General features: G+C 63.1%; 50 protein-coding genes (1 of these 50 only partly in view). 20 read left to right on the forward strand and 30 right to left on the reverse strand.

The genetic code is table 11. The features are described from left to right. The 7 genes from eno to NCR40_RS08755 form a co-directional block, all read right to left on the reverse strand. Window positions 1-1,256: the 5' portion of a phosphopyruvate hydratase gene (gene eno / locus NCR40_RS08725; RefSeq protein WP_244825600.1), read on the reverse strand. Its footprint begins 28 nt before the window's first position; 1,256 of the gene's 1,284 nt are visible here — the first part of the coding sequence; it begins with the start codon at window positions 1,254-1,256; its stop codon lies off the left edge, out of view. Window positions 1,257-1,623: 367 nt separating this feature from the next. Beyond that, on the reverse strand, window positions 1,624-2,478 hold the full coding sequence (gene kdsA / locus NCR40_RS08730; RefSeq protein ID WP_244825602.1) for a 3-deoxy-8-phosphooctulonate synthase: 855 nt from the start codon (window positions 2,476-2,478) through the stop codon (window positions 1,624-1,626). Next, complete coding sequence (pyrG, locus tag NCR40_RS08735) at window positions 2,475-4,169, reverse strand: CTP synthase (RefSeq protein WP_250509239.1); 1,695 nt, start codon at window positions 4,167-4,169, stop codon at window positions 2,475-2,477. The genes kdsA and pyrG overlap by 4 nt, the downstream gene beginning before the upstream one ends. Before the next feature lie 219 nt (window positions 4,170-4,388). Continuing rightward, window positions 4,389-7,010 carry a DNA internalization-related competence protein ComEC/Rec2 gene (locus tag NCR40_RS08740; RefSeq protein WP_250509240.1) on the reverse strand — a complete coding sequence of 874 codons (2,622 nt, stop codon included), beginning with the start codon at window positions 7,008-7,010 and terminating at the stop codon, window positions 4,389-4,391. A gap of 86 nt (window positions 7,011-7,096) precedes the next feature. Continuing rightward, window positions 7,097-7,885, reverse strand: a complete 789-nt coding sequence (locus tag NCR40_RS08745) for a TatD family hydrolase (RefSeq protein ID WP_250465187.1) — start codon at window positions 7,883-7,885, stop codon at window positions 7,097-7,099. 23 nt (window positions 7,886-7,908) lie between these two features. Then, on the reverse strand, window positions 7,909-8,619 hold the full coding sequence (lolD, locus tag NCR40_RS08750) for a lipoprotein-releasing ABC transporter ATP-binding protein LolD (protein ID WP_244825608.1): 711 nt from the start codon (window positions 8,617-8,619) through the stop codon (window positions 7,909-7,911). Beyond that, window positions 8,612-9,865, reverse strand: a complete 1,254-nt coding sequence (locus tag NCR40_RS08755) for a lipoprotein-releasing ABC transporter permease subunit (protein WP_244825609.1) — start codon at window positions 9,863-9,865, stop codon at window positions 8,612-8,614. The genes lolD and NCR40_RS08755 overlap by 8 nt, the downstream gene beginning before the upstream one ends. Before the next feature lie 248 nt (window positions 9,866-10,113). On the opposite strand from NCR40_RS08755, the gene NCR40_RS08760 reads away from it, so the two are divergent. From NCR40_RS08760 to lysS, 4 genes are all read left to right on the forward strand, one after another. Then, complete coding sequence (locus NCR40_RS08760) at window positions 10,114-11,202, forward strand: regulator (RefSeq protein WP_244825610.1); 1,089 nt, start codon at window positions 10,114-10,116, stop codon at window positions 11,200-11,202. A gap of 12 nt (window positions 11,203-11,214) precedes the next feature. Beyond that, window positions 11,215-12,918, forward strand: a complete 1,704-nt coding sequence (gene recJ / locus NCR40_RS08765; RefSeq protein WP_250509241.1) for a single-stranded-DNA-specific exonuclease RecJ — start codon at window positions 11,215-11,217, stop codon at window positions 12,916-12,918. 85 nt (window positions 12,919-13,003) lie between these two features. Beyond that, window positions 13,004-14,108 (forward strand): peptide chain release factor 2 gene (gene prfB / locus NCR40_RS08770; protein WP_244825612.1). Its coding sequence is split into 2 segments (ribosomal slippage): window positions 13,004-13,084 and window positions 13,086-14,108, totalling 1,104 coding nucleotides; the frame shifts between segments, so codons are not numbered across the junction. 89 nt (window positions 14,109-14,197) lie between these two features. Continuing rightward, complete coding sequence (gene lysS, locus NCR40_RS08775; protein ID WP_244825614.1) at window positions 14,198-15,724, forward strand: lysine--tRNA ligase; 1,527 nt, start codon at window positions 14,198-14,200, stop codon at window positions 15,722-15,724. Between the two features lie 49 nt (window positions 15,725-15,773). Here lysS and NCR40_RS08780 read toward each other — a convergent pair whose 3' ends face one another. The 3 genes from NCR40_RS08780 to NCR40_RS08790 form a co-directional block, all read right to left on the reverse strand. Then, window positions 15,774-17,366, reverse strand: coding sequence for an aspartate:alanine exchanger family transporter (locus tag NCR40_RS08780; RefSeq protein WP_250509242.1), 1,593 nt, complete (start codon window positions 17,364-17,366; stop codon window positions 15,774-15,776). A gap of 67 nt (window positions 17,367-17,433) precedes the next feature. Further along, a complete protein-coding gene (locus NCR40_RS08785) occupies window positions 17,434-18,612 on the reverse strand; it encodes an acetate/propionate family kinase (RefSeq protein ID WP_250509243.1) in 1,179 nt (392 codons plus the stop codon). 8 nt (window positions 18,613-18,620) lie between these two features. Then, window positions 18,621-19,559 carry a phosphate acetyltransferase gene (locus NCR40_RS08790; RefSeq protein WP_250465192.1) on the reverse strand — a complete coding sequence of 313 codons (939 nt, stop codon included), beginning with the start codon at window positions 19,557-19,559 and terminating at the stop codon, window positions 18,621-18,623. Between the two features lie 795 nt (window positions 19,560-20,354). Here NCR40_RS08790 and NCR40_RS08795 point away from each other — a divergent pair. Continuing rightward, window positions 20,355-21,104 carry a glycine zipper 2TM domain-containing protein gene (locus NCR40_RS08795; RefSeq protein WP_250509244.1) on the forward strand — a complete coding sequence of 250 codons (750 nt, stop codon included), beginning with the start codon at window positions 20,355-20,357 and terminating at the stop codon, window positions 21,102-21,104. 146 nt (window positions 21,105-21,250) lie between these two features. On the opposite strand, the gene pssA is transcribed toward NCR40_RS08795, so the two are convergent. The 5 genes from pssA to NCR40_RS08820 form a co-directional block, all read right to left on the reverse strand. Then, window positions 21,251-22,117, reverse strand: coding sequence for a CDP-diacylglycerol--serine O-phosphatidyltransferase (gene pssA, locus NCR40_RS08800; protein WP_244825623.1), 867 nt, complete (start codon window positions 22,115-22,117; stop codon window positions 21,251-21,253). A gap of 14 nt (window positions 22,118-22,131) precedes the next feature. Continuing rightward, window positions 22,132-22,776: a phosphatidylserine decarboxylase gene (locus NCR40_RS08805; protein WP_244825625.1), complete on the reverse strand. Its 645-nt coding sequence runs from the start codon at window positions 22,774-22,776 to the stop codon at window positions 22,132-22,134. Between the two features lie 213 nt (window positions 22,777-22,989). Further along, complete coding sequence (gene ilvC / locus NCR40_RS08810) at window positions 22,990-24,006, reverse strand: ketol-acid reductoisomerase (RefSeq protein ID WP_244825627.1); 1,017 nt, start codon at window positions 24,004-24,006, stop codon at window positions 22,990-22,992. Between the two features lie 61 nt (window positions 24,007-24,067). Beyond that, on the reverse strand, window positions 24,068-24,559 hold the full coding sequence (ilvN, locus tag NCR40_RS08815) for an acetolactate synthase small subunit (RefSeq protein ID WP_035939651.1): 492 nt from the start codon (window positions 24,557-24,559) through the stop codon (window positions 24,068-24,070). A gap of 107 nt (window positions 24,560-24,666) precedes the next feature. Continuing rightward, on the reverse strand, window positions 24,667-26,430 hold the full coding sequence (locus tag NCR40_RS08820) for an acetolactate synthase 3 catalytic subunit (RefSeq protein ID WP_250465194.1): 1,764 nt from the start codon (window positions 26,428-26,430) through the stop codon (window positions 24,667-24,669). A 388-nt stretch (window positions 26,431-26,818) separates the two neighbouring features. Between NCR40_RS08820 and NCR40_RS08825 the strand changes: the two genes are divergently transcribed. The 10 genes from NCR40_RS08825 (at window position 26,819) to NCR40_RS08870 (ending at window position 34,023) form a co-directional block, all read left to right on the forward strand. After that, window positions 26,819-27,382 carry an RNA polymerase sigma factor gene (locus tag NCR40_RS08825; RefSeq protein ID WP_244825631.1) on the forward strand — a complete coding sequence of 188 codons (564 nt, stop codon included), beginning with the start codon at window positions 26,819-26,821 and terminating at the stop codon, window positions 27,380-27,382. Beyond that, window positions 27,379-27,837: a DUF3619 family protein gene (locus tag NCR40_RS08830; RefSeq protein ID WP_250509245.1), complete on the forward strand. Its 459-nt coding sequence runs from the start codon at window positions 27,379-27,381 to the stop codon at window positions 27,835-27,837. The genes NCR40_RS08825 and NCR40_RS08830 overlap by 4 nt, the downstream gene beginning before the upstream one ends. Window positions 27,838-27,889: 52 nt before the next feature. Continuing rightward, complete coding sequence (locus tag NCR40_RS08835; protein ID WP_250509246.1) at window positions 27,890-28,657, forward strand: DUF3106 domain-containing protein; 768 nt, start codon at window positions 27,890-27,892, stop codon at window positions 28,655-28,657. Continuing rightward, window positions 28,654-29,178, forward strand: a complete 525-nt coding sequence (locus NCR40_RS08840) for an RDD family protein (RefSeq protein WP_250492578.1) — start codon at window positions 28,654-28,656, stop codon at window positions 29,176-29,178. Before NCR40_RS08835 ends, NCR40_RS08840 begins: the two co-directional genes overlap by 4 nt. A 79-nt stretch (window positions 29,179-29,257) precedes the next feature. Then, the gene (locus NCR40_RS08845) at window positions 29,258-30,184 is read left to right on the forward strand and encodes a UDP-2,3-diacylglucosamine diphosphatase (protein ID WP_250492579.1); all 927 of its coding nucleotides are present in this window, start codon (window positions 29,258-29,260) and stop codon (window positions 30,182-30,184) included. Window positions 30,185-30,212: 28 nt separating this feature from the next. Further along, complete coding sequence (locus NCR40_RS08850; RefSeq protein ID WP_250509247.1) at window positions 30,213-31,244, forward strand: glycosyltransferase family 4 protein; 1,032 nt, start codon at window positions 30,213-30,215, stop codon at window positions 31,242-31,244. Beyond that, window positions 31,241-31,783: a diacylglycerol kinase gene (locus NCR40_RS08855; RefSeq protein ID WP_250509248.1), complete on the forward strand. Its 543-nt coding sequence runs from the start codon at window positions 31,241-31,243 to the stop codon at window positions 31,781-31,783. Before NCR40_RS08850 ends, NCR40_RS08855 begins: the two co-directional genes overlap by 4 nt. Before the next feature lie 146 nt (window positions 31,784-31,929). Then, entirely contained in the window at window positions 31,930-32,670 is a 741-nt protein-coding gene (locus NCR40_RS08860; protein ID WP_244825640.1) for a TetR/AcrR family transcriptional regulator, read from the forward strand. Next, window positions 32,670-33,254: an LOG family protein gene (locus NCR40_RS08865; protein WP_250465199.1), complete on the forward strand. Its 585-nt coding sequence runs from the start codon at window positions 32,670-32,672 to the stop codon at window positions 33,252-33,254. Before NCR40_RS08860 ends, NCR40_RS08865 begins: the two co-directional genes overlap by 1 nt. Before the next feature lie 22 nt (window positions 33,255-33,276). Next, window positions 33,277-34,023: an SDR family oxidoreductase gene (locus NCR40_RS08870; protein ID WP_250509249.1), complete on the forward strand. Its 747-nt coding sequence runs from the start codon at window positions 33,277-33,279 to the stop codon at window positions 34,021-34,023. Between the two features lie 18 nt (window positions 34,024-34,041). Here the strand turns inward: NCR40_RS08870 and NCR40_RS08875 are convergent, their stop codons facing one another. The 7 genes from NCR40_RS08875 to sugE all read right to left on the reverse strand — a co-directional run bounded on the left by NCR40_RS08875 (window position 34,042) and on the right by sugE (window position 40,777). After that, on the reverse strand, window positions 34,042-34,830 hold the full coding sequence (locus NCR40_RS08875; RefSeq protein ID WP_250509250.1) for a DUF5672 family protein: 789 nt from the start codon (window positions 34,828-34,830) through the stop codon (window positions 34,042-34,044). A 196-nt stretch (window positions 34,831-35,026) separates the two neighbouring features. Continuing rightward, window positions 35,027-35,626 carry a DUF924 family protein gene (locus NCR40_RS08880; RefSeq protein ID WP_250509251.1) on the reverse strand — a complete coding sequence of 200 codons (600 nt, stop codon included), beginning with the start codon at window positions 35,624-35,626 and terminating at the stop codon, window positions 35,027-35,029. After that, a complete protein-coding gene (locus NCR40_RS08885) occupies window positions 35,623-36,354 on the reverse strand; it encodes an alanyl-tRNA editing protein (RefSeq protein WP_244825647.1) in 732 nt (243 codons plus the stop codon). Before NCR40_RS08885 ends, NCR40_RS08880 begins: the two co-directional genes overlap by 4 nt. A 96-nt stretch (window positions 36,355-36,450) precedes the next feature. Continuing rightward, complete coding sequence (locus NCR40_RS08890; RefSeq protein ID WP_250509252.1) at window positions 36,451-36,873, reverse strand: group II truncated hemoglobin; 423 nt, start codon at window positions 36,871-36,873, stop codon at window positions 36,451-36,453. Between the two features lie 21 nt (window positions 36,874-36,894). Continuing rightward, window positions 36,895-39,384 (reverse strand): ABC transporter permease, encoded by a 2,490-nt coding sequence (locus NCR40_RS08895; RefSeq protein WP_250509340.1) that lies wholly within the window; start codon window positions 39,382-39,384, stop codon window positions 36,895-36,897. Between the two features lie 110 nt (window positions 39,385-39,494). Next, on the reverse strand, window positions 39,495-40,133 hold the full coding sequence (locus NCR40_RS08900; RefSeq protein WP_244825650.1) for a DUF4126 domain-containing protein: 639 nt from the start codon (window positions 40,131-40,133) through the stop codon (window positions 39,495-39,497). A 323-nt stretch (window positions 40,134-40,456) separates the two neighbouring features. Next, entirely contained in the window at window positions 40,457-40,777 is a 321-nt protein-coding gene (sugE, locus tag NCR40_RS08905) for a quaternary ammonium compound efflux SMR transporter SugE (RefSeq protein ID WP_250465203.1), read from the reverse strand. 221 nt (window positions 40,778-40,998) lie between these two features. Here sugE and NCR40_RS08910 point away from each other — a divergent pair, with 221 nt between their 5' ends. Then, complete coding sequence (locus tag NCR40_RS08910) at window positions 40,999-42,459, forward strand: cytochrome ubiquinol oxidase subunit I (RefSeq protein ID WP_250465204.1); 1,461 nt, start codon at window positions 40,999-41,001, stop codon at window positions 42,457-42,459. A 20-nt stretch (window positions 42,460-42,479) separates the two neighbouring features. After that, window positions 42,480-43,487: a cytochrome d ubiquinol oxidase subunit II gene (gene cydB / locus NCR40_RS08915; protein ID WP_250465205.1), complete on the forward strand. Its 1,008-nt coding sequence runs from the start codon at window positions 42,480-42,482 to the stop codon at window positions 43,485-43,487. Between the two features lie 14 nt (window positions 43,488-43,501). Here cydB and NCR40_RS08920 read toward each other — a convergent pair whose 3' ends face one another. From NCR40_RS08920 to NCR40_RS08930, 3 genes are read right to left on the reverse strand one after another with little or no spacing between them, the layout of a single operon-like run. Beyond that, window positions 43,502-43,966 carry a hypothetical protein gene (locus NCR40_RS08920; RefSeq protein WP_250509253.1) on the reverse strand — a complete coding sequence of 155 codons (465 nt, stop codon included), beginning with the start codon at window positions 43,964-43,966 and terminating at the stop codon, window positions 43,502-43,504. A gap of 48 nt (window positions 43,967-44,014) precedes the next feature. Continuing rightward, the gene (locus tag NCR40_RS08925; protein ID WP_250465207.1) at window positions 44,015-44,587 is read right to left on the reverse strand and encodes a peroxiredoxin; all 573 of its coding nucleotides are present in this window, start codon (window positions 44,585-44,587) and stop codon (window positions 44,015-44,017) included. A 52-nt stretch (window positions 44,588-44,639) separates the two neighbouring features. Beyond that, the gene (locus NCR40_RS08930; RefSeq protein ID WP_244825657.1) at window positions 44,640-45,935 is read right to left on the reverse strand and encodes an EAL and HDOD domain-containing protein; all 1,296 of its coding nucleotides are present in this window, start codon (window positions 45,933-45,935) and stop codon (window positions 44,640-44,642) included. 454 nt (window positions 45,936-46,389) lie between these two features. Here NCR40_RS08930 and NCR40_RS08935 point away from each other — a divergent pair, with 454 nt between their 5' ends. Next, the gene (locus tag NCR40_RS08935) at window positions 46,390-48,336 is read left to right on the forward strand and encodes a putative bifunctional diguanylate cyclase/phosphodiesterase (RefSeq protein ID WP_284507733.1); all 1,947 of its coding nucleotides are present in this window, start codon (window positions 46,390-46,392) and stop codon (window positions 48,334-48,336) included. 103 nt (window positions 48,337-48,439) lie between these two features. Next, window positions 48,440-49,909 (forward strand): HDOD domain-containing protein, encoded by a 1,470-nt coding sequence (locus NCR40_RS08940; RefSeq protein ID WP_250509254.1) that lies wholly within the window; start codon window positions 48,440-48,442, stop codon window positions 49,907-49,909. Between the two features lie 10 nt (window positions 49,910-49,919). Here the strand turns inward: NCR40_RS08940 and NCR40_RS08945 are convergent, their stop codons facing one another. Together NCR40_RS08945 and NCR40_RS08950 are read right to left on the reverse strand one after the other, a co-directional pair. Continuing rightward, on the reverse strand, window positions 49,920-50,363 hold the full coding sequence (locus tag NCR40_RS08945; protein ID WP_250509255.1) for a hypothetical protein: 444 nt from the start codon (window positions 50,361-50,363) through the stop codon (window positions 49,920-49,922). 277 nt (window positions 50,364-50,640) lie between these two features. Further along, entirely contained in the window at window positions 50,641-52,305 is a 1,665-nt protein-coding gene (locus NCR40_RS08950; protein ID WP_250509256.1) for a methyl-accepting chemotaxis protein, read from the reverse strand. A 288-nt stretch (window positions 52,306-52,593) separates the two neighbouring features. On the opposite strand from NCR40_RS08950, the gene NCR40_RS08955 reads away from it, so the two are divergent. After that, window positions 52,594-53,865, forward strand: coding sequence for an MFS transporter (locus NCR40_RS08955; protein ID WP_250509257.1), 1,272 nt, complete (start codon window positions 52,594-52,596; stop codon window positions 53,863-53,865). A 145-nt stretch (window positions 53,866-54,010) separates the two neighbouring features. Here the strand turns inward: NCR40_RS08955 and NCR40_RS08960 are convergent, their stop codons facing one another. From NCR40_RS08960 to NCR40_RS08970, 3 genes are all read right to left on the reverse strand, one after another. Further along, on the reverse strand, window positions 54,011-55,966 hold the full coding sequence (locus NCR40_RS08960; RefSeq protein ID WP_284507734.1) for a propionate--CoA ligase: 1,956 nt from the start codon (window positions 55,964-55,966) through the stop codon (window positions 54,011-54,013). 146 nt (window positions 55,967-56,112) lie between these two features. Next, window positions 56,113-56,604 (reverse strand): hypothetical protein, encoded by a 492-nt coding sequence (locus NCR40_RS08965; protein ID WP_250509258.1) that lies wholly within the window; start codon window positions 56,602-56,604, stop codon window positions 56,113-56,115. Next, entirely contained in the window at window positions 56,601-56,888 is a 288-nt protein-coding gene (locus NCR40_RS08970; protein WP_250509259.1) for a hypothetical protein, read from the reverse strand. Before NCR40_RS08970 ends, NCR40_RS08965 begins: the two co-directional genes overlap by 4 nt. Window positions 56,889-56,893 lie beyond the last annotated feature (5 nt).

Raw genomic sequence — 56,893 nt, forward strand, 5'->3', positions numbered from 1 at the left:
CCGGGGTAGCTTGCGATATCGCCGAGGTCTTCCTCGATACGCAGCAACTGGTTGTACTTCGAGATGCGATCGCTGCGCGACAGCGAGCCGGTCTTGATTTGGCCGGCGTTCAGACCGACGGCGATATCCGCGATGGTCGAATCTTCCGTCTCGCCCGAACGGTGCGAGATGACCGCCGTGTACGACGCGCGCTTCGCCATTTCGATCGCCGCGAAGGTTTCGGTGAGCGTGCCGATCTGGTTGATCTTGATGAGGATCGAGTTGGCGATACCCTTGTCGATGCCTTCCTTCAGGATGCGCGTGTTGGTGACGAAGAGGTCGTCGCCGACGAGCTGAATCTTCTTGCCAAGGCGATCGGTCAGCGTCTTCCAGCCGTCCCAGTCGCTTTCGTGCATGCCGTCTTCAATGGAGACGATCGGAAACTTGTCGGCGAGCGTCGCCAGATAGTCCGAAAATTCGCCGGACGACAGTTGCAGACCTTCGCCGGCCAACTGGTATTTGCCGTCGTGGTAGAACTCACTTGCCGCGCAGTCGAGCGCGAGCAGCACGTCTTCACCGGCGCGATACCCCGCTTTCTCGATAGCCTGCAGGACGGTCGAGAGACACTCGTCGTTGCTGCCGAAGTTCGGCGCGAAGCCGCCTTCGTCGCCCACTGCCGTGCTCATGCCGCGATCGGCCAGAATCTTCTTCAACGCGTGGAACACTTCGGCGCCGCAACGCAGGGCTTCGCGAAAGGTCGGCTGGCTTACCGGCACGATCATGAATTCCTGGATGTCCAGGCTGTTGTTCGCGTGCGCGCCGCCGTTGACGATGTTCATCATCGGCACCGGCAGTTGCATGGCGCCCGAGCCGCCGAAGTAGCGATACAGCGGCAGTCCCGCTTCCTCGGCTGCGGCCTTCGCAACCGCCATGGAAACGGCGAGCATTGCGTTCGCGCCGAGTCGCGACTTGTTTTCGGTGCCGTCGAGTTCGAGCAGCGTCTTGTCGAGGAATGCCTGCTCCGAGGCGTCGAGACCCATGATGGCTTCGGAGATCTCGGTGTTGATGTGTTCGACTGCCTTCAGGACGCCCTTGCCGCCATAGCGGCCGGCTTCGCCGTCGCGTAGTTCGATGGCTTCGCGCGAGCCCGTCGATGCACCCGACGGCACCGCTGCGCGGCCCATCGTGCCCGACTCGAGCAATACGTCGCATTCGACGGTCGGATTGCCTCGCGAATCGAGAATCTCGCGGCCGATGATATCTACGATAGCACTCATGGTTTCCTCAAATTGACGATGAATTCTGTCAGTCACAGCGATGCTTCGCGCGTCCAGGTTCGCGCGCGACGGCTTCGCTTGAGACACCTTCCACGGCCATCAGGTTCATTCCGTGGCGCTTGCCCGCGTGTTGCCGCGCGAGCCTGGCGCCAGCGACGATCGAACCGTCTGGCACTGTCGAAATCGATGGTCCGCACATGAAACCGGCTGCATGCGTTTTGCTGCGGCCGCGGCGCGTTTGACAAGCCCTCGTGCCGCCAGGCCTTGCACGCCCATCTCCTCTTATGTTGTCACTCCGCGTGACTATTTTTAAGACACGGACGCCGTGAAGGCGACGCCCGCTTTCCTGCCTGAAGCGATTTGACGATCAGCTGAAGTCGTTTTCGAGAAAAGGACCGCTCTTGACCGCGCGATCCAGCGCGACGAGCGTTTCGAGCAACGCTTCCATGCGATGCAGCGGCACCGCGTTCGGGCCGTCCGACTTCGCGCACGCGGGATCGGGATGCGTCTCCATGAAAAGCCCGGACACGCCCACGGCCACCGCCGCGCGCGCCAACACCGGCACGAACTCACGCTGGCCGCCCGAACTCGTGCCTTGCCCGCCCGGCAACTGCACCGAATGAGTTGCGTCGAACACGATAGGCGCGTTGGTCTCGCGCATGATGGCGAGCGAGCGCATATCGGACACGAGGTTGTTATAGCCGAACGACACGCCGCGCTCGCACGCCATGAAGCGGTCTTCCGAAAGACCGGCTTCACGCGCCGCGTCACGCGCCTTGTCGATCACGTTCTTCATGTCGTGCGGCGCGAGGAACTGGCCTTTCTTGATGTTGACCGGTTTGCCCGAACGCGCGCACGCATGGATGAAGTCGGTCTGACGGCACAGGAACGCAGGCGTCTGCAGCACGTCCACGACCGATGCCACCGCTTCGATCTCGTGCTCGGCGTGCACGTCCGTCAGGACCGGCAAGCCGAGTTGCTTCTTCACTTCGCCGAGAATACGCAAGCCTTCGTCCATGCCGAGGCCGCGAAACGACTTGCCCGAGCTGCGGTTCGCCTTGTCGTAGGACGACTTGTAGATGAACGGCACGCCAAGCTTGTCGGTGATTTCCTTGAGACGCCCGGCGACGTCGATAGTCATCTGCTCCGACTCCACCACGCAGGTTCCCGCGATCAGGAAGAACGGCTTGTCGAGTCCCGCTTCGAAGTGACACAGCTTCATGCTTGCGCTCCTGCCGTGGCCGCGGTCTGCGTGGTGTTCGCGCCGCCAGCCGTGAGACTATGCGCGCGCGCCGCTTCGACGAATGCCTTGAAGAGCGGATGCCCGTCGCGCGGCGTGGACGTGAATTCCGGGTGGAACTGGACGCCGACGAACCACGGATGCTGTGCTTGCGGCAACTCCATCATTTCGGGCAGATCCTCGCTCGGCGTACGGGCGCTGATGATAAGCCCGCCGGCTTCGAGCTGGGGCACGAAACGGTTATTGACCTCATAACGGTGACGATGACGCTCGTTCACATCCGTGCCGTAAATACGCTCGGCCATCGTACCGGCCTTGATCGGGCACTTTTGTGAACCGAGACGCATGGTGCCGCCGAGATCCGATTCCTCGCTGCGCTTTTCGACGCGGCCCGCACGGTCGTACCACTCGGTGATGAGCGCGACGACAGGATTGGTCGTGTCGGCATTGAACTCGGTGCTGTTGGCGTCGGCGAGACCGGCGACGTCGCGCGCGAACTCGATGACCGCGAGTTGCATGCCGAGACAGATGCCGAGATACGGCGTCTTCGACTCGCGCGCATAGCGGATTGCCTTGATCTTGCCTTCCGTGCCGCGACGCCCGAAACCGCCCGGCACCAGCACGGCGTCGAGATGCTTGAGACCGTCCGCGCCTTCGGCTTCGATCTGCTCGGAGTCGATATATTCGATGTTGACCTTGGTCGACGTATGAATGGCGGCGTGACGCAGCGCTTCGATCAGCGACTTGTACGACTCCGTCAGTTCGACGTACTTGCCCACCATGCCGATGGTCACTTCGTTCTTCGGATGCTCGAGTTTTTCGACGAGATCCGACCACATTTTCAGGTTGGCCGGCGGCGGCGAGAGCTTCAACTCGTTGCAGACGATTTCGTCGAGGCCCTGATCGTTCAGCATCTGCGGAATCTTGTAGATGCTGTCGACGTCCCACACCGAGATGACCGCTTCCTCATGCACGTTCGAGAAGAGCGAGATCTTCTGGCGCTCGTCGTCGGGGATCGGGCGGTCGGCGCGGCAGAGAAGCACGTTCGGATAGATACCGATTTCACGCAGCTTCTGCACGCTGTGCTGCGTGGGCTTGGTCTTCAGCTCGCCCGCGGTGGCGATGAACGGAACCAGCGTGAGGTGGATGAAGCACGCGCTGTTGCGGCCCATGCGCAGGCTCATCTGACGCGCGGCTTCGAGGAACGGCAGCGATTCGATGTCGCCCACCGTGCCGCCCACTTCGACGATTGCCACGTCAGGCTGCCCGCACGTCGCCGCGGCGGCGCCGCGTTCGACGAAAGCCTGAATCTCGTTGGTGATGTGCGGAATGACCTGCACCGTCTTGCCGAGATACTCGCCGCGACGTTCCTTGCGGATCACCGATTCGTAGATTTGGCCCGTGGTGAAGTTGTTGGCCTTGCGCATCTTCGTGCTGATGAAGCGCTCGTAATGGCCGAGGTCGAGATCGGTCTCGGCGCCGTCTTCGGTCACGAACACTTCCCCGTGCTGGAACGGGCTCATCGTGCCGGGGTCGACGTTGATGTAGGGATCGAGCTTGAGGAGGGTGACTTTCAGACCGCGCGATTCGAGGATCGCGGCGAGGGAGGCGGCGGCAATACCCTTGCCAAGGGAAGAAACTACGCCGCCGGTGACGAATACATATTTGGTCATCGCTAGATGCTCGCGGGAAAAACGGATTATACCGTAAAGGCACGCGCCCACCCAGAGGATCGGCGGCGCAAATGCCCTGCATCGGTGCGCGCCTCGGCGATGCTCGCAATGTCTGTCGCGGGCGGTGCGAACGCCCGTTTCAGCACAAACATACGATCATGCGCCGCACCGCGCGATACGTGCATGCGCGCGGACGATGTCCTGAGAACGGCGCCTCGTTCAGCGATTCATCCAGTAGCGCAAGTGAGTCTGCCGGAAGCGTTCGAGCACGATCTCTTGCCCGAAGTCGATCCGCGCCGCGCCGTCTTCATCGCTTCGCGACAGCGCGATCTCGCGCAACTGATAGCGCGCATAAACGGTCGGGTTCGGATGATGAAAACGGTTGAGATAACCCATCTGAAATATCGCGGCGAGCGGCTTCACGGAGTCGAGAAACGGTTCGGTCGATGACGTGCGGCTGCCGTGATGCGGCGCGATCAGCACGTCCGCGTGCAACGCCGCGCGATCTCGCGCAATGAGCGTGCGTTCGTCGCCTGCCTCGATATCGGCGGTGAAAAGCGCGCTGCGGCCTTCCGCGTTCGTCACCTTCATCACGCAACCTTGATGATTCGGCTTGCCGGTAAGCGGCCCGGCATCCGGCCAGAGCATGCTGAAGTCCACGCCGTCCCACGTCCAGTGCTGACCTGCCGCGCAGCGCAGCCTCTCGGCCCCGCGCGCGCGTGCATCCGACCAGAGCAGGTCGCTTGCGGGCAGCGACGCGAGCAGTTGCTCGACCGCGATGCCTTGCAGCACTGCGGGCGCGCCGCCTGCGTGGTCCGAATCGGAGTGACTGATGACGAGCGTATCGAGCGAGCGGATGCCCGCCGCGAGCAGATACGGCGCGACGATACGTTCGCCCGCGTGCGTCGATTCGGGGCCGGGACCGGCATCGAAAACGAGCGTATGACGACGGGTTTCGACGACGAGCGACGAGCCTTGCCCGATGTCGAGCGCGGTCACGCGAAACTCGCCATGCGGCGTCACGTGATTCGCGGATGCGAGAAGCGGCAGCCACGTGAGCGGCGCGGCAAAGCGCAACGGCCAGCCGCGCGGCGCAAGCGCCCACGCGACGCCCACGCATGCGGCGACGAGCGCAAACGCGCCGGGTTGCGGCAAGTGCCAGAGCGGTGAATTCGTCGTGGCCGCGAGGCGGGCGAGCCCATCGATCATGATGCTCAACGATGCATGCGCGAAATGGAGCGCGGGGGCGTCCAACGGCGCGGGAAGGATCAGTCCCGCGAGCGTCGCGGGCGTCACGAGCACGCTGACCCAGGGAATCGCGAACAAGTTGGCCAACGGGCCGATGAGCGGTATCTGCGAGAACCAGTAGATGGTCAGAGGCGCGAGCGCGAGTGTCACGGCGTATTGCACGCGCAGGCTCGACAAGGCGTGACGACGTCCATTCGATGCGGCACGGCGGCAAGCTCCGGTGAGCTTTTGGAAAGCACCGGGGCTTGGGTTGATCACGCGCCGTGCCTCTTCGAGCGGCGTGGTATGTGCCGGGGACGCGATCGGCACACGAGCGCTGTCGTTACTCTCGTCACGCACGAGCGCGGCGGGCTGGCCTCGCGCCGCATTCGCTCGCTGCCGGCCAGCGTCGGGATCCGGCGGCTCCCGCGCCTCCATCTCCCGCGCGATCGTCTCTGCATCTTCCACCACCCTCACCGCTTGCCGCCCCACCGACGCGATGCCATGCAGAATCGCCGCGACCGCGCCGAACGAAAGCCAAAATCCGGGTGACGTCACGGCCCACGGATCGGCAAGCAGCACGAACGCGAGCGCCCAGCAGAACACCAGCGAAGAAGCCGGCCTTCGCCCGCCGATAAATCCGATGCCGAACACGACCAGCATCCACAGCACGCGTTGCGCGGGCACGTTGAAACCGGCGAGCGCCGCATAGCAGGAAGCGAAGATTGCCGCGCCCAAGGCCGCGATTTTCGGCGCGGATACCCACAGCGGCACCGCCATGCCACGCAGCCGCATGCGCTTCCATGCGAAGCCGCACAACCACGCCGCGAGCCCCGCCACGAAGCCGATATGCAGCCCCGAAATCGCAACGAGATGGCTCGTGCCGGTCGCGCGCATGATGGCCCAGTCGCTATCGCTTACCGATGACTGCGCGCCCACCGCCAACGCCACGACGATCCCCCGATGTGGCGCATCCGCGAGCACGGTCTCGATGCGTCCGCGCAGATGCGCACGCATGCGCTCTATCGCGAGCAGCGGCCCGCGCGCATCGACACGCAAACGCCGTGGCGCCCGCACGTTCGACACCGCGCCCGTTGCGCGAATATTGCGTTCGAGCAAAGCGACTTCGCTGTCGCGCAGCCCGAAGTTCGCGTTGCCGTGCGCACGCTTCAAACGCGCGTAAAGCGTCCAGCGCTGACCCGGCACGAGCGTCGGCGGCGCGTTGGCGTGGCCTCGCTCGGCGGGCATCCACAGCAATCTGACGATGCGCGGAAAGTCTCGCAACCCCGCGCCATTCGATTCGACTTCGAACAGAAACCGCACGCCGTCCGTCTGAGCCTCGGGCAGACCGCGCACGAAGCCGGTCAACGCGATATCGCGTTGTTCGTAAGCAACCGGCAGATGCGCCTTCAGTCGCACGTCGGCGCGCAACGTGGCATAGGCGAAACCGAATGCGAACGCGGCCAGGACGAATGCCATACGCCGGCGGGCCCCACTCGCACCGATGCAGCAAAGGCACAACGAAGCGCAGAACCACGCCAACCACGACGGCAATTGCGCCTGCTGTTGTAACCACCAGACGCCCGCCGCGAAACCGAGCAATATCGCGCGCACCTATCCTCACCCACACGTTCGATCGAAGCGAACGCATCCGCATCGGAAAACCAAGTCATCCGAAGCAATGCGAAACCTGCGAACGATTATGCAGAGGCAAGCGCGAGCCGGGGCAATGCGCGATGCGCGTTAGCCGTTGTGCCGATGGCAAGCGCGTTTTCATCGATGCCGCGCAACTCGGCCAGCACCTTCGCGATCCCCGGAACCTGGTCCGGCGAATTGCGCCCCTTGTAACGCCAGGAAGGCGCGATATCGGGCGAATCGGTTTCGAGAACGATGGCTTCGAGCGGCAAGTCGCTGGCCAGACGGCGGATCTGTCGCGCGCGCTCGAACGTCAGATTGCCGCCGAAACCGAGATGCATGCCTTGCGCGATGAACGCCTCGGCCTGCTGAAAACTGCCGTTGAACGCATGCGCGATTCCGCATCGGATGGCATGCACGCGCAAGCCCTTCAGCACCTTGTCCTGCGACTTGCGTACATGGCAGATCACCGCGAGATCGAACTCGCGCGCGAGCTTGAGTTGCTCGTTGTAGAAGAACTGTTGGCGCGCGTCGTCGAGCGTGGGCACGAAGTAATCCAGCCCGATTTCGCCGATGCCGACGAACAACGGATCGTCGAGACTCGCCTCGATCTTCTCGCGCAGAACGCGCAAATCGTCCTCCCGCGCGCCCGGCGTGAAAAGCGGATGGATGCCGAGCGCGTACGCCCCGCCCGCGATGCCATGCGCCAGATCGCGCACGGTGTCGAAGTTGCCGCGATCCACACCCGGAATCACGATACGCGACACGCCCGCGCCGAGCGCGGCATCCGCGACGGCGGCGCGGTCCGCGTCGAACTCCGAGGCATCGAGATGGCAGTGCGTATCGATCCACATGGTGTCCTCCGCGGCGCGCGTGATTAAACCGGCACGGACGGCTCTTCGTGCAGCACGCCGTCGCGCAGGCGCATGATGCGGTCGCATCGCGCGGCCAGATCGGGGTCGTGCGTGACGATCACGAAGCTCGTCGAAAGCGTCTGCGACAGTTCCAGCATCAGATTGAAGACCGTGTCGGCGGTGCCGCCGTCGAGATTGCCGGTCGGTTCATCGGCGAGCACGCACGCCGGATGCGTGACGAGCGCCCGCGCAATGGCCACGCGCTGGCGCTCGCCGCCCGACAGTTCGCCCGGCCGATGCTTCGCGCGATGCCCGATGCCCACGCGCTCCAGCATGACCATCGCTTCGCGGCGCGCCTCGTCTTCCGGCATGCGGCGAATGCGCAGCGGCATCGCCACGTTATCGAGCGCGGTGAATTCCGGCAGCAGATGATGGAACTGATACACGAAGCCAAGCGCGCGATTGCGCAACTCGTTGCGCTCCTTTTCCTTCAACTGCGTGAACGGCTTGCCGAGCAGCGAGACCTTGCCCGCGCTCGGTTCGTCGAGGCCGCCGAGCACATGCAGCAAGGTGCTCTTGCCCGATCCCGACGCGCCCACGATGGCGAGCTTCTCGCCGCGCCGCACTTCCAGTTGCGCGTTGTCGAGCACCTGCACGTTGAAGCCGCCCTGCACGAAAGTCTTCGAGATGGAAGACGCGTGCAACACGATATCGTTCTGGTTCAAGTCACTCATAGCGCAGCGCCTCCGCCGGACGAACCTTGGAACCGCGCCAGCTCGGATACAGCGTAGCCAGCGACGACAACAGGAACGCGATGACGCCGATCTTCATGACATCGCCCGGGACGAGTTCGGACGGCAGTTCGCTGATGAAATAAACCGAAGGCGGCAGAAACTGCACGTTGAAGAGATGCTCGATCATCGGCACGAGCCACGGAATGCTCCATGCGACGAGACATCCGAACGTCACGCCGAGCGCCGTACCGATGAAGCCGATCGTCACGCCCTGCACCACAAAGATCTTCATGATCGATCCTGGCTGCGCGCCGAGCGTGCGCAGGATGGCGATATCGGCTTGCTTGTCGGTGACGGTCATCACGAGCGACGAGACCAGATTGAACGCCGCCACCGCGATGATCAGCGTGAGGATGATGAACATCATCCGCTTTTCGATCTGCACGGCGGAGAACCACGTCTTGTTCTGCTGCGTCCAGTCGCGAATATACAAGTCGCCCGAGAGCGTGTGCGCGAGTTGCCGCGCGACTTCGGGCGCGCGCTGCATGTCCTTCAGCCGCAGCCGCACGCCGGTTGGCGCAGGCAGGCGGAATAGCGCCTCGGCATCGCGAATGGAGATGAGCGCGAGCGTCGAATCGTATTCGTAGTGGCCCGACTCGAAGATGCCGACCACCGTGAATTGCTTGAGTCGAGGCATCATGCCGGCCGGCGTGATCGTGCCTTCGGGCGCGACGAGCGTGATCTTGTCGCCGGTCATCACGCCGAGATTGGTCGCGAGATCGCGTCCGAGCACGATGCCGAATTCGCCCGGCCTCAAGTCCGCGAGCGCGCCCGAGCGCATTTCCTTGCCGATGTCCGACACTTCCGGTTCCAGCGACGGCTCCACGCCACGCAACGCCACGCCGCTCACCGCGCCTTGACGCGTGAGCAGCGCCTGGGCTTCGACATAGGGCGCCGCGCCGAGCACTTCCGGATTGCGGCGCGCTTCCTGCGCGGTCACTTGCCAGTTGGGCATGGAACCGGTCGGCGAGAAGATCTCCACGTGCGCGAGCACGGAGAGCATGCGGTCGCGCACCTCTTTCTGGAAGCCGTTCATGACCGAGAGCACGACGATCAGCGCGGCGACACCGAGCGCGATGCCCGCCATCGACACGAGCGCGATGAAGGAGATGAAGCCGTTGCCTGTGGTGCGTTTGCTGGCGCGCGTGTAGCGCCAGCCTATCTGCCATTCATACGGGAGTTTCAAGCGAATCCTTTCTTCTACGGTTGCTGCGTTGCCGTCGTTGCTTGCGGCTTCGGTTTTGCGCTTCTCTCTTGATTACGCACATGCGCGACTAGCGGATGCAGCGCGACGCGAGCGCGAAATTGGCGAAAGTTTGCCATATTAGGACAATTCAAAGGCGCGGCGCAGGTCCGATCGATGTCCGGCGACGAAGAAATCGCTTCTTCCAGGGCGATGGCGAGCACCGATGCCGCGTGCGCCTTTGCCCTACAATGCCGACCATCATGCCCGTTTCCGACCTCCATCTTCTGCTCCCCTTCGCGCTGCCTGCCGCAGCAGACGCCGCCACCGCGCTACACGGGCTGCAAAGCGCGGCGCTCGACAAACTCCTCGCGCGCGCGACGCTGGAAGAACGGGTGATCGGCGAAGACTTTCAGCGCACGCTGCCGCACGAGCGCTGGATTGCGCAACGTTTCGATGCCGCCGCGCCAAACTCCGACGAAGCGCCGCTCGCACCCTACATGCTCCTCGCCGATGGCGGCACGCCCGGCGATGCGCTCTGGGCCTGTATCGAGCCGGTTCACGTGCGTATCGCGCACGACCATCTCGTGCTCATCGATCCGGCCACGCTCGGCGTGCGCACGGAAGAAGCCCGCACGCTCTTCGATACGGCGCGACCCGTGATCGAAGACCTCGGCATCACGCTGCAAGCGCCCACGCCGTTGCGCTGGTATGTGTCGGGCGGCGCGCTGGGCGCGCTCGCGGGCGCGTCGCCGTTGCGCGCGACGGGACGCAACATCGAAATCTGGTTGCCGCACGAAGCCCGCACGGGCGAACGTTCGCGCGCGTGGATGAAGTTGCAGAACGAAATCCAGATGGCGTGGTTCGAACATCCGGTCAACGAAGAACGCGAGTCGCGCGGCCTGCCTGCGATCAACTCCATCTGGCTGCACGGACAAGGCACGCTGCGTCCGGTCAAGAGCCCGTTCGCCCGCATCATGTCCGACGCCGCCGCCACACGCGGTCTCGCGCTCGCCTCGAACATCGCGCCCGAAGCGCCAGCCGACTCTTTCGCCGCGCTCGCCAACGGGCGAGAAGCGCAAGAAGGCACGACGCTCGTCGAACTCGATCCGTTCTCGGCGCCGTTCATCGAACAGGACTGGGCGCGCTGGAACGACTCGTTGCAGGCGCTCGAAACCGCGTGGTTCGCGCCCGCGCTCGACGCGCTCGCGAACGGCACGCTCAAGAAACTCGGTATCACGCTCTGCGGCGATACAGGCTCGGTGACGCTCGGCGTCACGCGCTCGGACTTGCGCAAGTTCTGGCGACGCCGGCCGATCGCGGCGCTTTTCATCGAATAGGTCACTGACAGCATGACGCGTATCGTTACCCGCGCCGCCTCCCCCGCCGATGCCGAAGCCCTCGCAAGCCACGGCCTGCACCCCGTCATCGCGAGGCTGTATGCGTCGCGGGGCGTCACGTCGCCCGACGAAATCGAAACCGAGTTCAAGCGCCTGCACGCGCCCGTCGGCCTGAAGGGTTGCGATGCCGCCGCCGTCGTTCTCGCCGATGCGCTCGCAGCGAACAAGCGCATGCTCGTCGTCGCCGATTACGACTGCGACGGCGCGACCGCCTGCGCCGTCGCCGTGCGCGGGCTGCGCATGTTCGGCGCGGACATCGATTATCTGGTTCCGAACCGCTTCGAATATGGCTACGGGCTCACGCCGGAGATCGTCGAACTGGCGGCGCGTTCGCCACGCGGCGTACCCGATCTTCTGATTACGGTCGATAACGGCATTGCCAGCGTGGATGGCGTCGCGGCCGCCAATGCGCTCGGCATGGAAGTCGTCGTCACCGACCATCACTTGCCCGGCGACGAGTTGCCCGCCGCGCGCGCGATCGTCAATCCGAATCAGCCGGGCTGCGCGTTTCCGAGCAAATGCATCGCGGGCGTGGGCGTGATGTTCTACGTGCTGCTCGCGCTGCGCGCCGAACTGCGGCGTCGCGACACCTATGGCGATGGCCGCCCCGAACCGCGTCTCGACGGCCTGCTCGATCTGGTCGCGCTCGGCACCGTCGCGGATGTCGTGAAGCTCGACGCCAACAATCGCATTCTCGTCGCGCAGGGTTTGAAGCGGATTCGCTCGGGCCGCATGCAGCCGGGCATCGCCGCGCTTTTCCGGGCCGCGAGCCGCGATGCGCGCACCGCTTCCGGCTTCGATCTGGGCTTCGCGCTCGGACCGCGTCTGAACGCGGCGGGACGGCTGTCGGACATGTCGCTCGGCATCGAATGCCTGACGACCGACGATATCGGCCGCGCGTGGGAACTCGCGCAACAACTCGACGGCATGAACCGCGAGCGCCGCGAGATCGAAGCGGGCATGCAGCAGCAGGCGCTCGCCGAATTGCAGACGCTCGACCCCGGCGAGCGCGCCACGCTCACGCTCTACGACGCGAGCTGGCATCAGGGCGTGATCGGCATCGTCGCGGGGCGGCTGAAGGAGCGGTTTCATCGGCCGTCGTTCACCTTCGCGCACGCCGACGACAGCGGCGTGCTCTGCAAAGGCTCCGGCCGCTCGATTCCGGGCTTTCATCTGCGCGACGCCGTCGATCTCATTTCGAAGCGCGAACCCGGTCTCATCCACAAATTCGGCGGTCACGCGATGGCGGCGGGCCTCACGCTCGCCACCGCAGACATTCCGCGCTTCACGGCCGCGTTCGAGGCCATCGGACGCGAATGGCTGACGGCCGACGCGCTTTCACGCACCATCGAAACCGATGGCGAACTGGAGGACGCGTACTTCACGCCGCAATTCGTCGAATTGATCGACGCGGCCGTGTGGGGACAAGGCTTTCCGGCGCCCACGTTTTCCGGCGAGTTCGAGGTCGCGTCGCAGGCGCTCGTCAAGGACAAGCATCTGAAGCTGCAACTTCTGCGCGGGCGCCAGCGCTTCAACGCGATCTGGTTCAACCATGTCGACCCGCTTCCGGCGCGCGCGACGGTCGCTTACCGGCTCGTCAGCGATTCATGGAACGGCGTGGCGCGCGTGCAGCTGATCGTCGAACACGCGGGCTGAAAACCCGCCGGAACGGCCCGCTCGAAGCGGGAAAACTTGGTCGATCGGCTATAATTGCACCTTTTTACGAAGCCGAAGATCGACAATGGAAGCGGAACGTCTCAACGCGATCGAAAGCCTTCTGGCCGACCTGCGCCGTCGCGCGGGCGAGCTACGGGGGTATCTTTGACTACGACGCCAAGTCAGCGCGTCTAGCCGAAGTCAACAAAGAACTCGAAGACCCGAACGTCTGGAACGACTCGAAGAACGCGCAGGCGCTCGGTCGTGAGAAGAAGCTGCTGGACGGCGTGGTGTCGAAACTCACCGCGCTCGACAACGACCTGCGCGACGCCAGCGATCTCTTCGAGATGGCGCACGAGGAAGGCGACGAAGAAACGCTCGTCGCCTGCGAAACCGACGCGGAAGCACTGCGAGTGCGCGTCGAAGACACGGAATTTCGCCGGATGTTCTCGAACCCGGCCGACCCGAACAATTGCTTCATCGACATCCAGGCGGGCGCGGGCGGCACCGAGGCGTGCGACTGGGCGTCCATGCTGCTGCGCCAGTATCTTCGCTATTGCGAACGCAAGGGCTTCAAGACCGAAGTGCTCGAGGAATCCGAAGGCGACGTCGCCGGCATCAAGAGCGCGACCATCAAGGTGGAAGGCGAATACGCCTACGGCTATCTGCGTACCGAGACGGGCATTCACCGCCTCGTGCGCAAATCGCCGTTCGACTCGTCGGGCGGGCGGCATACGTCGTTCTCGTCGGTGTTCGTGTATCCGGAAATCGACGATTCGATCGAGATCGAAATCAATCCCGCCGATATCCGCACGGACACGTATCGCGCTTCGGGCGCGGGTGGCCAGCACATCAACAAGACCGACTCCGCGGTGCGTCTCACGCACGCGCCGACTGGCATCGTCGTGCAGTGCCAGAACGACCGCTCGCAGCACCGCAACCGCGCGGAAGCCATGCAGATGCTGAAGGCGCGTCTCTACGAATTCGAGATGCGCAAGCGCCAGGCCGAACAGGACAAGCTCGAATCGAGCAAGACCGATGTGGGCTGGGGCCATCAGATCCGCTCCTATGTGCTCGACCAGAGCCGCGTGAAGGACCTGCGCACCAGCGTGGAAATGAGCAACACGCGCGCCGTGCTCGACGGCGACCTCGACGACTTCATCAGCGCGAGCCTGAAACAGGGCGTTTGAGTTTCGCGGCGCGGATCCCGGCTTTCGGTATCCGCGCTTTCGTCTGGCCCTCGCCGCGCCGCATCCCACCGTATCGAAAGCTACACATCATGACCGAACCGACTCAAGCGGGCGCCGCGCCCGAACTGGAAGAAAACCAGATCATCGGCGAGCGTCGCGACAAATTGCGCGCGCTGCGCGAGCAAGGCGTCGCTTATCCGAACGACTTCCGTCCGACGCATCAGGCCGCCGCGCTGCAAGGCGAATTCGCCAATACCGACAAGGAAGCACTCGAAGCCAATCCCCTGCCCGTGGCGCTTGCCGGCCGCATGATGCTCAAGCGCGTGATGGGCAAGGCCAGCTTCGCGACGGTCCAGGACGGCAGCGGCCAGATCCAGTTCTTTATCACGCCCGCGGACGTCGGCGCCGAGACTTACGACGCCTTCAAGAAGTGGGACCTGGGCGATATCGTCGCCGCGCGCGGCGTCCTGTTTCGCACGAACAAGGGCGAACTGTCGGTGCGCTGCACGGAACTGCGCCTGCTTTCGAAGGCGCTGCGTCCGCTGCCCGACAAGTTTCACGGCCTTGCCGATCAGGAAATGCGCTATCGCCAGCGTTATGTCGATCTGATCGTCACGCCGGAGTCGCGCAAGACCTTCATGGCGCGGACCAAGGCGGTCACTTCCATTCGCAATTTCATGGCGCAGGCGAGCTTCATGGAAGTCGAAACGCCAATGCTGCACCCCATTCCGGGCGGCGCGGCGGCCAAGCCTTTCGTTACGCACCACAACGCGCTCGACATGCAGATGTTCCTGCGCATCGCGCCGGAGCTGTATCTGAAGCGGCTGATCGTCGGCGGCTTCGAGCGTGTGTTCGAGATCAATCGTAATTTCCGGAACGAAGGCGTGTCGCCGCGACACAACCCGGAATTCACGATGATGGAGTTCTACGCCGCATACACGGATTATCACTGGCTCATGGACTTCGTCGAGCAACTGATCCGCCAGGCGGCAATCGACTCGCTCGGCACCGCGAGCATCACGTATCAGGGCCGCGAACTCGATTTTTCGAAGCCGTTTCATCGGCTGACGATCAATCAGGCTATTCAAAAATACGCGCCGCAATACACCGACGCGCAACTCGGCGACGCCGCGTTCCTGCGCACGGAATTGAAAAAGTTCGGCGTGGATACGACGCAACCGGCGTTTTTGAATGCGGGCATTGGCGCATTGCAATTGGCGCTTTTCGAAGAGACGGCCGAATCGCAACTGTGGGAGCCGACATATATCGTCGATTATCCAATCGAAGTGTCGCCGCTCGCGCGTGAGTCGGACAGCGTGGCGGGCATTACGGAGCGCTTCGAGTTGTTCATCACGGGCCGCGAGATCGCCAACGGCTTTTCCGAATTGAACGATCCGGAAGATCAGGCCGCGCGCTTTCAGAAGCAAGTCGATCAGAAAGACGCTGGCGACGAAGAAGCCATGTTTTTCGATGCCGACTATATTCGCGCGCTCGAATACGGCATGCCGCCGACAGGCGGCTGCGGAATCGGCATTGACCGGCTGGTGATGTTGCTGACCGACAGCCCGAGCATCCGCGACGTCATTTTGTTCCCGCATCTGCGTCGCGAGGACTGAACTGAGTGGCGTTGACAGTGATGTCAGCGCTGTCTTGCAGCGCTTCTGATCAATGCCCCATCAACACGGCGGCAATCTGCGCGAACAGAATTTTCAGAATGGTCATCGACGGGAAAATCATGGCATAGCCGATATCCGGTTTATCGGTTGGCGTCACGCGATTGGCAAACGCGAGAATGGCGGGATTTCCCGTAGCGCCGCTGAGAACGCCAATGGTGGTATCGAACGGCAGCTTGAAAATCACCATGCAGAAAAACGCCGTCACGAGCACTAACGCAATCAGAATCACCGCGCCGTAAAGCAGGAGCGAAACACCCGTCGCCCCTACTTCGGCAAAGAATTTCGGTCCGGAAGCAATCCCGACCTGCGCCAGAAAAATGGTCAACCCGAAGTTCCGCAGAACCAGATTCGCCGACAATGGCACGCTCCAGATAAATGGCCCCGAGCGACGAATCTTCCCGAGATAAAGCGCGGTCAGCAGCAGCGCCGCAAGCCCGAGCGTCAGTTTTCCCACGCCGGGCACGGGAATCGGAATCATGCCGATGAGCAGGCCAATCGCGGCGCCAACGCCAATCGAGATGAAGCTGAGTTCGGCCGTCCCTTTGATCGAGTCGCCGAACAGTTTGCGAACCGCTTTGGCATGCGTCCGATTCACCAGCAACCCGACCCTGTCTCCGGTTTCCAAAATCAGATCGACGTGAGGCAACATGTCGGCGTCGCCTCTGCGCACATGAGCAATCGAGCAGACGACGCCATCGGGAAATCGAATGTCCCCAATGCGCTGCCCGGTCATGACCCGGCTCGATACGAACACGCGCAGGTAATCCAGATCTTCCCGATGCCGCGTGATTCTGCCCGGCTGAACCTCGCCGATGAGTGTGGCCGCCTCCTCCAGCGCGGCCGGCTCCAATGCCGTTGCCAGCAGGACATCGCCGGTTTGCAGAACGAAATCCGCGGTCGGCAGCCGGTTGCGATGCGCGCGGCGAACGGCGGCAATGGTCACGCCATCCGGCAACTCCGCATGAAGTTCGACTGCGCTGAGACCGACGAGCGCGGGATTTTGCAGGGCGATCTCCGCCGTCTCGATGTTGCTTTCGGGCGGCGCCTCGATCTTCACTTTGAGCAACGCGCCGAGGGCGTAGATCATCAGTATCGGACCGGCGACGCCGAATGGATAAGTCACGCTGTAGCCCACGGCGGCGCCATCGCTATGCAAGGTTGAGATCACGGCTTGCAACGTCGCCGTACTGGTTCCCGAGCCCGCGAACAAGCCGAGCGTTTCGTCGAGCCTCAGACCGAACGCCGGCACCAGCGAAAGCGACACGAAACCCGCCGCGACGACGCCAAGCGCCGCTGCCGCGTTGGCCCGCAATCCGTCCGCGCTCGTCAGTCCCTTGAAGAAATGCGCGCCGTACTGAATGCCGATGCCGTACAGAAACAGCAACAAGCCGAGCGTGCCGAGCAGCGCGGGCGGCAAGGCTTTCGGCGCGAATCCGCCGATTGCCAAGCCGACGAAAAGCACGGCCCCCGATCCGAGCGAGACGCCTTTGAGGCTGATCTCGCCAATCACATAGCCGAGCGCGATCGTGAGGAACAACGTGAAGAGCGGCTGAGCTTCGAGCAGCGTCCTGATTGCGTTCATAACGTCCTCTTGTCGATGTCAGCCGCGCCACGCATCGTCTTTCCGCTGGCAATGCGCCCGCCGACGTTCAGCCTCCCAGCAGCCTTAACGCGTGACGGGCAATCATCAATTCTTCGTTCGTCGGGATGACACAGACATCGACTGCGCTCGTCGAATCGTCGATGCGCCGTTCGTGGCGTGCATTGGCCTCGTCGTCGAGCGATACGCCGAGCCATGCCGCCGCGCGCCCCACGCGCTCGCGCACGGGCGCCGCACGTTCGCCGATGCCGCCGGTAAACACGAGCGCATCGAGCCCGCCGAGCGCGGCCGCAAGCGAGCCGAGTTCGCGCGAGATTCGATAACAAAACAGATCGACCGCTTCGGCGGCAGCGGGTGCATCGCTCGCGAGCAGCGTGCGCATATCGCTGGAAATACCCGACACGCCGAGCAGACCGGAGCGCTTGTAGAGCAGCGTCTCGATGGCATGGGCGTCCATGCGCGCTTCCTGCATCATCCATAGCAGCACGCCGGGATCGACGCTCCCGCAGCGCGTGCCCATGACGAGCCCTTCGACGGCCGTGAAGCCCATCGTATTGGCGATGCTCTTGCCTCGATCGAGCGCCGTCATGCTCGCGCCGTTGCCAAGATGAAGCACCACGCTCTTGCCATTGGCGGCCTTCGCGCTGTATTGCGGCAGAACGCTCGCGATGTACTCGTACGACAGCCCGTGAAACCCGTAGCGCCGCACGCCGCGTTGCGTGATCTCGGGCGGCAGCGCGAAGCGCGTCGCCGCTGCGGGCTGCGTATGGTGGAAGGCCGTATCGAAACATGCGATTTGTGGCACCTGCGGATTGCGCGCTCGTATCGCGCGGATCGCTGCGAGGTTATGCGGCTGATGGAGCGGTGCGAGCGGAACGAGCGCTTCCAGTTGCGCGAGCACGTCCGTATCGACGCGCACCGGCGCTGCAAATCGTTCACCGCCATGCACCACACGATGACCCACGGCAAGCAGTTTCGCGCCGGAAGAGCGTTCACGCAGCCAGTTCAGCAAGAACGTGATCGCATTGTCGTGCCCGAGTTGTTCGCCTTCGGGCCAATGCTTTTCGTCGATGAGTTCGCCGTTCGGCCGCCTGGCCTCGAAGTACGGCCTGCCGTAGATCTCTTCGAGCTTGCCGCCGGCGACAGGATCGAGGCTGCCTTCCGTCTCGACGTATGCATGAAACTTGATGCTGGACGACCCCGCGTTGATGACCAGAACGACGTCCATACATCCCTCTAGACGATCGCGGCCGAAGGATTCTCGCGCCGCGCGAGCGCCACGAGCGAGGCCACCGCGCATGATGCGAGCCGCGTCATGATCGAATCCGCACGGCTCGTCAGGATGATCGGCACCTTCGCGCCCAGCACGATGCCCGCTGCATCCGCGCCAGCGAGAAACGACAAGCTCTTTGCCAGCAGGTTTCCGGACTCGAGGTCCGGCACGACGAGCACGTTCGCGCGCCCCGCCACCGGTGATTCGATCCCCTTGATCCTTGCGGCTTCCTCGCTGATTGCGTTGTCGAGCGCGAGCGGGCCGTCGAGAATGCCGCCCGTGATCTGCTGGCGATCGGCCATCTTGCAGAGCGCGGCGGCATCTAGCGTCGAGGGCACCTTCGAATTCACGGTTTCCATCGCGGAAAGAATCGCTACCCGCGTCTCGGCAATGCGCAACGCGTGAGCGAGATCGATGGCGTTCTGCACGATGTCGCGCTTCTGGTCGAGCGTCGGTGAGATGTTGACGGCGGCATCGGTGATGATCAGGGCATTTTCGCGGCCGGGAACATCCATCACGAAACAGTGGCTCACGCGCCGCCCGGTGCGCAAGCCGTTACGCGTGACCACCGCGCCCATCAGTTCGTCGGTGTGCAGCGAGCCTTTCATCAGCGCTTCCGCGCGCCCTTCATGCACGAGTTGCACCGCGACTTCCGCCGCCGCGTGGCTGTGCGGAACGTCGATAATGGGTAAATCGCCGAGATCGAGATTGCACTCGCTGGCGACCGCTTCGAGTTTGCTGCGCGAGGCCACGAGAATCGGCGCGACGAGCCCGAGCCGCGCCGCTTCGATGATGGAAGACAGAGAGTCGTGATCGCATGGATGAGCGACCGCGGTCGGCAGCGGCGGCAAAGTGCTGGCGAAAGCGAGCAGCCGCTCGTATTTTTCGCGTTTGAATTCCATTTCAAGCCCTCGATTGGCGTGAACTGCTGGCGCTTGGCGATGCACGATGAGTCGAGCACCGGCATCGATGCGCGTCGTGTGACTGCTTCGCGCCGCTGCCACGTTCGATCGTGCTGCCGCTTCTCGCCGTGCCGGATCGTGGCCACGGAGCGTCTCTCTGTGCGGGTCTCGTAATCGACGGGAGGCATCGATCCTCGCGTCTACCTTCGCGCGGCTGGGTCAGCATACGCTGCGCGAATTCGCCGGAACACACTCGGTTAGAGAACGGCCGACGCGCATCTCTGAAACGATCAGCATTGCGAATAAACGCGAAACGGCATCGACGATTGGTTATGTCGATGGGGCTTCTTGCGTCGTTGTGTTGCGAGCGATTTAGCGTTTTGCCGGGCGGTTACGGCAATGGCATTCCACGCGTTACGCGAAGACTTTCTCTTTGTGTGATGCGCAACGCGGGAACAAGAGACCGTTCAAGAAGTGGCGGCGCCTACGCGCGAGGAGCGCCCCGCTGACGATCAGCTTATTTCCAGCCGTTTTTGCCCGAGGCATCATCTTTTTGTAACTACTGGTAAAGGTCGAGCGGGTCTTGGTCGCGTCAAATCGCCTTCGGATAGGGCAGATCACGTTTGGCATTATTTGTGCTTTCCACTTTGTGCCTAGCGGTCGAGCATTTGTTACAACCGCTTAAGCACAAAATCCGGGTTTCCCCGAGAATCGTATTGCACAGACGGCATCGGCAGTATGCCGCTTATAGTCAGCGCATCTGCGCTTCCAAAGCCTCGGTACGGAGGTCCAAAAATGGATAACGGGAACAGTAAATTTACGCCGGCCACTTCGCCCTCGACAGGCAGTGGTCAACCGCCACAACGGCGTCTGCATCCGCTCATCGCCACGGCGGCGGGCGCGGTGATCGTCGCGAGTCTCGTGGCCACGGCTGCGATGACGGGAATCTTCCCGCGCGCATCGAGCAATTCGGCGGATACGGCGCAGACGCAGGCGGCAGCCGTCGCGCAGCAGCAACCCAGCGCTGCGCAACAAGCCGCACAGCAGCAAGCGGCGCAACAAGCACAACAGCAGGCAGCGCAGCAACAAGCCGCTCAACAGCAAGCCGCGGAACAAGCCGCGCAGCAACGGGCGGCCCAGCAGCAAGCTCAGCAACAGCCGCCTGTTCAGCAACCGTCGTATGCACAACAGCCTCCCGCGCATCCGGCTTATTGCTCGACCTGCGGGACGGTTGAAGCCATCTCCGCCGTTCGTCAGGAAGGACACGGTACCGGCATCGGTGCGGTGGGCGGCGCGGTGGCGGGTGGCGTCGTCGGCAACCAGTTCGGCCGTGGTGGCGGACGTACCGCAATGACGCTCCTGGGCGCGCTTGGCGGCGGTCTGGCAGGCAATTCGGTCGAGAAACACGTTCGCAGCGAGACGGACTATTCGGTGCGCGTGCGGATGGAAAACGGCAAGACGCGCTACTTCACGTATAAGCAGCAACCGCCGTTCGGCGAAGGTCAACGCGTACGTGTGCAGAACGGCACGTTAGTGGCGGGTTGAGCCGTCCGCGAACACCTGCACTAGTCGCGTCGACTCGCGACAATATCCGCGCGCGCTGTTTGTCCTTGGACACTGTCGGTAAGCAAAAAGGCGGCGATCTTTCAAATCGCCGCCTTTTCTTTTTCTCACGATGACAGTGATGCCCCTTAACCATCCCGCTGCGAGCTACGCGCCGGGTTCGGCCGCCCGCGTATCGCCATATAGCCCCACCAGACGTAGCCCGAAAAGCCGTACAGAACGAAGAGGCAAAACAGCATGACCGGCGGATCTGACGACACCAACACGAACGCCACCACGACGAGCAACACGCCCGCGAATGGCACGCGATACCGCACATCCAGCGCCTTGCCGCTGTAGAACGGCGCGTTCGATACCATCGTCACGCCCGCATAGACAGTAAGTGCAAAGGCCACCCACGGCAGCCACACGAGCTTGAGCGGCACGCGGTTATCGGTCGCGAGCCACACGAAGCCCGCGATCAACGCAGCCGCGGCCGGACTCGGCAAGCCCTGGAAATAGCGCTTGTCGACCACGCCCACGTTCGTATTGAAGCGCGCAAGCCGCAACGCCGCGCCGGAGCAATACACGAAGGCCGCGAGCCAGCCCCAACGGCCGAGATCCTTCAAAACCCATTCATACATGACGAGCGCCGGCGCGACCCCGAACGACACCATGTCCGAAAGACTGTCGAATTGCTCGCCGAACGCGCTCTGCGTGTGCGTCATGCGCGCGACGCGTCCGTCCATGCCATCGAGCACCATCGCGACGAAAATGGCGATGGCCGCGATCTCGAAGCGAACGTTCATCGCCTGGACGACAGCGAAGAAGCCGCAAAAGAGCGCCGCCGTGGTGAACGCGTTAGGCAGGAGATAAATGCCGCGTTTGCGCAGGAACTGCTGCCGCTTGGCGCGCCGCGTTTCCACGGCGCCGACGTCCTGCGCGGCCTTGTTGCGCCGGAAGGCACGCGGAGTCGCGCCGTTCATACGGTTACGGCGCGGTTTGAATGCCGCCATCGAAACCCCCGGCGTTATTCCGCGAACTCGGCGAGGATCGTCGACGATGCGGACACTTTCTCGCCAATCGAGACACGCGGACGGCTACCAATCGGCAGATACACGTCGACGCGCGAACCGAAACGAATGAAGCCATAGCGCTGACCGCGCGTGAGCGGCTCGCCCACATGCACATAGCAGAGAATACGTCGCGCGATGAGGCCCGCGATCTGCACCGACGTCACGGTATGACCGCTCGCCGTCTGCAAGACGATGGCATTGCGCTCGTTCTCCGTCGATGCCTTCTCGACCGCCGCATTCAGATACGCGCCCGGGAAGTACTGAACCTTGCTGATGGCGCCATCGACCGGCGAACGCTGCGAATGCACGTTGAAAACGTTCATGAACACGCTGATCTTGAGCGCCTCACGGCCCGCATACGGATCATGCGCGGTTTCGACCGCGACGATGCGCCCGTCGGCCGGACACAGCACGGCGTTGGCCTGCGCGGGAATGGGACGCGGCGGGTCGCGAAAAAACTGGACGACGAAGATCACGATCAGCCAGAAAATCCAGGCGAAGCCGAAGCCGCCGAGCGCCTGCACGAGAATCGCAACGACGGCCGCGATGGCGATGAACGGCCAGCCTTCGCGGGCAATGATCGGATGAGGATAGTTCATGAACGAGTTCGATGTTTTATTAAAACCGTAGGATAGCAAAAGCCGCCCGGAGCACAGGGCATCCGGACGGCTTTAGTTTCAGCAAGAAACGTGCTGCAAACATCGATCTCCACGCATGCGAAGAAAATGGCGCAAGCAGCAGGCCCCTCGGAAACGCGGTCTATCTCCACGCAAACGGAGAAGGGGCAAGTTACGAACCCCTCGAAGCGAGACTTAGTTCTTCGACTGATCGACCAGCTTGTTCTTCGCGATCCACGGCATCATGGCGCGCAGCTTCTCGCCGACCTGCTCGATCTGATGCTCGGCCGTCAGACGGCGACGCGATTGCAGCGTCGGCGCGCCAGCGCGGTTTTCGATGATGAAGCTCTTCGCGTATTCGCCGGTCTGGATGTCTTTCAGCACGGCCTTCATCGCCTTCTTCGTTTCTTCCGTGACGATGCGCGGACCCGTCACGTACTCGCCGTACTCGGCGTTGTTCGAGATCGAGTAGTTCATGTTGGCGATACCGCCTTCATAGATCAAGTCGACGATCAGCTTCAGTTCGTGCAGGCACTCGAAGTACGCCATTTCTGGCGCGTAGCCCGCTTCCACCAGCGTTTCGAAGCCAGCCTTGATCAGGTCCACCGTGCCGCCGCACAGCACGGCCTGCTCGCCGAACAGGTCGGTTTCGGTTTCTTCGCGGAAGTTCGTTTCGATGATGCCGGCACGTCCGCCGCCGTTGGCCGCCGCATACGACAGCGCCACGTCGCGGGCCGAACCCGACTTGTCTTGTGCCACCGCGATCAGGTGCGGCACACCGCCGCCTTGCTGATACGTGTTGCGCACGGTGTGGCCCGGCGCCTTCGGCGCGATCATGATGACGTCCAGATCCGCGCGCGGGATCACCTGGCCGTAATGCACGTTGAAGCCGTGCGCGAACGCCAGCGCCGCGCCTTCCTTGGCATTGGCGTGGACTTCGTTCTTGTAGACTTCGGCGATCTGCTCGTCGGGCAGCAGCATCATGACGACATCCGCGCCCTTCACGGCTTCGGCCACTTCCTTGACCTTCAGGCCCGCGTTCTCGGCCTTGCTCCACGAAGCACCGCCTTTACGCAGGCCGACCGTCACGTTCACGCCGCTTTCCTTCAGGTTCAGCGCGTGCGCATGGCCTTGCGAGCCATAACCGATGATGGTGACTTGCTTGCCCTTGATGAGGGAGAGGTCGGCGTCTTTGTCGTAGAAAACTTTCATGGTGGTTCCTTGAGGTCTGTCTCCGCGCAGGCAGAGAAAACTAGTCGAAATGAGTGTAGGTTTAAACCTTCAGAATGCGCTCGCCCCGGCCGATGCCGGAACTGCCCGTGCGAACCGTTTCCAGAATGGCCGTGGCGTCGAGCCCCTGAATGAACGCGTCGAGTTTGTCGGATGCGCCCGTCAGTTCCATCGTGTAGGTCTTTTCGGTCACGTCGATGATGCGGCCACGGAAGATATCCGCCATGCGCTTCATCTCTTCGCGTTCCTTGCCGACCGCTCTTACCTTGATGAGCATCAGCTCGCGCTCGATGTGGGCGCCCTCTGTCAGGTCGACCACTTTCACCACCTCGATCAGGCGGTTCAGGTGCTTCGTGATCTGTTCGATCACGTCGTCCGAGCCAATCGAGACGATGGTCAGCCGCGACAGCGAACTGTCTTCGGTCGGCGCCACCGTCAGCGTTTCAATGTTGTAGCCGCGCGCGGAAAAGAGCCCGACGACACGCGATAACGCGCCCGGTTCGTTTTCCAGCAGTACGGAGATGATGTGTTTCATGTCTTTTCCCGAGGTTTATCCAGTTGGCGTCTGCTTCGAAAAACCCGTGCGCGGCGCTCGTCCTTTGTGAAGACGGGTGCGCCCGGGCCTCGCGAGTCAAAGCCGCGTTATAGATCTTCCGAGCCGAGCAGCATTTCCGTGATGCCCTTGCCTGCTTGCACCATGGGAAATACGTTTTCGGTGGGATCGGTCTGGAAGTCGAGAAATACGGTGCGATCTTTCAGGCGCAGCGCTTCCTTCAGCGCCGGCTCGACGTCCGCGGTCTTTTCGACGCGAATGCCGACATGCCCATACGCTTCGGCGAGCTTCACGAAGTCAGGCAGCGCGTCCATGTAGGAACTGGAATAGCGCTTCTTGTATTCGATCTGCTGCCACTGGCGCACCATGCCGAGATAGCGGTTGTTGAGCGAGATGATCTTGACGGGCGTGTTGTACTGCTTGCACGTCGAGAGCTCCTGAATGCACATCTGGATGGAGCCTTCGCCCGTGATGCAGACCACTTCCTCGTCGGGAAAAGCCATCTTCACGCCCATGGCTGCCGGCAAGCCGAAACCCATGGTGCCGAGACCGCCCGAGTTGATCCAGCGGCGCGGCTTGTTGAACGGATAGAACTGCGCGGCCCACATCTGATGCTGGCCGACATCCGAACAGACGAAGGCGTTGCCGTCGGTCAGTTCATGCAGCTTCTGGACGACATATTGCGGCTTGATGATCTCGCTTTTGCGGTCGTAAGCGAGGCAGTCTTTCGAGCGCCAGGCTTCGATCTGGTCCCACCACGACTTGAGCGCCTGCGTGTCCGGGCCGTGTTCCGCCGTCTGCAACTGCTCGATCAACTCCTTCAGCACTTCCTTCACGTCGCCGACGATGGGAATGTCCACCTTCACGCGCTTGGAAATGGACGAAGGATCGATGTCGATGTGGATGATCTTGCGCGGCGACGATGCGAAGTGCGCCGGGTCGCCGATCACGCGGTCGTCGAAGCGCGCGCCAATGGCGATCAGCACGTCGCAGTTCTGCATGGCCATGTTGGCTTCGTACGTGCCATGCATGCCGAGCATGCCGAGGAATTTCTTGTCGCTCGCGCGGTAACCGCCCAGACCCATCAGCGTGTTGGTGACCGGATAACCCAGCAAATCGGCGAATTGGTTCAGTTCGCGCGATGCATCCGCGAGGATGATGCCGCCGCCGGTATAGATATACGGGCGCTTGGCCGAAAGCAGCAGTTGCACCGCCTTGCGGATCTGGCCGGAGTGGCCCTTCGTCACCGGGTTATACGAACGCAGCGACACGCTCTTCAGCGGTTCGTACTTGCACGGCGCCTTCGACACGTCCTTCGGAATGTCGATCAGCACCGGACCGGGGCGACCCGTGCGAGCAATGTAGAACGCTTTCTTGACGGTGGCGGCGAGATCGCGCACGTCCTTCACGAGGAAGTTGTGCTTGACGCAGGGCCGCGTGATGCCGACGGTGTCGCACTCCTGGAACGCGTCGAGGCCGATGGCCGCGGTCGGAACCTGCCCGCTGATGATGACGAGCGGAATGGAGTCCATATAAGCCGTGGCAATACCCGTCACCGCATTGGTGACGCCGGGGCCGGAAGTCACGAGGCACACGCCCACGTTGCCGGTCGAGCGCGCATAGGCGTCGGCGGCGTGTACGGCGGCCTGTTCGTGGCGCACGAGAATGTGCTGGATCTGGTCCTGCTTGTACAGCTCGTCGTAGATGTAGAGTACCGAGCCGCCGGGATAGCCCCAAATGAACTCGACCTTCTCGTCAGCGAGCGCGCGCATGAGCACGGTGCCGCCGATGGAGTCAGCTTCGTGAGGGGGAGTCGTATCCGACGTGGAGAATTCCGCGCTGGGCATGTTCATTCATCACCTTTCGAATTTTCGGCAAAAAATTGATCGGGTGCTCTCTGCCGGGCTTGTGGCTCGGGTTCAAGCGGCGCGTCTTGAATTGACTGGCGTGCTTCTTGGGCTCGCCTCAAAGCAGACATTTCACTTTATGATGCGAGTCGGAAAATGTAGCCCGGCGCGCGCAACGGGTCAAGAAAAAAGTTTCGGAAATCTCCGATCCGACGCTTTTCGGAAAAGGCTCAGATTTAGCACAACGTTTGACGCTTGGAGCAGCGAGTACGTAAATCGGGCAACAAATCGTCCCAAATCCTCCCGGCGTGGCGAAAATTTGCTAGCATCCGCAGGTTTTCCTAGAACCCACGATCCCTTTCGACGCAAATTCGTTGCGCCGGGCTCCCAACGGATGGCATCAGACAAGGAACTTGCCGATTTCCTGGCGGGCGTCGAACGACGCGCGTTCAAACAGACCGTGTACACCGTCCGCGACGACGACGCGGCGCTGGACATCGTGCAGGACGCCATGATCAAACTGGCGGAAAAATACGGTGACAAGCCGCCTTCCGAGCTTCCGCTGCTTTTCCAGCGTATCCTCCAGAATGCGACGCACGACTATTTCCGTCGCCAGAAGGTGCGGAACACGTGGGTCAGCCTCTTTTCGTCCTTCGGAAACGCGGACGACGACGAGTTCGACCCGCTCGAATCCTTCGAATCGCAAGACGGCGCACTCGGCAGCGAGAGCAGCGAGAACAAACTGGAACGCGAACAGGTACTCAACCTGATCGACGCGGAAATCCAGAAATTGCCGGCACGTCAACGAGAAGCCTTTCTCATGCGTTACTGGGAAGATATGGATGTCGCAGAGACGGCCGCCGCCATGGGCTGCTCCGAGGGCAGCGTCAAAACGCATTGTTCACGCGCCACGCACGCCCTCGCGCACGCCCTGAAAGCCAAAGGGATCACGCTATGAGTTCCGTTCTTGATTCAAAGGAAAACGAGTTCGCGCTGAAGGTAGTTCGCGCGCTGGACGAAAGTACATCGACTATTCCGGCCGCCGCGGTCGACCGGCTCGCCGAGGCGCGCCGGGCTGCTATCGCGCGCAAAAAGCCGGAGAAGGTCGCCATGACCGCGCCCGCGTTCACGCCGGCTTTGGCCGGAGCAGGCGCGAGCCTCTCGGCGGGCGGCGCGGATCACGACGGCTCCGAGACGCAAGGGCCGAAGGGCCTGTTCGCGCGGCTCGGCGGCTTCGGCCTCGTGTGGCCGGTGTGCGCGCTGGCTATCGGTCTGGCTGGCATCGCTTACTGGGAAGATCAGGAGCGCCGTGCCGAACTCGCCGACATCGACGCGGCCATGCTCTCCGACAGCTTGCCGCTCGACGCCTATCTCGACCACGGCTTCAACGCATATTTGACGCGTAATCACTAACGCGTATTGTCGAATCTTTCAACTGACATCAAACCTGGCGGGGAGTTTTCGGGTGAGTTACAAGCGCGGTCTCGCGATTGTCTTTAGTTGCGCGATTGCGAGTCTGGTCGCATTCGCCGCGACTTATCCGCGCTTTTACCCGGCCACCGCCGCCTTGCTCTCGACCGCCGCCGCGCCCAACGGCGCAAGTTCGGGCGCCGATTCCGGCCTTTCGCTGTCTGCGCTCTCTTCCGGCAGTCCGCTCTCGTGGAATCGTCTCACCGAAGCGCAGCACGTCGCGCTCGCGCCATTCTCCACGCAATGGGATTCCTTCAGCGAAGAGCGCAAGCAAAAGTGGCTGAAGATCGCATCGCGCTATCACCGCATGTCGCCCGAGGCGCAAAAGCGTCTGCATCAGCGCATGGAGGAATGGACGCGCATGACGCCGGACCAGCGCAAAGTCGCGCGCGAGAACTATCAGGTTTCAAAGTCCGTCGCGCCGGAGAATCGCGAAAAGGCGTGGGATGCTTACCAGAAGCTTTCCGAAGAGCAGAAGAAAAAGCTCGCCGCCACCGAGCGCACGCGCCGTCCCACGGTCGTCAGCGCGCCGCCGACCGGCAAGAGTGAAGTGAAGGACATCAACCGGCTCGTGGCCGCGCGCGAGCAAGGCCACGGCGCGGGACATGCCGAAGGCGGCTCCGGTGCGCCGGCTGCATCGCCTTCTTCCACCTCAACCGTCTCGCCCGCCACGCCCGCGATTCCCAACGCCGCGAGCGTCGTGCCGGCAACGCCGATTCCCGTCTCCCCGCAGCAAGCGCCTTCCATGTACAACGGCTCATGAGCGCGTCCGCTTCCACCACCACGCCTCTCTCGCCGCTCCACGCGCCCACGCTGCGCCGCCGGCTCGCGACGATGGTCTACGAAGGCGTCATCCTGTTCGGCGTGGTGTTCATCTCCGGATATTTGTTCAGCACGCTCACTCAGCAGAAAAACGGCCTTACGCATCACAACTGGCTGATGACGTGGATCGGTCTCGTGCTCGCCGCGTATTTCGTGTGGTTCTGGACCCACGGCGGCCAGACGCTGCCAATGAAAACCTGGCGCCTCAAATTGGTCGATGCCCACGGTGAGCCCGTCACGCCTGGCCGGGCTCTCGCGCGCTACGCGCTCGCTTGGCTGTGGTTCCTGCCGCCGCTCGCGCTGCATCCGCTGCTCGGGCTCGCCGTGCCGCAGACGCTCGCCGTGTTCGCGGCCTGGATCGCGCTGTGGGCGGCCGCCGTCCGGCTCGATCCGGCGCGGCAGTTTCTGCACGATCGCCTGGCTGGCACGCGCATCATCACGGCGCCGGCTCCCTACAAGTAATAAGAACTTCTCGTGACTGTCACGGCTCGGTCACGGCCGCATGGCGCAATGCGCATATCGAAACCCGATACGCGAGCCCATGACCTTCCACTCGACCGTCACGCAGGCAATCGAAGCGTCTTCCGCTTATCGTTTTCGGAGCGCCGATCTGCGCGGCGCGACGCATGAAGCCGCCCTGCCGCTGCCGGCGAACCCGGGCGTCGACGACGACAGCGAATCCTCCAGTGCGCCTCAACGCTATCGCGCGATCTGGCTGTCGGACATCCATTTGGGCTCCGGCGGCTGCCAGGCGCCCTATCTGCTCGATTTTCTGCGCCACAACGAGTCGGAGTATCTGTATCTCGTCGGCGACATCATCGATGGCTGGCAACTGAAGAAAGGCTGGTTCTGGCCGCAGGCGCACAACGACGTCATTCAGAAAATCCTGCGCAAGGCGCGCAAGGGCACGCAAGTCGTCTATATCCCCGGCAATCACGACGAAGCCGCGCGCCAGTACTGCGATCTCGCGTTCGGCGACATCCACGTGCGCGGCGAAGCCTTCCATACGACGCTCGCGGGCAAGCGTCTTTGGATCGTGCACGGCGATCTCTTCGACGGCGTGATCCAGCACGCGAAATGGCTCGCCTATCTCGGCGACACCGCCTACACGATGATCCTGCTGCTCAACCGCTGGTTCAATCGCGTGCGCACGAAGCTTGGCTTCGACTACTGGTCGCTCTCGCAGTATCTCAAGCATCAGGTCAAAAACGCGGTCAACTTCATTTCGCAGTTCGAACGGGTCATGACCGACGAAGCTCGCCGCCGCGGCTGCGATGGCGTGGTGTGCGGGCATATCCACAAAGCCGAGATACGCGATATCGACGGCATTCTCTATTGCAACGACGGCGACTGGGTGGAGAGCCTCTCCGCGCTCGTCGAAACCCAAGACGGCGAACTGAAGATCGTCTACTGGACCGTCATGCACTCCCCGGAAGCGCAACCGAACCGCGTGCGCGCCACCGTCTGAACCGCATCCTCACCCGAGCCGAAATCCGATGAAAATCATGATCGTCACCGATGCATGGGAGCCGCAGGTCAATGGCGTCGTGCGCACGCTTACGCAGACGAGCCGCGAACTCACGGGCCTCGGGCATCGCGTGGAATTGCTCACGCCGCTCGAGTTCAAAACCATTCCGTGTCCGACTTATCCCGAGATTCGCCTATCATTAATGCCGGGCCGGCACGTGGCGAAGCGTATCGACGAATTCGCGCCGGACGCGCTGCATATCGCGACCGAAGGCCCGCTCGGCATGTCGGCGCGTGCCTATGCGCTGCGTCACAAACTGCCGTTCACGACCGCTTATCACACGCGTTTTCCCGAGTACGTGAAAGCGCGCTTCGGTATTCCGCTCGCCATGACTTATCGGTTTCTGCACTGGTTTCATCGGCATTCGCAGGCGGTGATGGCGCCTACTCCGGTCGTCAAGCATGACCTGGAACAGTACGGCTTCACCAACGTCGTGCTGTGGACGCGTGGCGTCGATCTGGACATCTTTCATCCGATGGACTCTAAGGTGCTCAACACCGCGCGGCCCATCTTTCTGTATGTCGGGCGCGTGGCCGTGGAAAAGAACGTGGAAGCGTTTCTGAAGCTCGATCTGCCCGGCTCGAAGTGGGTCGCGGGCGAAGGACCGGCGCTCGCGGAACTGAAATCGCGCTATACGAACGTCAACTATCTCGGCGTGCTCTCGCAGACGGAACTGGCGAAGGTCTACGCCGCCGCCGATGTCTTCGTGTTCCCGAGCCGCACCGATACCTTCGGCCTCGTGCTGCTCGAAGCGATGGCCTGCGGCACGCCGGTCGCCGCGTATCCGGTCACGGGTCCAATCGATGTACTAGGTGAACACGGTCCCGGCGCGCTCCATGAAGATCTGCACGAAGCCTGTCTGCAAGCGCTCAAGATCGAACGCGCCGATGCCCGCGCGTGGGCCGAGCGTTTCTCGTGGCGCGCGGCCTCCGAGCAGTTCGCCTCGCATTTGCGCCAGGTCGAACCACGCGCGCCGAGCACCGACCGGGCGGTCGCATGACGCAAAAGAGGCTCGCCGAGCAACGCGCCGAAGCTCACGCCCGTGCGGCGCCTCGTCCGCTCGAGTCCAAGCGCGATGGCGACGTCGAAGCCAATGAGGAAAACGAACCGCTAGGTCCCGACGATCCGCTCGCGCCGCTGCCCTTCAACCCGTATAAGGGAAATCGCGGCTTCACGCGCGCCTGGCACGCGATGAAGAACTCGCTCAACGGTTTTCGCGTCGCCATTCGCGAGGAAAGCGCGTTTCGTCAGGAGCTCACGCTCGCCGCGATTCTTCTGCCATGCAGTCTTTTTGTGCCGGTGGCGCCCGTCGAGCGCGCGGCGCTGATCGCATCCGTGCTGTTCGTGCTGATCGTCGAATTGCTCAATTCGAGCGTGGAAGCGGCTATCGACCGCATCTCGCTCGAACGTCACGAACTCTCGAAGCGCGCGAAGGATTTCGGCAGCGCGGCCGTGATGGTCGCGCTCGGCGTTTGCCTCATTACGTGGGCGTTGATTCTCTGGCCGGTCGTGTCGAATTGGCTCGCTCGTATCCCATAAAAGATGAATGCCACCTGAAACGCAGCACTGTCGCGCCGAACGACCGGTTTATAATCGTCCGACATTCTCAAAAATAGCAACGGAAACCGGTCGCGCGAACGTTTTGGAGTTTCGAGCGCCGCCACCGGAAGCCAAGGTCGGACGACATGGAAGCCAAACCTCCCCGCCGTACCCGCGAACGGATTCTCGAGCTGTCGCTGAAGTTGTTCAACGATATCGGCGAGCCGAACGTCACCACCACGACGATCGCCGAGGAAATGGAAATTAGTCCAGGTAATCTGTACTACCATTTCCGGAACAAAGACGACATCATCAACAGCATCTTCGCGCAGTTCGAGCAGCAGATTCAGAAGCGCCTGAAGTTCCCGGACGATCATCGTCCGACCATAGATGAAATGTGGTCGTACTTACAGTACATGGCCGATTTCCTGTGGGCGTATCGCTTTCTCTATCGCGATCTGAACGATCTGCTCGCGCGCAATCGCACGCTCGAAACGCACTTCAAGCAGATCATCACGCACAAGGTGCGCTTCGCCAGCCAGCTATGCGAAGCGCTCGTCGCCGATCAAGAAATGGTCGCGACGCCTGCGGAGATCGAAGTCATCGCGACCAACATGGGCGTGATCTCGACCTACTGGCTTTCGTATCAGTACGTGATGAACCCGCGCAAGTACAACGATCAGGAAGCGATCCGCACGGAGTTGCATCAGGCGAGTCTGCATATCATTTCGATCATGGCGCCGTATCTTCGCGGACGATCGCGCCAGCTCTTCGACGACCTCGTGTCCGGTAAACTGCCGAAGCGCCAGTACGCCGACTTCCTGCCGCCGCGCGAGGAAGCGCCGCCGGGCGCGCCGAAGAACGTAACACCGAAGGATTCCCGATAATGAAGGCTGTTTGTGTCTATTGCGGCTCCGCGAGCGGAGCCCGCCCTGTGTATGCCGAGGCGGCCAAGGCGTTCGGCCGCGCGCTCGTCGAGGCCGACCTCTCGCTCGTGTATGGCGGCGGCCGCGTCGGTTTGATGGGCCTGATCGCCGATGAAGTGCTCGCCGCCGGCGGACGCGCAATCGGCGTCATTCCAGAGTTGCTGCTTGCGAAGGAAGTGGGCCATACGGACCTCACGGAACTGATCGTCGTGCCCGACATGCACGAGCGCAAGAAGCGCATGGCCGATCTCGCGGACGCGTTCGTCGCGATGCCCGGTGGTGTCGGCACTTTCGAGGAATTTTTCGAAGTGTTCACGTGGGCGCAGCTTGGTTATCATCAGAAGCCTGTTGGCCTGCTGGACGTGAACGGCTATTACGACCCGCTCATGGCCATGTTGCGCCATACCGTCGACGAAGGCTTCATGCGCGAGCAGTATCTAGAGCTCATACAGATTGCGCGCGAGCCCGGCGAGATGATCACGAAGCTGCAGCACTACACGCCGCGCACGCTCGACAAGTGGAACGAAAAGCGCGACGCGGTTTGATCCATTCCTAACGGTCGACACGATGTCCAAAGTCATCCTGATTACGGGCGCGAGCCGCGGCATCGGCCGCTCGGCAGCGCTGCTTGCGGGCGCGCGCGGCTGGTCGGTCGGCGTGAACTATGCGAATAACGCCAGTGCCGCCGATGAAACCGTCGCCGCGGTGCAAGCCGCTGGCGGCAAGGCGATCGCCATTCAGGGCGACGTGTGCGACGAGGCGGCGATCGTCGCGATGTTCGATGCCACCGAGAAGGCGTTCGGCAAGCTCGATGGCGTGGTGAATAACGCGGGCATCGTCGCGCCCGGCTCCATGCTCGCGGACATGGATATCGAGCGCATGAAACGTATTTTCGATACCAATGTGCTCGGCGCGTTTCTTTGCGCTCGTGAAGCGGCGCGGCGGCTTTCCACTTCGCGTGGTGGCAAGGGCGGGTCGCTCGTGAATGTTTCTTCGGCGGCCGCCAGATTGGGCGGCCCGGGGGAGTATGTCGATTATGCGGCTTCCAAAGGGGCTATCGATACACTCACCATCGGGCTTTCCAAAGAGCTCGGGCGCGAAGGGGTAAGGGTCAATGCCATTCGGCCAGGTCTCATCGAGACCGAGATTCACGCTAGTGGTGGTAAGCCCGATCGGGCTCAGGTGCTGGGTGGGCAGACGCCTATCGGGCGCGCCGGGTCCGCCGATGAAGTCGGCGAGGCTATCGTCTGGCTGCTCTCCGACGCGTCGTCGTATGTCACGGGGGCACTACTGGATGTCACCGGCGGACGATAAGCGCAACATCGCCCGCGCTCACGCAGCGTGAGGCGAAGCCGCGAATTCGACGCGGTAGCCACGATGTCTAAGCATGGCCACGACCTGCAACTCGTCGTTATTTACTTCGACTTCCTGCCACGAAACTCCATAGCGCACGACGAGCGGATCGATGCTGACCAGGCGACGCCACCAGCCGTGCAAGCCGAAGATCTGCAACATGTTCATGCCAACGTGAATCGGCCCCGCCGCTTCGAATGCAAAGCGTGCGCATAACTCGAGCGGCGCAAATCGCAAGCCCACCGCTTCGAGTTGCGGACGCAAGACCGCGCTGAGTTGAACGTCTTCATTCAAGCCGTCGTTGAACCAGTACATCTTCAAAGGTTCGGTGTCTGTTACTTGCGGCGGCGGTATTTCGACGCGAATACGCGGATGATCGATCAAGGCGCGAAGCATGCGGCGACTGCGCAGGCTAACACCGCCGTTGAGCACCGGCATGACGACATGATCGGGCTTTCCGAGATGCTCGCACCAGCCAAAGCCGCGCATCCAGATGGAGCTGCCCGGCACGTCCACGCGGCCGAGGTGGATCGGGGCGCCAATATAGTCGTAGTCGAGAAAGTCGTCGCTCCAGTTGGCGGCGTCGAGAATCCAGCCATCATCTTGCACGATCAACACGTGGTCGGTCTGGATCAGCCGCCAAAGCGCGAACATGATGAACCAGCTGTATTCGTGGTAATGGAGCGGCGCGAGGGCGCAGTGTCGAATCTGCGCAGGCAGGTCGGCTGGCTTTTGCGGGCAGCAGATCAAGGCGTGAGCGCCAGGCATCTGACGGAGACTCAGGGCTAGCGCACGGGCGGCGCCTGTTGCATCCGGAAGACCGGTTACGGAAACTAAAGTGATACTGCTGAATCTGGACATGATGACGATGAGTATTGCGGCGGTCGCACTCGAATCCGAATGCACGCCGCCGTCATTCTACACTTTTGCCCATGGCCAGCGATATTCTCGCTGTGAATCGCGGTCAAAAGCCGCCGCGGGTCGTCAGCCACGTTTCTTCTTCCTTCGTCGTCGGCCTGCCCAAAATTCGGTTGCGATGCGGAAAGCGCCCGAATCGTTCGATGACTTCCGCATGCTTCATCGCCGATTCATGGAAGCTCGTCACGCCCTCTTCTTTCTCTAATTTCCCAAACAATTCAACCGCGCGAAGCTGGCTCTCCATCGTCTCGTCATGCTCGAATGGCATATACGCGAACGCACGATGGTAGGCATCGGCCAAGCGCAAATCATCGCCGGAATCGACCAGCGCTTTCGCCAACGCCAGCGCACGCTCGTCGCCCGCAAACGCGCGCGGCGTATGCCGATAACAATTGCGCGAAAACTGGTCGAGCAGCACGATCAGCGCAAGCGCACCCGAAGGCGTGCGCTCCCATTCGCGCAAACCGTCCGACTGCGCTTCTTCGAGCACGGCGCCGAAACGCTCGCTGATCTGCGCATCGAAGGCAGGCTTCTTTTTCCACCACAGCTTGCGTTCCGTTCCGGCCTCAGGCGAGCCGACCGCGCCGAACCAGAATTCGAGTATCGCGCTCGCGCGCGGATCGAGTGCTTCCGCTCGCGCGTTCAAACCAGCTCCAGCACCAGTCGCCGCGTGCGCGCGCTCTTCTTCTCCAGCTTTGCAATCCGCAAGCCGCCGATCTCGCCGGTATTACGCACATGCGTGCCGCCGCATGGCTGCAAATCCACGTTCTCGATGCGCAAAAGGCGCACGCGGCCAAGGCCCATCGGTGGCTTTACACTCATCGTGCGGACGAGTTCAGGGCGCGCGGTCATCTCGTCGTCGGTGATCCATTCGGTATTCACGTCGTGCGCGCCGCCGATCAGTTCCGCCAGACGCGCTTCCACGCGCTCACGTTCGATAGGCTCGACCGTCGCGAAGTCGAGGCGCGCATAGTCTCTCGTGATGCTGCATCCATCCACCGGATACGGCAGTACCGCGCACATCAAATGACTCGCCGTATGCAGCCGCATATGCCGATACCGCCGCTCCCAGTCGATCTCCGCGCTCACTCTGTCGCCAACCTTCAAAAGCGAAAGCGCTTCTTCCTGGCCGGGCGCGGGCACATGCACGGCGTCGTCGGGCGTGGCGCCTTCGAACTTCGCCTTGCGCGTGTCGGCAATGACGATCTTCGTGCCGTCGGCAAGCGTCAGCGTGCCCGCATCGCCGGCCTGGCCGCCGCCGAGCGGATAAAACACGGTTTGATCGAGGTGGATGCCCATTTCGTCGATAGCCGTGACGCTCGCCTCGCACTGTGTGCGATAAGCGTCCTCGCGAAAGAGTGCGCGTGTGCTCATGTCTTGTCCTTGCAATGTTTCGTGGGGCGGCAAAAAGCCGTTCCGCAGATCATGCCGCACGCGCCGCTGCCTTGGACCGATACAAAAGCGCGCGAATCAGCCGGGCCGGTTGCGCATCCAGTCGGCGGTATCGAAGAAAGAGGTGAGAAGGCGCTCGCGCAAAGGCTCGTCGAGGCCGATGTCCTGCATCGCCCACGCCATGCAGCGCAACCATTGATCGCGCTCGGCCGTTGCAATGGCGAACGGCATATGCCGCGCCCGCAAACGCGGATGGCCGAAGCGGCTGATGTAGTGATCCGGTCCGCCCATCCAGCCGCACAGGAACCAGAAGGTCTTGTCGCGGGAGTTGTCGAGTGTCGGCGGATGCAGCGCGCGCAAGCCCGCGAATTCAGGTTCGAGGTCCATCAGATCGTAAAAGCGATCGACCATCGCGCGCAGACGTTCCTCGCCGCCGATCAGTTCGAACGGCGTGGGCTTTTGGACTTCATCGTCGGAAGGTTGGGAATTGACTTCGTTCATTGCTTTTGGACAACAGAAAACTCAGGCGTCGCGCAGCGATTGCAAGGCCGGACGCGCCAGCACGCGCCGCAGGCTCATCCAGCCGCCGAGCGCCGCGCAAGCAACGCCCGCGACGATGCCAACCGGCACGAGCCACGGGTTGAACTCGATATGAAACTCGAACACGCGCGATGCAAGCACGTAACCGATGCCCTGCGCACCGAGCGCCGCCATCAGGCCGGACAACGCGCCGACCGCGACGAACTCGGCGACCTGCACCGAACGAATCTGCCGATGCGATGCGCCCAAAGCCCGCAACAGTGCCGACTCGCGCATGCGTTCGTCGCGCGTGCCGGCAAGCGCCGCGTAGAGCACCAGCACGCCGGCCGCGAGCGTGAAGATGAACAGGAACTGCACCGCGCCGATCACCTGGTCGAGCGTGCGCTGAATCTGCGCGAGGATCGGCGCGGTATCGATGGCGGTCACGTTCGGATAGGCGGCGACGAGGCCGTCGATGGTGCGCGCCTGTTCCGGCGGCAGATGAAAACTCGTGATGAACGTCGCGGGAAGGTCGGCCAGCGTCTCAGGCGGCATCAGCACGAAAAAGTTGACCTTGAACGAATTCCAGTCGACCTTGCGCACGCTCGTCACCGGCGCCTCGACCGGCATGCCGGCGACATCGAAACGCAGCGTGTCGCCCATCTTCACGCGAATGGTCTTCGCGATGCCCTCTTCTATCGACACCGCCGGCTGCGCGTTCTTGCCGAACCACGTGCCCTGCGTCACGCGGTTATCGCCCGGCAATTCGGTGGTGTAAGAAAGATTAAATTCGCGATCGACGAGCCGTTTTGCATCCGGCTTGTCGTAGCTGTCCGGATTTACCGCTTTGCCATTGATGGCGACGAGACGCGCGCGCACCATCGGCGAGAGCGTGGCATCGGGTTGGCCATGCCCATGCAGATACGCGAGCACGCCTTCGCGCTGATCCAGCTGGATGTCGATGAGAAACTCGTTGGGCGCATCCGGCGGCGTGGCGGCGCGCCAGCCCTTGATGAGGTCGTCGCGCGTCATCGCTATCAGCAACAAACACATGAGGCCGATGCCAAGCGCCGTGATCTGCAACGCGCTCGCGCCGCTGCGCCGTTCGAGCGACGCCAGCGCATAACGCCAGCCCACGCCCGCGCGGCTCTTTTCCCGCCGCACGAAGCGCGCCGCCGCCCACAACGCCGCGCGCGCGATCACGCCGAAGATCAGGAGGCCGGCCGCGAATCCGCCCGCGACGATGCCGCCGAGCTTCAACTCGCCCGCCGCGACGATGAGCAACGCCGCGAACAGCACGACGCCGACGCCGTAGGCCGCATAAGCGACGCGCTTTGCATCGCCGAGTTCACGGCGGATCACATGCACAGGCGGCACGCGCGTGAGCGGCAAAAGCGGCGGCAGGGCGAAGCCGAGCAGCAGCACGAGGCCCATCGCGATGCCTTGCAGCGCGGGCCAGACGGAGGGCTGCGGCAAATCGACATCGACGAGCGAGCCCAGCCAGTTCAGCAGCACGAGATGGCCGCCGAAACCGAGCACGACGCCAAGCGCGCTGCCGATCACGCCGATCGCCAGGAATTCGTTCAGAAACAACGCGCGCAGCGTGCGCTGACTGACGCCCAAGCAACGCATGGTGGCGCAGCCGTCGAGATGCCGCCGCGCAAAACGATGCGCGGCCATGGCGATGGCTACCGCCGCGAGCATCGCCGTCAGCAGCGAAACGAGCGTGAGAAAGTGGCTCGCGCGATCAATGGTCTGCCGCACTTGCGGCTGCCCGTCCGACAGCGATTCGAGTCCGACGCCGCGCAATTTGCCGCCGTCGGTCTTATCGCGGGCGAATTGCGCGAAGCGCTCGATCTGCGCATCCGGTCCCGCGACCAGCAAGCGGTAAGTCACGCGGCTGCCGTAGCCGAGCAATCCCGTGGCGGCGATTTCATCGGCGCGCATCATGAGGCGCGGCGAGAAGTTGACGAAGGAAAAGCCGCGATCCATCTCGCGCGTGATGAAGCCCGCGACCTTGAACGTGCGCGTGCCGACCTTCACCGTGCCGCCGGGCTGCGTTTTCAGCGCATCGAGCAGGGAGGCATCGACCCAGACGGTGCCGGGCGCGGGAATGCCGTTGACGGGCGCGTCGGGCTTGCCGGGCGCGGACGCGATACGCAGCGCGCCACGCAGCGGATAACCTTGCGTCACGCCCTTGATCGCCGCGAGCCGCGAGGCGGGCTGCGCCGCGGTCGAGCTGATCATGCTCGGGAAGATCGTGGTCCCGGCGGTTTCGAGGCCGAGCGACCTGGCTTGGTCGGTGAACATCGCATCGACGGGATGATCCGAGCGCACGACGAAGTCCGCCGCGATCATCTGACGGCCGTCGCGCACGAGCCCTTGACGCATGCGGTCGGAGAGAAAACCGACGCTCGACAGCGCCGCCACCGCCAGCACCAGCGCGAGCAGCAGCATGGTGAGTTCGCCCGCGCGCCAGTCACGCGCGGTCATGCGCCACGCCTGACGCGCGGTCTGCAGAAAATCGAGCCGGACAGGAGGATGCGTGCGGTCGGCTTTGAGCGCGGCCTTGGAGGGAGTGGAGTCGTTGCGCGCCGCGGTGCTCAATCGTGCTTGCTCCGCAGGCTCGTGATCGACGTTTGCGGCGCGCCGCTGCCGGGCAGCATGTGCTTGGCCATGCGCGATATGCCGCCGTGCACGCCGCGCACGAGGCGCGGCAGCGCCCAACCGGCGATGACCAGGAACGCAATCAGCATGACGAGGAACAGCACCGGCACGAAGAGCGCGAGCGTGATGCCGAGCAGCACGCCGATGTCTTCCGTCGCGGATGCCGCCCAGTTCGACACCGGTTCGGGCGAGAGATTGATCAGCGCGCGCGTGCCCGCCTTGGCGAAATGCGAGGCGCCGGCAAGCGTTCCGCCCGCCAGCGCCGCGATGGTGAGCATGGCCGGATCGGCATGACCGAGCGTGCCGGCGGCGAGCACGGCGCCCGCCGGAATGCGGATGAACGTGTGAATGGCGTCCCACAGCGAATCGAGCGCGGGAATCTTGTCGGCGAGAAATTCGACGACGGCGAGCACCGCCGCCACGCCGATCACCCACGGCGAACCGAGCACCGCGAGCGAATCAGGGAGATGGATGAGACCGATGCGTTCAAACAGACCCGCGATGAAGACCGTGAGATACAGGCGCAACCCGCTCGCCCATGACAGGCCCGCAGCGAGCGAAAGTGACTCAAGCATTGCCGCCTCCTTGGTGCGCCAGCAACCCGGCCAACCGTGTGCGCCGGTCTGAACGTCGCTTCTTTCCGGCCCGGATGCCGAAAGAAGCCGCCCATATCAACGAGGATATCGAAAAAAGCCTCGTGACGCAGGCGGAAAGATAAAACGGTGCGGCTCGCCGAGTGATGTTATCTGCAATCGGAGATTGCTGAAAATCGGAAATGCCTTCAGACCATTATATCCATGCAAAAGGAAGCGGTGCAGCAAGGCATCCGGCGAATGCCGCCCGAAGTGCGCTGCCGCTCGCACCGCGACCATTGCGGTGGCGCCGGTGCAACAGCGCGTCAATGTCCGGACGAAAGCTTGAGTCCGATGAGCCCCGCGACGATCAGCGCCGCGCTGCCGATACGCGCCGCCGTCAACGCCTCGCCCAGAAACACGATGCCGAAAATAAACGCGCCGACCGCGCCGATTCCCGTCCAAACAGCGTAAGCGGTGCCGAGCGGCAACTGGCGCATGGCCATGGCAAGCAAGACGAAGCTGCCGATGGCCGTCACCAGCGTGAACACCGACGGCCAGAGCCGCGTAAAGCCTTCCGATGACTTGAGCCCGGCGGCCCATGCCACTTCGAGCAAACCGGCGATAAAAAGAAGAATCCAGGACATGAGGTGACTTCCTCGAAGGAACGGGGCCGTCCCCGGTAACAAGAAGCGCGCGCGGTCGTCCACGCGGCGAAAGCAGACCGTAATTATACCGATTTGGTGCAGCAAGGCTTTCGCTCCTCGTGCCGAGCGATGGAAAACCGTGTATTAATGGAGCGCGCGCCACCAGTGTGCGACCGTGCACCCTTCGCCCCGCCCTTTACAGAAACACAAAAGGAGCGCTCATGGATGTCGATTCGGTCCTGCTTTCACGTTTCCAGTTCGCCTGGGTCGTCGCGTTCCACATACTGCTGCCCGCGTTCACGGTCGGCCTGTCGTGCTTCATCGCGACGCTCGAATTCAACTGGTGGATCACCAAGCGCGATGTCTACCGGCGCCTGTCCGCGTTCTGGCTGAAAATCTTCGCGGTGTCGTTCGGCATGGGCGTGGTGTCGGGCATCGTCATGCCGTTTCAGTTCGGCACCAACTGGAGCCGTTTCTCTGACGCCACCGCCAATGTCGTCGGCCCGCTGATGGGCTACGAAGTGCTGACGGCGTTCTTCCTCGAATCGGCGTTTCTCGGTGTGCTCCTGTTCGGACGCAAGCTCGTGCCGCAATGGGCGCACGTCATGTCCGCGATCTTCGTCGCGGCGGGCACGGTCATCTCGTCGTTCTGGATTCTCGCTGTCAATAGCTGGATGCAGACGCCGCAAGGGCATCGCATGTTGCCGGACGGCCGCTTCGAAGTGGTGAGCTTCTTCGACGTGATCTTCACGCCGTCGTTTCCGTACCGGCTCGGGCATACGGTGAGCGCGTTCCTCGTCACGACGGGCTTCGTCATTCTCGGCGTCGGCGCCATGTATCTGCGGCAAAAACGCGCTGTCGAGGAAAGTCGCGTGATGCTCAAGATGTCGCTGATCTTTCTCATCATCATGGTGCCGATCCAGATGGTGATCGGCGATTCGCATGGTCTGAACACGCTCAAATATCAGCCCGCCAAGCTCGCGGCGATGGAAGGTCTGTGGGAAACCGGCTCGCGCGTGCCCGCGAATCTCTTCTCCATTCCCGACGAAAAGGAAGAGCGCAACCGCTTCGAGATTTCGATTCCCGTGCTCGGCAGCCTTTACCTCACGCACGATCCGAACGGAGTCGTGCGCGGGCTGAAGGACTTTCCGCGCGAAGACCGCCCGCCTGTCGCCGTGGTGTTTTTCGCCTTTCACATCATGGTCGGGATCGCGCTTCTGATGTTCGCGCTCGTGCTGTCGGGCATAGTGCTGTTCGCGCGCGGCAAGCTGGAACAAAGCACGCGCTGGCTGCGTTGCGCGACGTTCGCCATGCCGCTCGGCTTCATCGCGGTGATCGCGGGCTGGACCACCACCGAAGCGGGCCGTCAGCCGTGGACGGTGTATGGCATCCTGCGCACGCGCGATTCCGTCACGCCCTCGCTCACCACCGCCGACGTCGGCCTGTCCTGGGCGCTCTACATGCTGGCTTATCTCGTGATCTTCGGCGCGGGCTTCGTGCTGTTGCGGCGGCTCGTGCGCATCGGCCCGACCGACGCGTCGCGTGACCATGAGAACGAATCGCTCGATACGAAGACGCGCGCGGCGCGGCCGCTGTCGGCGGTATCGGCGGTCACGGCAGGCGGCGACGGCGGCGCGCGCACGGCGAATCGCGACGACGTCGTCCCGCCGCATCGCCCATAACAAGTCAACAGGAGACCGCGATGCTCGATCTCGTGCCTTTGTGGGCCGCCATCCTCGCGCTGGCCGTGTTCATGTACGTGCTGCTCGACGGCTTCGATCTGGGCGTCGGCATGCTGTTCCTGCTGCGCCGCGATCCCGACGAACGCAACTTGATGATCCACTCCGTCGCGCCGGTGTGGGACTTCAACGAAACCTGGCTGATCCTCGGCGGCGGCGGCTTGTTCGCGGTGTTCCCGCTGGCCTTCGCGATCATCGTGCCGGCGGTCTACTTTCCGATTCTCTTCATGCTGCTCGGGCTGATCTTTCGCGGCGTCGCGTTCGAATTCCGCGAGGTCGAGGGCGCGCGCCGATGGCTGTGGGATGGCGCGTTCGGCTACGGCTCGCTCGTCGCGACCTTCGCGCAAGGCACGGTGCTCGGCATGTTCATCCAGGGCTTTCCGATCCACGGCCGGCAGTACGCCGGGACGAGCTGGAACTGGGTGGCGCCGTTTCCGCTACTCGTCGGCGTCGGGCTGATCTTCGGCTATGCGTTGCAGGGCTCGACCTGGCTCGTGCTCAAGACCGAAGGCGAGTTGCAGGCGTGGGGTCGCAAGATGGCGCGTCATGCGCTGCTCGGCGTGATCGCGTTCATCTTGCTGATCAGCCTGTGGACACCGCTGAAAGATGCGCGCATCGCGGCGCGCTGGTTCGGCTTTCCGCAGAGCTTCGCGTTCACGCCCGTGCCGGTGTTGACCGCGCTCCTTGCGTGGACGTTGTGGTCGAGCTTGCAAAAAGGCCGCGAAGTGCTGCCCTTTTTGTGCTCCGTGGGCCTCTTCTTCCTCGCGTTCACCGGGCTCGTGATCAGCCTGTGGCCGTTCATTGCGCCGCCTTCGGTGACGCTGTGGGACGCATCGGCCGCACCGTTATCGCATCAGTTTCTGCTGATCGGCACGATGTTCTTGCTGCCTGTCATCATCATCTACGTGATCTGGTCTTACTGGGTGTTTCGCGGCAAGGTGCGCGGCGATCTCGGCTATCACACGCAATAGCCGCTTGGTCATGACTAAAGCTTCTGGCGCGTGGCGAGCGTGAGGATGCGCGTCCACTTGCGAGCATTGGCTGTATCGTTGATGGGCAGACGCCATTCCGGATGTTTCGAATCCGCGACGGTGAGGACGACCGCGTTGCCCTGCTCCTCGCGCGCGCCGCGCAGATCGGCAAAGATATAGCTGCCCGTCGCTTCGCCCACGCGCACTTCCAGGAGCCGCTTGCCCGCGGCGAGCCGCAAGCCGCCCCAGTCGCGTTTGAGTTCGTGAGTCCAGTCGCCGCCAGCCGAGCGCGGAATGTTCGCCGCGACTTCACGGCGCCGCGCGAGCCAGTAAGCGACGCCCGCCGCGATTGCCGCGGCCGCCACCACCGCCACGCCGACTGCGACAGCAAGCCCGAAGTGCGCGTGCAGCGCGTTGAACGACCAGACCGCGCCATAGATGAGCGCGACGAGAACCGCGAGTGCGACAACGATCGGCATCTGACTTCACACCTTGTTCTTTGAACGACGAATACGGAAATGACAAGCTCATTGCGCCTTGTGTTTTGCGTTCCAGTCACGCAAGGCCTGCAAGGTATTCGCGACATGCTGATCCGGCGAAAGGCTCGTGTATTCGTAGATCACCTTGCCGTCCGGCGCGATCACGTAGGACACGCGATTGGCCATCGAACTCTTCATGGGCAGCGAAGCGTCATAGGAGCGGATGATCTTCGAGTCTTCATCCGCCGCGACCGGGAACTTGCTGCGGCACTCGCTCACGGAAAACTTCTTGAGCGTGTCGATGTTGTCGTGCGACACGCCGATCACGGTGGCGCCCTGCGCCTTGTATTGATCGACCGCCTCGGCGAATTCGTGCGCTTCGATCGTGCAGCCCTTGGTGAACGCCGCCGGATAGAAGTACAGGACGACGGGGCCTTTCTTGAGCGCGTCGGCAAGCGAGTACTGATACACATCGCCGCCAAGCGATGCCTGGGCGACGAACGACGGCGCGGCGTCGCCCGGTTTGAGCGTGGCGCTCGCGGCAGTCGAATACACCACGGCCACGCAAGCCGCGGTTGCGGCCGCCAGACCGGCGACGGTCGCCAGAATCTTTTTCTTCATATGCACTCCGCTTGAGGGCAGCAAAAATGTCGCGAGACGAGCGGCAAGCGCCTCAGCCTTGCGCCTCGTCCTGATCCAGCCGGCTCTCGGTGAACCACGCCGCCGCTTCGACCTGCATTTGCGAGAGCGTGGCGGGCGTGAGTTCCGCGAGCGCGGGATCGGCCAGCCGGCTTGCATCGATCGCGGCGGCATCGCCTTGTTCGGCCGCTTTCGCGATGGCCAGCAGCGCACCGAGCGCGCCCTCGCCTTCGAGGATCGCCGAGCGGATCTCCGCCGTGAGGTGAAGCTTATCGACAATTTCTTCCGGCTGCATGCCGAGCACGACATGCACGAGCGAAAAGATGCCCGTCATGAAGGCGGCATCGGCAAAAGGCTCGTCATCCGGGCGCAGCACGCCGGCCGCGAGTTCCATGAAGCGCGCGCGCGTGCCGACGAGTTGGAGGAGCGGATCCGAGCGCCACGGCAGACCGCTGCCGTCCGCGTAGAGCAGCAGTTGGGTCCAGCGCATCAACTGACGTGTGCCTGTCGACGCGATGGCCTCGCGCAACGACGACACGCGCCGTCCGCGCGCATGCGCGCTGGAATTGGCCAGACGCAGCAGTTGCACGACGATGTCCGGATTGCGCTTGAGTTCGGTCTCGAGCTCGCGCAAGGCCGGGTCGCCGCCGAGCACGGCGAGCAACCGCAGCAGCGCACCGCGCGCCGGACTCGCGCGCCTTGCGGAGAGCACTTGCGGCCGCGCGAAGAAATAGCCCTGAAAGAAGTCGAAGCCCAGGCGCTTGGCTTCCTTGAAGTCGTCGAGCGTCTCGACCTTCTCGGCGACCAGCAACTTGCCGCGCGTCTTGAGCGTCGTGGCGAGCTTCGGCAAGTGCGCGCGGTCGGTGGACAGAAGATCGATCTTGACGATATCCACGGATGGCAGCGCGGCAAGGAGCGCGTCGTCCAGACGGATGACATCGTCGAGAGCCAGGCGAAAGCCTGCGTTACGCAACTGGCCGCAGCGCCGGAAGATGGACTCGTCGAACTCGATGCTCTCCAGCAATTCGAGCACGAAGCGCTCGGGCTGCATGATGTGGACGATGTCGTCGAAGAGCAATTCGCGGCTCATGTTGACGTAGCCGGGATGATCGCCCAGCACGGCCGACACGCCGATCTCGCCGACCGTGCGCGCCACCACGTGCGCGGTGGCCTGCACGTCGTCCGCTATGCGGGCGCGATTGTCGGGGCTGTCGCGAAACAGCAATTCGTAGGCAGCCAGCGCGCCGTCGCCGTCGAGAATGGGTTGACGGCCGACATAGACACTGTGTTCGCGCCGGGAGGGCGCGGGCTTTAGCGGGGAATCGGCCATGACGGGAAGCTCGGAAGTGCCCAGCACGCTGCCTCGCAAACGAGGCAGGCCGGCAATCTATGGTGGGTCATGGGATTGAACAACTCAAGCGAATTTTCCGGTCGACGGTCAACGGTCATGCAAGCGGACATCGCAGCCGGCACTGCAGGTGCAATTGCAGGTGCCATCGCAGGTGGCATCGCAGGTGGCATCGCAGGTGGCATCGCAGGTGGCATGATACGCAAGTTTTGTACGACAAATAACCTCGACGCGTCTGGCCATACAACTCGGCACCGTCGCTCCAGCTAAAGAAACCGTCCCATGGGCCGATAACTCGCCTGATAGAGCGTGTCGCGCGTGTGCCGGCACGTACCCGACGAAAGCGTCCGCAAGACGTTTTCGAGCGCCGCAGTGTCCCCTCGCCGTTGCTTATTCGGCCGCGGAACACCGGCGCCACGCACCACTCGACCTCAACATGCAAGCGAATCGGATCACCGCCTCCCGCCGCGCACCGTGGCGCATCGTTCGCGATGCGCTCGGCCGCGCATGGCGAAGCGCCGTGGCGAGCCGCCGCGAAGCCGTGAGCGCCGCGCCCGGCGTCGCCGCCGTGCAAGCGCAGGCACAAGAGCCGGTACAGCCGGAAGCACAAACGCAAGCACGCGCGCCCGCTTCTTCGAGCGCAGTCGCGGCGCATGGCTTCGACAAGGATCAGTCGGTGCTCATGCTGGCGCTCGGCGCGGTCGATTTCCTCGCGCAACTCGACGATGCCCTGCGCTTCCGGCAGGTGTCGGACGCGAGCATCGAGTTCATCGGGTATCACCGTGACTATCTAAGCATGCTGACGCTGCACGATCTCGTGCCGTCCGAGGAAGCCGACGAACTGCACGCGCTCATTGCTCGCGCGCGAGCGAGCGGCAAGCTCGAATCGGCGACGCTCAACGTGGTGAAGTCGTTGACCATTCCGATCTGCGTCGAGTTGCGGCTCATGTCCACCGCCGCGCTCGGCACGCCGGGCTTCGCGCTCGCCGCGTTCGATGTATCGCACTGGCGCGAGCGTGAGGATTCGCTGCAACACGCGCTGCATCACGATGCGCTCACCGGACTCGACAACGCCGCCGCGCTCGATACCGCCATGAGCGCGGCGCAAGCCGAAGCCGAACTCACGCGCACGCAGGCGGCGCTGCTCGTGCTCGATATCGACGATTATCAGCGGATCAACCGCGCGCTCGGTTACGACACCGGCGACGACATGCTGCGCGAGACGGCGCGGCGCATTCAGCACACCGTCGCGCCGGGCGAGCGCGTGGCGCGCATTGCGAGCGACGAGTTCGCCGTGCTGCTGCCCGCCGGCACCACGCTCGAAGCCGCCGAAAGCCACGGCAAGCGTCTGCTCAACGCGATTGCGCAGCCGTATCGGCATCGCGGGCAGCATACGCATTTGTCGGCGAGCGTGGGCATTGCGATGTACCCGGATCACGCCGCGCTCGCGGACAAGCCCGTCGAGCGCAACGGCAAGCACGGCGTTCAGGCGAGCCTGTTGCGCATGGCCGATCACGCGCTCGCGCAGGCGAAGGCTGCGGGCGGCAACACGCTCGTGTTCCACGCACCCGACGACGACCCCGCCGACGCCGAACGCCTCAAGCTGGAAGCCGAGCTATACGAAGCGGTGCGCAACGGCGAGTTCTCGCTGTACTTCCAGCCGATCACGAAGATCCGCACGGGCGCGGTGGTCGGCGTGGAAGCGCTGATGCGCTGGAATCATCCGCTGCACGGGCTCGTGCCGCCGACGGTGTTCATTCCGCTCGCGGAGTCCATCGGTCTCATCAACTATCTGGGCAACTGGGTGTTGAAGGCGGCGTGCATGCAGCTCGCGCAGTGGGACGCCATCGGCATCCGGCTGGATTACGTGGCGATCAACGTGTCGCCGCAGCAGTTCCGGGACAAGCGTTTTGCCTCGGCGGTCAAGGAAGCGCTGGCGCTGACGGGCATCGACGCGCGCCGCATCGTGCTCGAAATCACCGAGAGCGTGCTGATGCGCGATCCCGAGGAAGCGACTTGCCTGCTCGAAGCGCTGACTTCGGTGGGCATTCGCTTCGCCGTCGACGACTTCGGCACCGGCTATTCGAGCCTCGCCTATCTGCAGCGGTTTCCCTTGTCGAAGCTCAAGATCGACCGGAGCTTTGTCGAGAACCTGATTACGTCGCGCAACAATCGTGCGATCGTGAGCGCCGTGGTCGGGCTCGCACAATCGCTCGGGCTGGAACTCGTCGCCGAGGGCGTCGAAACCGAGGAGCAGCGCGACCTGCTCGCCGAGATGGGCTGCGACCATATTCAAGGCTGGCTGATCAGCCGCGCGCTGCCGTCCGACGAGCTGGCGTCGTCGTTCCAGTCGCATTCGCTGGTGCTGCACGAGACATTATGAGAGAAGGCGTGTTCGTGTTCTAATCGAACGACACGTCATGAGAAAGAAGGCTGCGAGGGCCGATTGGAATCGATCCTCGCGCAACGAAGGGTTCTTATCACGGATGGCAGTCAAGGCCGAAATTATGGACAAGCTGTGGGCGCGCATGAGCGAGCGCGGGGATTTCCCCATGCTGTCTCAGGCGCTGCGCACGACCGTGTCCGCGATGAGCGATAACGACCTCGACTTCACGTCCCTCGTGCAAGTGGTGCTGTCGGACTTCGGCCTCACGCAGAAGGTGCTGCGTCTCGCCAATTCCGCGATGTACGTGGCCTTCGGCGGCAACATCACCACCGTCACGCGCGCGCTGATGGTGCTCGGCATGGACGCCGTCGGGCATCTCGTGGTCGGGCTCAAACTCGTCGATCACTTTCATCACAGCGCGCCACGCCGTATCGACGCCAAGCTGGAACTCAACCGCACCTTGCTCTCCGGCGCGGTCGCGCGGCAGATCACCGAGCGCACTGATCTGCGTTCGGCGGAAGAAGCCGTGGTCTGCACGCTGATGCGGCAGATCGGCAAGCTGCTCGTCGCGTTCTATCTCGAACACGAGTGGGATCAGTTGCGGCGCAAGGCGGCGGCGGACAACATCAGCGACAGTCACGCGTGCGCCGCGCTGCTCGGCGTGACCTTCGACGAAATCGGCATGGAAGCGGCCGACCGCTGGCGCCTGCCCGAGACGATCCGCGCCGGCATGCAGGCGAGCGACCCTGAAGCGCCGCCCGACGAAAACGTGCCGAAGCACGTGCGCTGGCTGCAGGCCGTCACCAACTATTCGACCGAAGTCGCCGACGCGCTCACCGCGCAGCATGTCGAAGCGAGCGGCCGCGAGTCCTTGCTCGTCGATATCGCCAATCGCTATAGCGACGCGCTCAGCACCGACGCCGCGACGCTCGCCTCGATGAGCCTCGCGCTTGCCAGCGAAGAAGGCGGCGACTCGGTCATGCGGGAGATCAGCGAACTGCAGGCCAATGCGGATGCCATCGCGCGAGCAGGAATATCCGCGGAAGCGCGCATAGGCGCGAGCCTCGAAGACTTGCGCTCGTTGCCATCGAAGAATGCGCTCGCGCCCGTGCTTGCGCTTGCCTCCGAAGCCGTGCTCGCGGGGCTCGGCTTGTCGCGCGCGGTGGTATTCGTGCGCCTGGCCGACAACGAATTCCAAGCGCGGCTGGGACTTGGCGCCGGCGTCGAAGCGATGCTGCCCAAGCTGCACTTTTCCGCCGACTTCAAGCCCGACGTGTTCCATCTGGCGATCACGAATCCGGTGGGCATCTTTATCGAGAACGCGCACGATCCGCGTATCGACGCACGCTTGCCGCGCTGGTACAAGGAGACGCTTGGCGAGGCGCAGGCGTTCGTGCTGCTGCCGGTGAAGTCGGATGCATCGACGGTCGCGCTCGTCTATGGCGACTGGACGCATCCGCAACACGTGCGCAAGATCGCGCCATCGGAAATGAGCGCGCTGAACGAACTCACGCGCGAACTCAGCCGCTTCTTTTCCAGCGCGAACTGGAAAGAAGTCGAGCTGATCTGATTCCTCCTTCCTATTCGCGCTTCAGAATAGCCACGACCTGCTCGCCATATGGGACGAGATAGCCGCCGTTGGCGCGCTGCCAGGCGAGCGCGTCGGCTTCGTTGGCGAACCAGTTGCGCTCGAAGTCGTTGAACGCGCCGGCATCGAGCCGGTATCGGTCGATGCGCGCGGCGGGTTCTGTGTCGATATCGTTCTTGCAGGCGTCCCAGCTTGAATAACCGAGTTCGTTGGCGAGCATGGCGAGCACGTGCTTGAGTTGCAGCGCGTCGCGCTTCGCGTGGAGATCGGTGAGGCGCGAGGCGCGCGTGATGTCGGCGGATTGCAGCCGTCGCAACACGGGCAGCGCGGCGCTCGAATCGCCATCGCGCGCCTGACGCAAGAGCCGCCGCGCGTGTTCGCGCAGATAGTCGCTATTCGAAGCGGGAGGGGAAATTGGACAGGATGTGGACCACATGACGTTGTTCCTTTGTTTGCGCCGTTCTCGCGTGCGGCTGAAAAGGTTCGACGTTGCGGTTCGTGACTTGGGCGCGTTGACTGCGCTTTGGACTGCAAGGCGTGGCAGGTGTGGATGACTTTCGCGAGAATGGGCGCCCTGCCGGCGCCCGAGTTCGCGGATTTTAGCTTGAGGTTGCGACTTTGAGCAAGCGCGAAGAGTACGCGTACTCAACGATTGCGCTTGCCGTGCAAACCAGGTCGAGGGGCTTCTTCACCGTCACCCGACGCCACGCGAATCAGGCAAGTTGGAACTTCCCGACCAGCGCATTCAAGCCCTTCGCCTGATCGTCGAGCGATTGCGCCGCCGCGGCCGCCTCTTCCACCAGCGCCGCGTTCTGCTGCGTGCCCGCATCCATCTGCGCGACGGCGTGGCTGATCAGTTCGATGCCCGTCTTTTGTTCCGCCGATGCCGCCGAAATCTCGCCCATGATGTCGGTCACGCGCCGCACCGCGCGCACGACTTCTTCCATCGTCGCGCCCGCTTCCTGCGCGAACGACGAGCCGTCCGACACGCGCGCCACCGATGTATCGATCAGGCCCTTGATCTCCTTCGCCGCCGCCGACGAACGTTGTGCAAGACTGCGCACCTCGCCCGCCACGACCGCGAAGCCGCGCCCTTCCTCGCCCGCGCGCGCCGCTTCGACCGCCGCGTTCAACGCCAGAATGTTGGTCTGAAACGCGATGCCCTCGATCACGCCGATGATGTCGCCAATACTTTTCGCGCTCGCATCGATCCGCTGCATGGTTTCGACCACGCGGCTCACTACCGCGCCGCCCTTCTCCGCAATCGCCGACGCGTTGTTGGCAAGCGTGCTCGCCTGCATCGCGTTATCGGCGTTCTGGCGCACGGTCGACGTGAGTTGCTCCATGCTCGAAGCGGTCTTCTCGAGCGCCACCGCCTGTTCCTCGGTGCGGCGCGACAAGTCAACATTGCCCGTCGAAATCTCGCTCGATGCCGACGCGATAGCCTGCGCGCTCACCGCGATCTCGCCGACCGTCGACGACAGGCCCGCCTGCATCTCCGACAAAGCCGCCAGCATGCTCGCGTCATCGCGACGCGCAAGCACGATGCGATTGGCCAGATCGCCCGAGGCGATGCGCCGCGCGATATCCATCGCGTAAGCCGGCTCGCCGCCGAGTTGTTTCGCGAGCCGCCGCACGACCCATTCGCTCACGGCGATAGCCAGCCCGAGCAGCGCGAGCGTCAGCACGGAAACCATCACGAACGAAGAATGAAAGATGAACGCGGCGGCATCGATGGTCGCCTTTGCGGCCGCGCCGCGCCGCGCGACGAGTTCATCGACCATCTTTTCGAGCTTGCCGGTCTCGACCAGCAGCGAAATGTCCTGCGTGCCGACTTGCCAGTTCATCTGCGAAAGATCGAGCGGCTGCTCCTTCACGAGTTTCACGAAGCCGCGCACGTTGCCACTCCACGCGGCGAGCGCCGTGTCGAAACGCTTTTGCTGCGCGAGTGCGTCCTGGTCCGCGTGATCGACGTATTGCGCGAGTTGTACCTGTTCCTTGCCGATGGCCGCGAGCGCCTCCTCGATCTGCGCGCCGAGATCGCCGCGCTCTTTGGCGGTCGTCGCGGTGAGCAGCATCTTTTGGGAACGGCTCGCGCGCAGCAGATAGCCACGCGTTTCTTCCGCCGCGCGGCTCGCGACGACGCCCTGCGTGTAAATGGATTCGGTCGCGCCGTTCAGACGGCTGATCTGCATCAGCGATATCGCGCCGATGGCAAGCGTTCCTGCAAGCACGAGTCCGAAGGCAAGACGCAGCGTCGCCTTGACGCTCAACCCTCGCCTGGCGGAATCGGCCGCGCGTGGATGGTTGCTGGCGGCGTCCGGCAGGAATGCCGCGTCGCTCGTTGCGCGTACGCCGCGTAGCGAGAACAGTTTCATGGTTGATCCCCGAAGTGTTTGCTAGACGGCCGCGTCTATCGCGCGGCACGTCTGTATCGCTGGTCTACGGCAAACATTTGGCTTTCTTTAATCCGATTGTGTACGGGCGTTCGTCTCTCGCGTGGCCGCCGAGATCACGCCGACGATGTCCGATTCGCGACGAACCTTGGCAGGACAACGACTCGCGGACAGCCTACACTTGTCAGAAATTCAGCTTGCGCATAAATGTCGCAGGCGAATACAAGAATTGGGACAACCGTTTTTTCCACGCGTTTTACGCCATCCACCATGCAAACAAGTATCGATAAAGGCGCGTTTCCGCCTTCGGGCAGCGCGTCGGTCGCCAGTACCGCGACTGCGGGCGCGTCACCGGCCACCACGCCTGCCGTTCAGCGCACTGTGTATTCGGTGCTGGGCGCGGTCAGCTTCGCGCATCTGCTGAACGACATGATCCAGTCGCTGATCTTGGCGATCTATCCCATGTTCAAGAGCGAGTTCTCGCTCTCGTTCGGGCAGATCGGCCTGATTACGCTGACTTATCAGATCACCGCATCGCTTCTGCAGCCGCTCGTCGGGCTCTACACCGACAAGCATCCGAAGCCGTGGTCGTTGCCGGTCGGCATGGGTTTCACGCTGTCTGGTCTCTTGCTGATGTCGGTGGCGGGCAACTTCGGCACTTTGCTGATCGCGGCGGCGCTGGTTGGCTGCGGATCGTCGGTGTTTCATCCGGAATCGTCACGCGTTGCGCGCATGGCGTCGGGCGGCAGGCACGGCCTTGCGCAATCGCTCTTTCAGGTGGGCGGCAATGCGGGTTCGTCGCTCGGGCCGTTGCTTGCGGCGCTGATCGTGATTCCGCACGGACAACGCAGCATTGCGTGGTTTTCGGTCGCGGCGCTCGTTGCCATGTTCGTGCTGGCGAATATCGGCCGCTGGTACAAGCGTCATCCCGCGACGAAGAAGGGTCGCGGACAGGCTGCGCATCATTCCTTGCCGCGTCAAAAAGTCATGATGGCGATGAGCGTGCTCGTCCTGCTCGTGTTCTCGAAGTACTTTTATCTGGCGAGCATCACGAGTTACTTCACGTTTTATCTGATCAGCAAGTTCGGCGTGTCGGTGCAGAGCGCGCAGATTCACCTGTTCGTGTTTCTGGCGGCAGTGGCGGCGGGGACGATCATCGGCGGGCCGGTTGGCGACAAGGTCGGGCGCAAGGCGGTGATCTGGGTATCGATTCTCGGTGTCGCGCCGTTCACGCTGCTCATGCCTTACGTGAATCTGTTCTGGACGGGCGTGTTGTCGGTGATCATCGGGCTCGTGCTGGCATCCGCGTTTTCGGCCATCCTGGTCTATGCACAAGAGTTGATTCCCGGCAAGGTCGGGATGGTGGCGGGCCTCTTCTTCGGCTTTGCGTTCGGCATGGGCGGCGTGGGCGCGGCAGTGCTCGGCCATCTCGCGGATGTGACGAGCATCGACTTCGTTTATAAGCTCTGCGCGTTCTTGCCGTTGATCGGCGTGCTGACGGTGATGTTGCCTAAGATGAGCGAGGAGCGGGTGAGGGCTTGAGGTTTAACAGGCCGTAATTCCCTTTAACGGGCGCGTCGATGCTTCGAGAGATCACGCCCCCGGTGTGCTTTAAGTGGCGATGCAGCTTGGTTCGTTCCGGTGAAGGTGCAAGCGCCCTTGCGTATTCAAAGCCCGCTGCTCGCGCTCACGATTCCAACGCCGCCTTCACCAACCCCAACGCACTCGGGTCCTCGATAGTCGGCAATTCCCCCGGATCGCGCCCTTCGGCCAGCGCCGCGATCGCTCGGCGCAAGAGCTTGCCCGAACGCGTCTTCGGCAGCATCGACACGAAAAGCACGCGCGCCGGACGCGCAATCGCGCCCAGTTGCGCATCCACCGCGTGACACAGCTCCGCCTCCAGCCCGGCGCGCGCACCGGGCGCATCGAGACGGCTTGCATCGCGCAGCACGACGAACGCAGCGGCGGCCTGGCCCTTCACGGCATCCGTCACGCCGACGACCGCGACTTCCGCCACCGCCGGATGCGCGGACAACGCCTCCTCGATCTCGCGCGTGCCCAGCCGATGCCCCGCCACGTTGATCACGTCATCGGTGCGGCCGAGAATCGACACATAGCCGTCCTCGTCCTGAACGCCCCAGTCGAAGGTCGAATAGACCAACTGGTTCGGCACGCTTGTCCAATAGGTGTCGATGAAACGCTGATCGTCGCCCCACACGGTCTGCATGCAGCCCGGCGGCAACGGATAACCCAACGCGACCACGCCCTTCTCGCCCGGCGCGCAAATCTCGCCGGTCGCCTCGTTGCGCAAGGTGAGGTTGAAGCCCATCGACGGCACGCCCGGCGAGCCGAGCTTCGAGGGCAACGCCTCGATGCCGCGTGGAATCGCGATCATCGGCCAGCCGGTTTCCGTCTGCCAGTAATTGTCGATGACGGGCTTTCTCAGCGCGCTCTGAATCCATTGCGCGGTCGGTTCGTCGAGCGGCTCGCCCGCCAGAAACAGCGTGCGCAGGCTGGACAGATCGGCGTCTTGCATCAGCGCCGGGTCCTGCTTCTTGAGCACGCGGATCGCGGTGGGCGCGGTGAACATCAGGTTGATGCGATGCTGCTCCACGAGCCGCCACCAGATGCCGCCGTCCGGACGAACCGGGGTGCCTTCGTACATGACCGTGGTCAGGCCCGCGATCAGCGGCGCATAGATGATGTAGCTGTGCCCCACGACCCAGCCGATGTCGGACGCGGTGAACATGGTGTCGCCCGGCGCGCCCTGAAAGATATGCTCCATCGATGCCGCGAGCGCGACCGCATAACCGCCGACATCGCGCTGCACGCCCTTCGGCCTGCCGGTCGTGCCGGACGTGTACAGCACGTACGAAGGCTCGTTCGATTCGAGCCATTCGCACGGCACGTGAGCATCGAAAAATTTTTCGCGCAAGGGTTCGTAGGAGACGAGATAGCTCGCCTGCAGCCGCTCGGGCGCCAGTTGCCGGTCGATCAAAAGCACTTGCGGCACCTTGAATTCAGCGCGCGAAAGCGCCTCGTCGACGAGCGGCGTGTAGTCGATCACCTTGCCCGCGCGCGCGCCAGCATCGGCGGTGACGATGAGCGCGGGCTCCGCATCGTCGATGCGCGCCGCCAGATTAGGCGCCGCGAAGCCGCCGAACACCACCGAATGCACCGCGCCGAGACGCGCGCACGCGAGCATCGCGAAGAGCGCTTCAGGGATCATCGGCATATAGATGAGCACGCGGTCGCCCTTCTTCACGTGCAGCGAGCGCATGACGGCAGCCATGCGGTTCACTTCCGCGTGCAGTTCGGCGTAGGTATAACGGCGCTCGATGCCCGTTTCCGTCGATACATACACGAGCGCGTTTTGCTGCGCGCGCGAGGCGAGATGGCGATCGACCGCGTTATGACAGAGATTTGTCTTGCCGCCGACGAACCAGCGCGCGAACGGCGGGTTGCTCGCATCGAGCACCTGCGTGAAAGGCGTATGCCAATGGATGCGGCGCGCCTCATCGGCCCAGAACGCCTCGGGTTCCTCGATCGACCGGCGATACGCTTCTCGGTAAGTCGGCATGCGCGTCCTCTTTGAGCGAAGTGCGTGGCTGTGCTTGTCTCTGTGCGTCCGCCAACGCCGCATGCGCCCACGTCGGGCGGCCGCGTTGACATCTCTTCATCACGAAGACAGAGCATAGAGCAGCCCGCAAACCCTTGCTAGACAGGGCGCGCCCTGATCGGTGTCATCGATTCAGGCGCGCTTCGCCATCTCCGAACGCTTCGGACGTTTCAGACCGCGCGACTCTTCGACACCGGCGCTGCCGCTTCGCCCGAATGCTTGAGCAACACGGGCGCGAGTTCGCTGGCCACGCGCATGCTCGATACCACGACCGTGCGCACGCCGCTGCCCTCGGTCGAATGACGCAGCGCTTCACGCGTGGTCGCGCGCGCCTCGATACGCGGCTCGATCACGACGATGCCCCGGCAATACGCCGCGAGTTGCACGCGCTGATTGCGCAGCCACGCGGTGCGCAGGCGAATGTCGTCGGCGGTTTCATCGGCGTCGTGCTCGGCGACGATCACGAAGGGCGTGTTGAGCGCAAGCAGGCGGCGCATCTGCGCGCACCATGCAAACGCGTAGCCCGGCTTGACGGCGCGTCGGCGCAGGCGCACGAGCGGAAAGCGGCTGGCGTCGAACATGCGGGCATCGAGATCGAGATCGGGAAGCGGGACGGACGGTGAAAGCGACTCGCGCTTTGAATGGAGATTGGCGGCATTCACAGAGGTTTTGGACTCCAGTAATTCAGCGCGGCAACCAGGCTCGGCCAGCGCGACTGTCGCGGCACGGCCCGCTTTTTCGGTTTCGTGGCGCGCGGCAACCGGCGCGCGGCTTCTTTCGGTGCGTCCGATGCCTGGCTCCACGCGTGACGCGTGGTTTCGAGCACTTTTGCGGCGTTGGCCGCGACCGCGCATTCGTTGCGCGCCTCGTGAATTTCGCCTGCCTCGAATACGCCGCCCTGCTCGCGCGTCAAGCCGATGGCAGTGGGAATGGAATCGTTGGTCATGTATG

It is taken from the genome of Caballeronia sp. GACF4, from assembly GCF_023631025.1.
In the GTDB taxonomy this organism is placed as follows: domain Bacteria; phylum Pseudomonadota; class Gammaproteobacteria; order Burkholderiales; family Burkholderiaceae; genus Caballeronia.

What these genes read in the sequence shown, in the direction of transcription:
- NCR40_RS08850 (WP_250509247.1), top strand. Translation starts at nt 30,213, where the DNA reads ATGAAAATCATGATCGTCACCGATGCATGGGAGCCGCAGGTCAATGGC.
- NCR40_RS08940 (WP_250509254.1), top strand. Translation starts at nt 48,440, where the DNA reads ATGGCAGTCAAGGCCGAAATTATGGACAAGCTGTGGGCGCGCATGAGC.
- NCR40_RS08920 (WP_250509253.1), bottom strand. Translation starts at nt 43,966, where the DNA reads ATGCCGATCGTTGTCGCACTCGCGGTTCTCGTCGCGCTCATCTATGGC.
- NCR40_RS08825 (WP_244825631.1), top strand. Translation starts at nt 26,819, where the DNA reads ATGGCATCAGACAAGGAACTTGCCGATTTCCTGGCGGGCGTCGAACGA.
- NCR40_RS08950 (WP_250509256.1), bottom strand. Translation starts at nt 52,305, where the DNA reads ATGAAACTGTTCTCGCTACGCGGCGTACGCGCAACGAGCGACGCGGCA.
- NCR40_RS08925 (WP_250465207.1), bottom strand. Translation starts at nt 44,587, where the DNA reads ATGAAGAAAAAGATTCTGGCGACCGTCGCCGGTCTGGCGGCCGCAACC.
- NCR40_RS08845 (WP_250492579.1), top strand. Translation starts at nt 29,258, where the DNA reads ATGACCTTCCACTCGACCGTCACGCAGGCAATCGAAGCGTCTTCCGCT.
- NCR40_RS08870 (WP_250509249.1), top strand. Translation starts at nt 33,277, where the DNA reads ATGTCCAAAGTCATCCTGATTACGGGCGCGAGCCGCGGCATCGGCCGC.
- NCR40_RS08955 (WP_250509257.1), top strand. Translation starts at nt 52,594, where the DNA reads ATGCAAACAAGTATCGATAAAGGCGCGTTTCCGCCTTCGGGCAGCGCG.
- NCR40_RS08805 (WP_244825625.1), bottom strand. Translation starts at nt 22,776, where the DNA reads ATGAACTATCCTCATCCGATCATTGCCCGCGAAGGCTGGCCGTTCATC.
- NCR40_RS08790 (WP_250465192.1), bottom strand. Translation starts at nt 19,559, where the DNA reads ATGGAATTCAAACGCGAAAAATACGAGCGGCTGCTCGCTTTCGCCAGC.
- lysS (WP_244825614.1), top strand. Translation starts at nt 14,198, where the DNA reads ATGACCGAACCGACTCAAGCGGGCGCCGCGCCCGAACTGGAAGAAAAC.
- NCR40_RS08745 (WP_250465187.1), bottom strand. Translation starts at nt 7,885, where the DNA reads ATGTGGATCGATACGCACTGCCATCTCGATGCCTCGGAGTTCGACGCG.
- NCR40_RS08875 (WP_250509250.1), bottom strand. Translation starts at nt 34,830, where the DNA reads ATGCCTGGCGCTCACGCCTTGATCTGCTGCCCGCAAAAGCCAGCCGAC.
- NCR40_RS08970 (WP_250509259.1), bottom strand. Translation starts at nt 56,888, where the DNA reads ATGACCAACGATTCCATTCCCACTGCCATCGGCTTGACGCGCGAGCAG.
- NCR40_RS08910 (WP_250465204.1), top strand. Translation starts at nt 40,999, where the DNA reads ATGGATGTCGATTCGGTCCTGCTTTCACGTTTCCAGTTCGCCTGGGTC.
- NCR40_RS08820 (WP_250465194.1), bottom strand. Translation starts at nt 26,430, where the DNA reads ATGAACATGCCCAGCGCGGAATTCTCCACGTCGGATACGACTCCCCCT.
- NCR40_RS08890 (WP_250509252.1), bottom strand. Translation starts at nt 36,873, where the DNA reads ATGAACGAAGTCAATTCCCAACCTTCCGACGATGAAGTCCAAAAGCCC.
- NCR40_RS08840 (WP_250492578.1), top strand. Translation starts at nt 28,654, where the DNA reads ATGAGCGCGTCCGCTTCCACCACCACGCCTCTCTCGCCGCTCCACGCG.
- ilvC (WP_244825627.1), bottom strand. Translation starts at nt 24,006, where the DNA reads ATGAAAGTTTTCTACGACAAAGACGCCGACCTCTCCCTCATCAAGGGC.
- NCR40_RS08830 (WP_250509245.1), top strand. Translation starts at nt 27,379, where the DNA reads ATGAGTTCCGTTCTTGATTCAAAGGAAAACGAGTTCGCGCTGAAGGTA.
- NCR40_RS08860 (WP_244825640.1), top strand. Translation starts at nt 31,930, where the DNA reads ATGGAAGCCAAACCTCCCCGCCGTACCCGCGAACGGATTCTCGAGCTG.
- NCR40_RS08930 (WP_244825657.1), bottom strand. Translation starts at nt 45,935, where the DNA reads ATGGCCGATTCCCCGCTAAAGCCCGCGCCCTCCCGGCGCGAACACAGT.
- NCR40_RS08855 (WP_250509248.1), top strand. Translation starts at nt 31,241, where the DNA reads ATGACGCAAAAGAGGCTCGCCGAGCAACGCGCCGAAGCTCACGCCCGT.
- cydB (WP_250465205.1), top strand. Translation starts at nt 42,480, where the DNA reads ATGCTCGATCTCGTGCCTTTGTGGGCCGCCATCCTCGCGCTGGCCGTG.
- NCR40_RS08785 (WP_250509243.1), bottom strand. Translation starts at nt 18,612, where the DNA reads ATGGACGTCGTTCTGGTCATCAACGCGGGGTCGTCCAGCATCAAGTTT.
- NCR40_RS08865 (WP_250465199.1), top strand. Translation starts at nt 32,670, where the DNA reads ATGAAGGCTGTTTGTGTCTATTGCGGCTCCGCGAGCGGAGCCCGCCCT.
- NCR40_RS08760 (WP_244825610.1), top strand. Translation starts at nt 10,114, where the DNA reads ATGCCGACCATCATGCCCGTTTCCGACCTCCATCTTCTGCTCCCCTTC.
- pssA (WP_244825623.1), bottom strand. Translation starts at nt 22,117, where the DNA reads ATGGCGGCATTCAAACCGCGCCGTAACCGTATGAACGGCGCGACTCCG.
- kdsA (WP_244825602.1), bottom strand. Translation starts at nt 2,478, where the DNA reads ATGAAGCTGTGTCACTTCGAAGCGGGACTCGACAAGCCGTTCTTCCTG.
- NCR40_RS08780 (WP_250509242.1), bottom strand. Translation starts at nt 17,366, where the DNA reads ATGAACGCAATCAGGACGCTGCTCGAAGCTCAGCCGCTCTTCACGTTG.
- NCR40_RS08935 (WP_284507733.1), top strand. Translation starts at nt 46,390, where the DNA reads ATGCAAGCGAATCGGATCACCGCCTCCCGCCGCGCACCGTGGCGCATC.
- ilvN (WP_035939651.1), bottom strand. Translation starts at nt 24,559, where the DNA reads ATGAAACACATCATCTCCGTACTGCTGGAAAACGAACCGGGCGCGTTA.
- NCR40_RS08885 (WP_244825647.1), bottom strand. Translation starts at nt 36,354, where the DNA reads ATGAGCACACGCGCACTCTTTCGCGAGGACGCTTATCGCACACAGTGC.
- NCR40_RS08900 (WP_244825650.1), bottom strand. Translation starts at nt 40,133, where the DNA reads ATGCTTGAGTCACTTTCGCTCGCTGCGGGCCTGTCATGGGCGAGCGGG.
- NCR40_RS08895 (WP_250509340.1), bottom strand. Translation starts at nt 39,384, where the DNA reads ATGACCGCGCGTGACTGGCGCGCGGGCGAACTCACCATGCTGCTGCTC.
- recJ (WP_250509241.1), top strand. Translation starts at nt 11,215, where the DNA reads ATGACGCGTATCGTTACCCGCGCCGCCTCCCCCGCCGATGCCGAAGCC.
- NCR40_RS08960 (WP_284507734.1), bottom strand. Translation starts at nt 55,966, where the DNA reads ATGCGGCGTTGGCGGACGCACAGAGACAAGCACAGCCACGCACTTCGC.
- NCR40_RS08945 (WP_250509255.1), bottom strand. Translation starts at nt 50,363, where the DNA reads ATGTGGTCCACATCCTGTCCAATTTCCCCTCCCGCTTCGAATAGCGAC.
- pyrG (WP_250509239.1), bottom strand. Translation starts at nt 4,169, where the DNA reads ATGACCAAATATGTATTCGTCACCGGCGGCGTAGTTTCTTCCCTTGGC.
- NCR40_RS08795 (WP_250509244.1), top strand. Translation starts at nt 20,355, where the DNA reads ATGGATAACGGGAACAGTAAATTTACGCCGGCCACTTCGCCCTCGACA.
- sugE (WP_250465203.1), bottom strand. Translation starts at nt 40,777, where the DNA reads ATGTCCTGGATTCTTCTTTTTATCGCCGGTTTGCTCGAAGTGGCATGG.
- lolD (WP_244825608.1), bottom strand. Translation starts at nt 8,619, where the DNA reads ATGAGTGACTTGAACCAGAACGATATCGTGTTGCACGCGTCTTCCATC.